This window comes from Streptomyces sp. NBC_00483, from assembly GCF_036013745.1.
In the GTDB taxonomy this organism is placed as follows: domain Bacteria; phylum Actinomycetota; class Actinomycetes; order Streptomycetales; family Streptomycetaceae; genus Streptomyces.
Genome location: NZ_CP107880.1, coordinates 6426078 through 6483748 on the forward strand (window position 1 = coordinate 6426078; position 57671 = coordinate 6483748).

The window sequence follows — 57671 nt, forward strand, 5'->3', positions numbered from 1 at the left end:
CGAGGCGCTGGAGAAGCACCGGGCGTGGATGGAGGAGCACGATGTGCTCTCCGAGCGGCGGGCGGCGCGGGCGGCCCGCGAGGTGGAAACGATCGCCGTGACGGCGCTGCGCGAACGCATCGGCGACCTCTCCGGAGACCGCCGCCTCGGCGCCCTGGCCGCCCGCATCGTCTCCGGCGACCTGGACCCGTACCGGGCGGCGGACGAGCTGGTGGCGGGCCTGACGGGTCGGTGAGCCGGGGGCCGGGGTCGGCGCCTGAGGTGAGTGCGGCCTACGCCGGGGCAGTCACCTGTACCGGGGCCGGCGCCTGAGTTTGGTGCGGCCTGCACGTGGTGCCATGGGCGGTACCGGGGCCGGCGCCCGTCGTTCGCGTTGCGCTGCACCGGGGCGCCGCCTTGCCCACCCTGCCGCCCAAGGCGGCAGATTGCCCAAGGCGGGTGCGGCCGACCGCAACGGGTGGGGAGCCGTGTCTGCGGCGGATTGCCCGAGGCGGTGGCGGTCGACCGCAGTGGGTGGGGAGCCGTGCTGGGCGGCGGATTGCCCAAGGCGTGGGGCGGCATCTCATGGCCTCGCGGCGGTGCGCAAAATCAGGCTTCAGCGGCGGGCGGGCAAAATTCAGCCTCAGCCGCAGGTGGGCAAAATTCGGCCTCAGTGGCGGGTGGGCAAATTTGAGCCCCTGCGGCGATTGAGCAGCGGGGTCCGGGGCGGAGCCCCGGGGGCGTAACGCCGGTTCCGGGCGGGGAGACGTGCGGTGCCCCGTCGGGCCGACGCCCCCGGGATGGGCGGGCCCAACGCGGACCGGGGCGGAGCCCTGTGGCTCCGCCCCGGTCCCGGGTGACCGTCCGGATGGACGTCAGTCGTCGTCGCCGTCGTCGTCCGACGAGTGGTCCACGGACACCGCACCCGACTGGAAGTCCACGTGCCAGTCGTGCTGCGTCCCGTTCGCCGACGTCGTCTCGACCTCCCAGACCTTGACCGAGCCGTCGTCGTCGGCGTCCACCGACGTGACCGTGCCCTTCGAGGCCGCGGCCTTGGCGGCGTCCTCGGCCGACGTGGACGCGCCCTTCAGGGTCGCCGCGACATGGGCCGCGCTGTCGTCACCGTCGTCGTCGCGCTCCGTGTGGGAGCCGAGCACCTTGCCCGTGCCCGGGTCGACCTCGACGTGCTGCCACTTGTTGCCGGAGCCGATCACGTCGACGTCCCAGACGAGCCGGCCGTCGTCGGAGTCGAGGTCGGCGCCGACGGCCGTGCCGGACGTGTGCTTCAGGGCGGCGGCGATGGCGTCCTCGGCCTTGACCTGGGCGCCCTTCGCCTCGTTGATCTCCTCCTGGTTGTCGCTCACGCCATCGTCGTCCTTGACCCGCACGGACGACTGGGCCGCGCTCGACGAGCCGCCGTCGTCGCCGGTGACCGCGACCGCGGTGGCCGTGCCTCCGCCGAGCAGGGCGATGGCGGCGACGGCGGAGATGACAGTGGTACGGCGCTTCATGAGCTTCTCCCGTGGTTGGTGGGCGGCTTCGGGCCGCCCTGTCCGTCCTTCGAGAAACACACTGCCCTGACGACCCTGAAGCCCCGCTGAAGGACCCTGAAGGGTTCTTCAGGTTCGACCTGCCACCCTTGCTCACATGCGCCCACCCGTCTCCCACCACCGCCCTATCGGAGGCGCTTCGCGCCGCCCCTTTCGATTCTTGATCGTCGAGGACGAAAAGCGGCTCGCCCTGTCGCTCGCCAAGGGGCTCACCGCCGAGGGCTACGCCGTGGACGTGGTCCACGACGGCCTGGAAGGCCTGCACCAGGCGAGCGAGGCGGCGTACGACCTGGTCGTGCTCGACATCATGCTGCCCGGCATGAACGGCTACCGGGTCTGCGCCGCCCTGCGCGCCGCCGGCAACGACGTGCCGATCCTGATGCTGACCGCGAAGGACGGCGAGTACGACGAGGCCGAGGGGCTCGACACCGGCGCGGACGACTACCTGACCAAGCCGTTCTCGTACGTGGTGCTGGTCGCGCGCGTGAAGGCGCTGCTGCGGCGCCGGGGCAGCGCCGGTGGCGCGAGCCCCGTGCACACCGTCGGGCCCTACGCCGTCGACACCGCCGCGCGCCGCGTCACCCACGCCGAGGACGGTGAAGTCGCGCTCACCACCAAGGAGTTCGCGGTCCTCGAGCAGCTCGTGACCCGCGCCGGTGAGGTCGTGTCCAAGAGCGAGATCCTCGACCACGTATGGGACTTCGCGTACGAGGGGGACCCGAACATCGTCGAGGTGTACGTGAGCGCTCTGCGGCGCAAGCTCGGCTCCTCCCTCATCCGCACGGTGCGCGGCGCCGGATACCGACTGGAGGTGCCCCGATGAGCAGGCTGAGGAGGCCCTTCAGCTCCGTACGGGCCCGCGCCGCCCTCGCCGCCACCCTCGTGGTCGCGGTGGCCCTGGTCGCGGCCTGCGCCACCGTGCTGCTCTCGCTGCGCGGCAACCTCACCGAGCAGGCGGGCCGCGACGCCGACTCCACGGCCCGCCGCGTCGCCACCTCCCTGGCCACCGGCACCGCGCCCGACGCGCTCGACCTGGACGACGAGGACCCGGTTCAGGTCGTCGACGGGGACGGCAGGCTGCTGGCCACGTCCGAGGACCTGGAGAAGATCTCCGGCACCGGCGTGAGCGACGTGAAGCCCGGCGCGGCGCGGCGCGATGACGACGGCGACGACGGGGGAGACGACAGCCAGCAGAACGGCAGCGTCTCCGACGACACCGACTACACCGACGGCAGCGCCACCATCGACGGCGACAGCGCCGACTACCGGTTCGCCGCGGTCGAGGTCGAGGACACCGCGTACGGGGACCTGACCGTGTACGCGGGCGCCTCCCTCGAAGCCGAACAGGGCGCGGTCAACACGGCGTTGACCTCCATGCTGATCGGCTTCCCCGTGCTGCTCGTCATCGTGGGCGGGGTGACGTACCTGGTGACCCGGCGCGCGCTGCGGCCCGTGGAGGGTATCCGCGCCGAGATGGCCGCGATCACGGCGTCGCAGGACCTGGGGAGGCGGGTGCCGGAACCGGACACCCACGACGAGGTGGCCCGGCTCGCCGGCACCACGAACGAGACGCTCGCCGCGCTGGAGGCCTCCGTGGAGCGCCAGCGCCGGTTCGTCGCCGACGCCTCGCACGAGCTGCGCAGCCCGATCGCCTCGCTGCGCACCCAGCTCGAAGTCGGCGCGGCCCACCCGGAGTTGCTCGATGTGGACGGTGCCGTCGAGGACACGGTGCGGTTGCAGGAACTGGCCGCCGATCTGCTTCTGCTGGCCCGGCTCGACGCGGGGGAGAAGCCCGGCGGCGCCGAGGTCGACCTGGGCGCCCTGGTGCGCGAGGAGCTGTCCCAGAGGGTCGGCGACCGGGTCCCCGTCGCCGTGGACGTGGCGGCGGTGCCTCAGGTCAGCGGCTCCCGCGGCCAGTTGGCGCGGGTGCTCGGCAACCTCGTGGACAACGCGCAGCGGCACGCCCGCGCCGGGGTCCGGGTGGCGGTGCGCGCGGAGGACGGCCGGGTGGTGCTGAGGGTCGCCGACGACGGGCAGGGCGTGCCGGAGGACGAGCGGGAGCGGATCTTCGAGCGGTTCGTACGGCTCGACGACGCGCGCACCCGGGACGGCGGCGGGGCCGGTCTCGGCCTCGCCATCGCCCGGGACGTGGCGGAGCGGCACGGTGGCTCGCTCACGGTGCGATCCGCGCCGGAGGGCGGGGCGCTCTTCGAGCTCGCGCTGCCCTCCGGCTGACGGGTTTACGGTTTGCCGCGTTGCGAACGCAGGTGTTCCGCGATGGGGGAGAGGGCTTGGCGCAGGCCGCCCAGCTCCTGCGGGGAGATGAGGTCCACGAAGTGCCTGCGGACGGACGCCACGTGGTGCGGGGCGACCTTCCGCATGGTCTCCATGCCGTAGTCGGTGAGCACGGTGTAGAGGCCCCGGCGGTCCGACTCGCAGTTCTCACGGCGGACCAGGCCCGCGTTCTCCATGCGGGTGATCTGATGCGAGAGCCGACTCTTGGACTGCAGGGTCGCGGCCGCGAGGTCGCTCATCCGCATCCGGAGATCCTCGGCCTCGGAGAGGTTCACCAGGATCTCGTAGTCGTTCATCGTCAGGCCAAAGGGCTGGAGATCCTTCTCCAGCTGGTAATTGAGCAGTCTGTTGACCTCCAGGTGGGTGCGCCAGGCGCACTGCTCCTCGTCGGTCAGCCACGGCGTGGCCGTCTCGGTCTCCATGGAATCGATTCTACCTAAGAAGTTGAAAGGCGAACGAATGTGGGGGGTGACACTGCGCACCCCGGGCACCCGAGGGGTGCGGACCAGAACGCAATGGGGTCACGCGTTCGACGTCACACTCTGCAGACTACCGCTCACAGCCCGAAGCGACGCTGGAGGTCGCCGAGCTGTCCGGGAAGACGCGGTGCCCCCGGTTGACCCGTCGACGCCCCTGGTCCACCGGGAACTCCTCCCTGGTGAGGTACGTCACCCACCGATTGTTCCGGCATCAACGACTCGCTGGATTGCAGCAGCACCGTCCCGGCGCCCACGAACTCGAACTGATGCTCCTCGCCCGAGACCCCGCCGGCGCCCGTCATCGCACGTAGACCGCCGATCACGCCCGTCAGGTATCCGTGGTCGTAGTGGTGGCAGGGCGAGGGGCAGTCGGCCCAGCCGACGAGCGCCTGCGGATCGACCCGGATCGGCGGCTCCATGAACACAACCGGACCGTTTGATGCCGCTACAAATTTGCCGGTGCCAATGAGTGTGAGGAAGCCGGGAACGATGGATTGCTTCAGCGCGAGAGTTGGCTGAAAAGCGAGCAGATTCCCCGCGCGGATCGTCAGGTTCCCGTTGTCGAGGTCGTACGAGTTCACATCGAAGGCCCGGTCCGCGAGCAGCATCTTGCCGCTGCCCTCCGCGACCACCCAGTCGCTCGCGTGCAGCGGCGAGTGGAACGAGGTGCGCACGAGCCGGTCGAGCCGGCCGTGCCCGATGCCGTTGAAGTCGATCCGCCCGTAGTGGGCGATCATCTTCCCCTTCTGCAGGAACCACTGGCTGCCCCGCAGTTCCACGCAGAAGGTGTACGCGTTGACGTTGTCGTCGACCGGCAGGGTCATCGGGTCGAAGATCGCCGGGCCCCCGGCCGGATGAGCGTTCACAGTTTGTCCTCCGACGCCTGTACGTACACCGCACCGCTCCCGCTCAACTCCAGCTGGAACGCCTCGCCGCTGCCGCGCCCCACCATGTCCCGCCAGCCGAGCGCCGTGGACAGCTTGTTGCGTACGTCGCCGTGGTGCGCCACGTACGCCTGCGGGTCGACGTGCACCGACCGGCCGGGGGTGATCGGGAGCTCGATGACCCCGCCGTGCGCCATCACCGCCACCGAGCCGTGGCCCTGCAGCGTCGTCGTGAACAGGCCCTGCCCGGACACCTGGCCGCGCACCATGCCCATCACGCCGCCTTGCGCGCCCATGAACATCGTCCCCTGGCGCAGCGCCCCGTCGAAGGCGAGCAGGCGGTCCGCCTCCACGTACAGGGTGTCGCCGGACAGCGTGATCACCTGTACGTGGTGGCCGCCGTGCCCGAACAGCACGGTGCCGCTGCCCTCGACGGTCATCAGCGGCGTCGACTCGTTCGCGACCCGCCGCCCGAGCATGGACATCACCCCGCCCTGCCCGCCCTGGACGTTGGGCGTGAAGGAGACGTCGCCCTGGTACGCGAGCATCGCGCCGCGCTGGCTGTAGAGCCGCTGCCCCGGCACGACGGTCGCCTCGACCATCTTCGAGTTGATCTCACGGAAGCCCGGTGCCGGCATCACACGTCCCCCGCGATCGTGTTGCGCTCACTGGGCTGTACGTAGACGAGCCCGTCGCCCTCGAAGAGGATCTGGAAGGCCTCGCCGCCGCCCTCCCCCAGGAACGTACGGAAGGTCACCCCCGACTGGAACGACTGCCGCAGGTTGCCCTGGTGGGCGATGTACGCGCCGGGGTCGACGGTCAGCGGGTAGTCGTGGCCGACGCGCAGGACGACGGCCGGGCCCTCGCTCATGATCGCCGCCTGCCCGTGGCCCTCGACGGTCGTCGTGAACAGGCCGTTGCCCTGGGAGGCGCCGCGGACGCCGGTGAAGGAGGTGCCGGTGTGCAGTCCTGCGTCCGTGCAGAGCAGGTTGCTCGACTCGACGTAGAGCTTCTCGCCCCGCAGCCCGACGAGGTTGATCTCGCTCGCCCGGTCCGCGAACCAGCAGGTGCCCTCCCCTTTGACCTCCATCACGGTCAGCTGCTCACCGGTGATGCGCCGGGTCACCATGCCCCGGATCCCCTCGCCACCCCCGCTCAGCTTCTTGAACGCCATCCGGCCGTCGTAGGCGACCATCGAGCCGTTCTTCGCCTTCACGCTGTCGCCTGTCATGTCGACGGCCAGCACCTTGCTGCCCTGCAGTCGGAACGTAGCCACAGGGTCGACGGTAGCCGCCGAGGAGAGCCCGCCGACAGGCCCCCATCGGCGCGATGCCACAATGGGAAAACGCTTGTGCGTACATTCACAAGATCAACGACCGTCCGCCCCGCTTAGCCGAAGGTGCACCGTGGACCTCAAGACCGCCTCCGCCCTCCGACGCCTCCGCCTGGTCTCCGCCCCGGAGGCCGTCTCCTTCCTGCTGCTGCTGATCTGCTCGGTCCTGAAGCGGACGACGGACTTCAACGGGGTGCCCGTGATGGGCATGGTCCACGGCGTCCTCTTCGTCCTGTACGTGATCTTCTGGCTCGACGCCTGGAACCGTACGAAGTGGAGCTTCGGCACCGCCGCGCTCTACTTCGTCCTCTCGGTCCTGCCCACCGGCGGCTTCTTCGCCGAGCGCAAGCTCAAGCGCGAGGGCGAGGCCGCGGTGATCGCGGGTCGCGCCCGCCAGGAAGGTGTCGTGAGCGCATGATCGTCGCCTTCTCCGTGACCCCGCTCGGGGTCGGCGAGGACGTGGGGGAGTACGTCGCCGAAGCGGTCCGCGTGGTCCGCGAATCCGGCCTCCCGAACCGCACCGACGCGATGTTCACTTCCGTGGAAGGTGAGTGGGACGAGGTGATGGCGGTGGTCAAGCGCGCCGTCGCGGTGGTCGAGGCCCGCGCGCCGCGCGTCTCGGTCGTCATGAAGGCGGACATCCGCCCGGGCGTGACCGACGGCCTGACTTCGAAGGTCGACACGGTCGAGCGGCACCTCTCCGAATAGCTGCGCACTGCGGTTCCGGCCCGGCCCCCCTGCGGGGTGCCGGGCCGGTTGCCTTTGTGGCCGGGGGTCCGGGGGTTGTCCCCGGGAGATGCAGCACGGACGGTCTGACCTCGAAGGTCGAAACCGTGGAGCGGCAACTCTCCGACGGCTGACTGGCGTAGCCCTCCTCATACCTCACTCGTACGCGCTCCTCTGGTCGACACGCCCGGGAAAGTCCCCTTTTGTTGGGGTACCGAGACGGTCGAACACCAGATCCTGGAGGGCGCTGTGCGGCCTGACGAGGGCTACGACTACGACACCTACAGCAAGCTCGCCGGGCCGCTCACCGAGCCGCCCGGCGACGGCGGCTACCGGGTGCAGTACACCTCGCTTCTGGCGAACGAGCCCCACCGAATACGAGCCGTCCTGCTGATGACGCTCGCGCCCCTGCTCACCGGGGCGCTCCTCGTGTACCTGGTGTGGCCCAACCACTGGGTGGAACGCGAGGGCGGCGAACGCTGGTTGGTCTCGCTCGACATCGTGATGCTCGTCGCGATCGGGCTCATCGAGCTGTTCATGGTCGTCAACGTCATCTCCATCGCTCACGCGACGATGGTCGCCAGGGACCCGATCCCGGTCCGCGCCGAGCCCGGCACCCGCGTCGCGTTCCTCACCACGTACGTCCCCGGCAAGGAGCCCCTCGCGATGGTGCGGGCCACCCTCGAGGGCGCCGTGCGCATCACGCACGAAGGGCCGCTGGACGTCTGGCTCCTGGACGAGGGCGACGACCCCGACGCCAGGGCGCTCTGCGACCGGCTCGGCGTCCACCACTTCACCCGCAAGGGCATCCCGGAGTGGAACCAGAAGAAGGGCCCCCACAAGGCCCGTACCAAGCACGGCAATTACAACGCCTGGCTCGCCGCGCACGGCTCGGACTACGACTTCTTCGCCTCCGTCGACACCGACCACGTGCCGCACCCCGAGTTCCTCGAGCGGATGCTCGGCTACTTCCGCGACCCCGATGTCGCGTTCGTCGTCGGCCCGCAGGTGTACGGCAATTACGACTCCCCGGTCACCAAGGCCGCCGAGTCCCAGCAGTTCCTCTTCCACGCGCTGATCCAGCGCGCGGGCAACCGCTACCGCGCCCCCATGTTCGTCGGCACCAACAACGTCGTCCGGATCACCGCCCTGAAGCAGATCGGCGGGCTCGTCGACTCGATCACCGAGGACATGGCGACCGGCTTCGAGATCCACCGCCACCGCAACCCGGACACCCACGAGCGCTGGCGCTCCGTCTACACGCCCGACGTGCTCGCGGTCGGCGAGGGCCCCGCGTCCTGGACGGACTTCTTCACCCAGCAGACCCGCTGGTCGCGCGGCACGTACGAGACGCTGTTCCGGCAGTACTGGAAGGCGCCGGCCTCGATGCCGCCCGGCCGCCTCTTCTCGTACACGATGATGCTCGTCTACTACCCGATGACGGCCGTCAACTGGCTGCTCGGCGTGCTGAGTTGCGTGCTGTTCCTGTGGACGGGCGCCTCCGGCACGCAGGTGTCCGCGTCCGTGTGGCTCATGCTCTACAGCGACGCGGCCGCCCTCCAGATCGGCCTCTACCTCTGGAACCGGCGGCACAACGTCTCGCCGCACGAACCCGAGGGCTCGGGCGGCCTCGCCGGCATGGGGATGTCGGCGATCTCCGCGCCCATTTACCTCAAGTCGCTCGGCGCGGCCCTCCTCGGCCGCCCCAGCCGCTTCGTCGTCACCCCCAAGGGCGGCGACGCCAGCGCCGACCAGCCGCTGACCTTCCGTATCCACCTGTGCTGGGCGGGCGTGCTCGCCACGTCGCTCGTGGCGTCCGTCGCCCTCGACCACACCCACGTGGCCATGCGCACCTGGGCGGTCCTCGCGCTGTGCATCGCGCTCGCGCCGCCCGTCGTGTGGTTCGCCTCGCAGCGCCGCGAGGCCGCGGCGGCCGCGACCGCCAAGAGGGTGGAGGCCGAACCGGTCCGGGCCGTGCAGCCGGCGACCCCCAGCACGTCGACCACCGGAGGGAACTGACCCATGGCCTACAGACCTTCACGCCGGATGCGGAAGACCGTCCTCGGCGCGGGCGGCGTCGCCCTCCTCGTCGGCCTGAACGCCCCGGCCGCCTGGACCTTCGCCACCGAGCGGTACGAGGACTGGAAGATCGCCCAGCCCGGCTACAAGGCCAAGTACGGCTCCTGGTCGCAGATCGACATCCCCGAGGAGTACCGCACCAACGCCATCCACGCCGCGCTCCTGCACACCGGCAAGGTCCTCATCGTCGCGGGCTCGGGCAACGAGCAGAAGAAGTTCGACGCGGGCACCTTCGACACCGTCCTGTGGGACCCGAAGGCGAACACCTTCAAGAAGATCCCCACCCCCGCCGACTTCTTCTGCGGCGGCCACGCCCAACTCCCCGGCGGGCGGCTCCTGGTGGCGGGCGGCACCGCCCGCTACGAGCGGCTCGACGGCGAGGTCGAGAAGGCCGGCGGCGGCATGCGCGTCAAGAACGAGAGCCCCGACAAGGCCGTTCACCTGAAGAAGGGGACCACGTTCCGTTCCCCCTCAGGCACCGAGTACGTCTCCAGGTTCGACGTCACCGTGCCCAAGGCGAAGCGCGCCTTCGACAAGAAGCGCAACGCCGCAGGCGTCATGCAGCCGTGGAAGACGAAGATCAAGGCGAGCGAGGCCCGCGTCTTCGTCGAGGCCGCCCAGAAGGGCGAGCAGCACGTCACCGACGACAACGCCCAGTACGAGATCGAGGGCCTGCGCGGCAAGGACGCCGACAACACGTACGGCCTCTCCGAGAAGATCACCATGGAGAAGCAGGACTTCCAGGGGATCAAGGAGGCCTACGAGTTCGACCCCGTCGCCGAGCGGTACGTGCCGGTCGACCCGATGGAGAAGGCCCGCTGGTACCCCACGCTCGTCGGCCTGGAGGACGGCAAGGTGCTCGCGGTCTCCGGGCTCGACGACGTCGGCATGATCGACCCCGGCGACAACGAGATCTACGACCCGAAGACCAAGAAGTGGTCGATGGGCCCCAAGCGCTACTTCCCGACCTACCCGGCGCTCTTCCTCACCAAGGGCGGCAAGCTCTTCTACCCGGCCTCGAACGCCGGTTACGGCCCCGCCACCAAGGGGCGCGTCCCCGGCCTGTGGGACCTGAAGACCAATAAGTTCGAGAAGGTCCCGGGCCTCACCGACACGGACCAGACGGAGACCTCGTCCTCGCTGCTGCTGCCGCCCGCGCAGGACCAGCGGTTCATGATCCTCGGCGGCGGCGGTGTCGGCGAGTCCAAGAAGGCGACGTCCCGCACGGCGGTCGTGGACCTGAAGAAGGAGAGCCCCTCCTTCCAGACCGGGCCCCAATTGCCGCAGGGCACCCGCTACTTGAACTCCGTCATCATGCCGGACGACTCCGTCTTCACGACGAACGGCTCCAAGGACTACCGGGGCCGCAGCGCCAGCAACATCCACAAGGCGCAGTTCTACGACCCCCAGCAGAACGCCTTCCAGGAGGCCGCCGCCCCCAAGGTCGGCCGCAACTACCACTCGGAGGCGCTGCTGCTGCCCGACGGCCGGGTCGTCAGCTTCGGCTCCGACCCGCTCTACGACAACCAGCAGAACACCAAGCTCGGCCACTTCGAGCAGCGCATGGAGATCTACACGCCGCCCGCCCTGCACCGCGGCGGCGACCAGCGGCCCGTCCTCGGCGCGGGCCCCGAGACGCTTCCGGCGAGCGGGCGGGCCACGTTCCGTACGAAGCAGGCCGACGGCATCGTCAAGGCCCGCCTCATGCGGCCGTCCGCCGTGACCCACACGACGGACGTGGAACAGCGCTCGATCGCCCTCGACGTCAAGAAGTCCAAGGGCTCGGTGACGTTGGCCGCCCCCAAGGACAAGACGCTGGTCCCTCCGGGGTGGTACATGGTGTTTGTGTCCGACGCGGACGGGGTCTCGTCCGAGGCGAAGTGGATCCAGGTGGAGTAGGCCGATCCAGCCCCGCCGGCGTTTGAGGCGCGGGGTCCGGGGCGGAGCCCCGCGGCCCCGGCCCCGGTGGGGCTCAACGCTTGGCGTTCCGGGCCAACCCCAACGCGTAATCCGCCCACCACGTACCCGCCTGCGGGCCGCCGCGGCAGGTGCCGTCCGATTCGCCGGGCCGCTTCACCCACAGGTTCGCGTCGTTCAGCGCGTCGCCCGTCCTCGTGGTCGGGGCGGAGCCGAGCGCGCGGCCCGGCGGGTTGCACCACGCGTCGCCCTGCCCGTCCCCGTAGGGCCCCGCACCGTTGCGGCTGGTGTCGACCACGAAGTGCGCACCGCCGAGCAGCCCGGACAGCCGGCGGCCGTACGCCGCGCTGGCCTTGTCCGTCTGGAAGTTGGACACGTTCAGGGAGAACCCGTCCGCCTTCCCGACCCCGGCCCGCCGCAACGGATCCACCAGCTTGCTCGCGTCGGGGATCCACGCCGGGTTCCCGGCATCGACGTACACCTTCGTGTTCGGCTGCCGCTTGAGGCGGTCGATCGCCGACGACATCAGCGCGTACCGCTCGTCCTCGTACTGCTTCGGACTGCAGCCGCTGACGATGTGCCCGATCGCGTCCGGTTCGAGGACGACGACGGCCTTCGCCCTCCCGATGCCGGAGGCGAACGCGTCGATCCACTGGTGGTAGAAGTCCGCGCTGTGCGCCCCGCCCGCCGAGTGCTGCCCGCAGTCGCGGTGCGGGATGTTGTACGCGACCAGCACCAGCGTCTTGCCCGCCTTCCTGGCCTGCGCGGCGGCCTCGGAGATCGGCGGGCGCGGATAGTCGCCCGGCGCCCACATCGCCTGCGGGTGCGCGGCGATCCGCTCGACCATGGCGGCGTCGGAGCCGCGCCCCTCCCGCTTCCACTTCGCGACTTGGTCGGATGCGTCGGAGTCCGGGTCGACCCAGAACGGCGAGGAGTCGGCGGGGGAGCCGGACGGGGCGGTCCGCTGCGCGGCCTCCGCGGCGGAGTCGCGGCCGCCGCCGCTGCTGCCCGCGCCGCCACCGCCGCCGCTGTCGGAGCAGCCGATGACGAAGGTGGCCAGCAGGATCGCGGCGCCGGTGAGCGCGAAGGTGCGGGTGGGGGTGCGGGCGGGCGTATGGGTGGGTGGGACGGGCATCCTGCCCCCTGGTTCGGAGCGCGTACAGGGCGTAAAAAGGCGTACGAAAGCGAAAATACCGGGCAATCGTTACACAGGGTTGTCTTTTCGCTGTGCATTAGGCGCCGCGCATGAGGAGCCGCGTCAGACGCCCTGATCGCCCGTCACGAGCGCGCTGCCCAGGGGCGTCTGCGCGTACAGCACCTGGTGCCCGTGGCGCCGCGACGAGAGCAGCCCCGCCGCGCGCAGCGCCGCCAGATGCGCCGACACGGACGACGGCGCGCGCCCGAGCCGGTGCGCGAGCGCGCTGGTCGAGGCGGGCTCGGCGAGCGCGCACAGCACGTCGGCGCGGCCCCGGCCGAGCAGATTCGCCAGCGCGTCGGGCGCCCTCGCGGCCGGCGCGGACCACAGCGCGCCGACGCCCCGCGCCGGGTACGCGACGGTGGGCTGCCACGGCGGTTCGAAGCCGCTGACCACGTCCGGCCAGCAGAAGACGCTGGGCAGCAGCACCAGGCCCCGGCCGTCCAGGTCCCGGCTGTGCTCGCTCGCGCGGGCGGTGAGGGTGAGGGTGCCGGGCTCCCAGCCGACCCGTGGATGCAGCTCCCGGAGCAGCCCTTCGAGGCCGACCTCGGCGAGGCGCCGCGAGTGGTGCGCCACATCCGCTTCGAGCAGCGCCCGCAACCGGGGCCACTCGGGCTCCACCAGGACGTGCCAGGCCTGCTCCACGAGGTCCGCCAACTCCCTTACCGCGCGCCCCGGTTCGGCGAGAAGCGAGCGGCCGAGCGGGGTGTCGGCCGCGCCCGGCGTGCACGCCAGCGACTGGGTGATGCCGCGCAGCGCCTCGTCGGGCCCGGTCGCCCGCAACGCGGCGATCTCCTCGTCGAAGGTGGCGGCGGGGCCGATCGGGGGCGGGCCGAGGAAGTCCGGGGTGTGCCCCCGCTGCGGCATCAGCAGCCAGACCGGCGCCAGGTCGAGCCCCCGCGCGGCGTCCCGGATCCGGCGCAGCCACGGCAGGTGATAGCCGTGCCGGTCCGGCCGCCTGAGCGTACGGATCGCCTCCTGCGTCTCCCAGAGCGGCGAGATCGCGAACCGGCACCGCAGCAGATCCTCCTGCCCGAACCGAAGATGCAACGGCATCCCGCCCCCCTCCCCACAACATTCGCCGCAGGCCGAAACAGTACGACCGGCGCGGAGCGGACGGCAGGCTGCGGCCCATGACCAGCGACACGACCAGTGCAAGGGCCGGCGACAAGGCCCGCGAACGCCCCGGCTACACAAGGCTGTTCCGTATCGCCGAGTTCCGCGCCGTGTTCCTCGCGCACGCCGCCTCCCTCTTCGGCGTCGTCGTCGCGGAGATCTCGCTCACCGTGCTCGTGTACGGGCTGACCGGGTCGCCGCTGCTCAGCGCGCTCACCTTCACGCTCGGCTTCCTGCCGTACCTCGTCGGCGGGACGCTGCTGTCCGGGATCGCCGACCGGTTCCCGGCGCGGCGGGTGCTCGTCGCCTGCGACCTCGTGTGCGCCGGGTGCGCGGCGCTGATGGCGCTGCCGGCCACCCCGGTCGGCGGGCTGCTCGCGCTGCGCTGCGTCATCGCGCTCGTGTCACCGGTGTTCAACGGCACCCGCATGGCCACGCTCACCGATGTGCTCGGCGACGGCGACCTGTTCGTGCTCGGCCGCTCGCTGCTGCGCATCGTCTCGCAGAGCGCGGTCCTCGTCGGCTTCGGCCTCGGCGGCGTACTCCTCACGGTCGTGTCCCCGCGCGGCGCGCTCACCGTCACCGTCGTCACCTTCCTCTGCTCGGCCACCCTGCTGCGCCTGTGCACGAAGGCCCGCCCCGCGCGGCAACGCGAAAAGGACAAGGAGGGTGCCCTGCTGCGGTACTCGCTGGCCGGCGCCCGCCAGGTCCTCGGCCACCGCCGCATCCGTGCCCTACTGCTCCTGCTCTGGGTGCCGCCCATGTTCGTGATCGCACCGGAGGCGCTCGCGGCGGCGTACGTGGACGAGATCGGGGCGGGCGCCGCGGCCGTCGGATTCCTGATGTGCTCGATGGCCGTCGGAACCGTCGCGAGCGAACTCGCCGCGGGCTCACTGCTCTCGCCGTCGGCCCGCTCCCGTATCGCGCTGCCGCTCGCGTCGGTGACCCTGCTCCCGCTCATCGGCTACGCGATCGTGCCCGGCCTCGCCTGGGCGGTGGCGATCCTGCTGCTCGCCGGGGCCGGATCCGCGTACACGCTCGGGCTCGACCGTTGGTTCGTGGACGCGGTGCCCGAGGAACTGCGCGGCCGGGCCATGACGCTGCACAACGCGGGCCTGATGACCATCCAGGGCGTGGGGACCGCGCTCGCCGGGGCGGCCGCCGAGGTCTTCGACGTGTCCACGGTGGTGGCGGGCGCGGGGCTTCTCGGCGGCCTGTGCTGCACGGCGCTCGCCTTGGAAGTACGGGCCTCCGGGCGTGCCGAGGGCCCAAAGACCGAGACGGGGCTGACCGCCATATGACCGCCCGGTAAGGTCGGGGACGTGCCGAAGCCCCTCTCTCTCGCCTTCGATCCGATCGCCCGCGCCGACGAACTCTGGAAGCAGCGGTGGGGGTCCGTGCCGTCCATGGGCGCGATCACCTCGATCATGCGCGCGCACCAGATCCTGCTCGCCGAGGTCGACGCGGTCGTCAAGCCGTACGGGCTCACCTTCGCGCGCTACGAGGCGCTGGTCCTGCTCACCTTCTCCAAGGCGGGCGAGCTGCCCATGTCGAAGATCGGCGAGCGGCTCATGGTGCACCCCACGTCCGTGACGAACACGGTCGACCGGCTCGTGAGGTCCGGCCTCGTCGACAAGCGCCCCAACCCCAACGACGGGCGCGGCACGCTCGCCACCATCACGGAGAAGGGCCGCGAGGCCGTCGACGCGGCCACCCGCGACCTCATGGCGATGGACTTCGGCCTCGGCGTCTACGACGCGGAGGAGTGCGGCGAGATCTTCGCGATGTTGCGCCCTCTGCGGGTGGCGGCGAAGGACTTCACGGACGAGTGAGATGCGTGCCACCCGGCCCGCCCGAAGATCGCGCAAAACGGGCGGTTACCCTCGACCCATGAAGAAGAGCGTGCTGACCCGCTACCGCACCATGGCCTACGTGACCGGTGTGCTCCTGGTCCTCCTGTGTCTCGGCATGATCGCCAAGTACGCGTTCGGCATGGACGGCGCCGCGGACTTCACGCGCGTCATCGCCATCGCGCACGGCTGGCTGTACGTCGTGTACCTGGTCGTCGCCTTCGACCTCGGCTCCAAGGCGAAGTGGCCGGTCGGCAAGCAGCTGTGGGTGCTGATCGCCGGCACGATCCCGACCGCCGCGTTTTTCGTGGAGCGCAAGATCTCCGCGGAGCTCGAGGGCAAGGTCGCCGGCGACGAGGCGAAGCTCGCCAAGGCGTAACCCCGGCCGGGCACCGGATTTCGCGCGCGTCCCTCTCTGGAGCGGCTGCGCGCGTTTTTTTGACCAGGAGTGTACGTTCGTACGCTCCTCGGTGTACGTTCGTCCGCATGCCCACGGACCACTTCGCCGACGACCCGCGCAGCAACCTGGAGCGGATGCTCGCCGGTGACCTCTACATCGCCGACGACCCGGAGATCGCCACCCGCCAGCAGCGCGCCATGCGGCTCGCCGCCCGGTACGAGGAGGCCTTCCTCGACGACCCGGGCAAGGCGGCCCCGGTGCTCGCGGAGCTGCTCGGCTCGGTCGGTGAGGGCGTCGAGCTGCGGCCGCCGCTGTACGTCGACTACGGCAGCAACATCTCCATCGGCGCCCGCACCTTCGTCAACTACCGCCTGACCGCCCTCGACGTCGCCCGCATCACCATCGGCGAGGACTGCCAGATCGGCCCCGGCGTCCAACTCCTCACGCCCACCCACCCGGTGGAGCCGGGCCCGCGGCGCGACAAGCTGGAGGCCGCACTGCCCATCACCATCGGGGACAACGTCTGGCTCGGCGGCGGCGTCATCGTCTGCCCGGGCGTGACCATCGGCGACAACAGCGTGATCGGCGCGGGCGCCGTGGTCGTGAAGGACGTGCCGGCGAATGTCGTCGCGGTGGGCAACCCCGCCCGCCCGGTCCGCGACATCTGAGGCGCGCGGCATGGCCACAGGACACGCGGACCCGAAGCGCCGCGAGCGGATTCTCGCCGCGACGCTCGACCACATCGCAGACGAGGGCGTCGCGGGGGTCTCGCACCGGAAGATCGCCGCGCGCGCCGGGGTGCCGCTCGGCTCGATGACGTACCACTTCGCCGGCATCGACGACCTGTTGCGCGAGGCGTTCACGGGGTTCGCCGACCACATCGTGGCCGTCTTCGAGCGCCACCTGGCGGGCGTGGACAGCCCGGACGAGGCGCGGGAGGCCGTCACGGAGCTGATCCACGCGCTCTCCGAAGGTCCCCGGCGCGACCTGGTCCTCACTCAGGAGCTGTACACCCTCGCCGCCCGCCGCCCGGAATACCGGGAGCTGACGCGGGCATGGATGGCGCGCAGCAGGCAGTTACTGGAGCGGCACTTCGCCCCGGCCACGACACGTCAGCTGGACGCCCTCATCGAGGGTCTCGCCCTGCACCGGGCCCTTGGCGAGGCCGAGCCGTACACCCGCGAACTGACCGGTGAGGCGGTGCGGCGCCTCACGGTCATGTAGACCGCCTGTGGGGGCACGGACCTGACACCGTGTCCCCACAGGCACGTACGGCCCCGAGGAGCACCCGCATGACCGCCACCGCAGCCCGCCTTGAGGACCACCCGCTGGTGGCCGCCGCCCGGCGGCTCGCCGACGAGGTCCTCGCGCCCGCCGCCGAGGCCCACGACCGCACCGGGGTCACGCCCGAGGCGATCGCCGCGGTCAAGGCCTCGGGAGCGCTCGGCGTCAACGCGCCTGTCGCGTACGGGGGTTCGGGGGCGCCGGCCGCCGTCGGGCGGGAGATCGCGGAGATCCTGGCGGGCGCGTGCTGCTCGACGTTCTTCGTGCAGGCGCAGCACCACTCGCCGGTACGCGACCTGATCGCGGGTGCCGAGGCGGTCCGCGAGCGGTGGCTGCGCCCGCTGGCCGAGGGCGCCGCGCTCGCGGGTATCGCCTTCTCGCACCTGCGGGCGTTCCCGAAGCTGCCGGTGCGGGCGACGCCGCTGGCGGGCGGCGGGGTGCGCTTCGACGGACGGGTGCCCTGGTACACGGGCTGGGGCCTCAACGACGTGTTCCTGCTCGGTGGCGCGACCGAGGAGGGTGAGGTCGTCTTCGCCGTCGCGGAGCCGCGTGAGCAGCCCGGCCTCACTCCCACCGAACCGCTCCAGCTCGCCGCGCTCACCGGCACCCGCACCGTCGGCCTGGTCCTCGACGGGCTCACGGTCGCCGAGGAGGACATCGTCGGGCGCCAGCCGTACGAGGAGTGGGCGCGCGCCGACCGGCCGAAGAACACCAACACCAACCCGGCCGTCTTCGGTGTCGCGCGCGCCGCCCTCGACCTGCTCGACGCGTCCGGTGACGCCGAGGCCAAGGAGACGGCGGGCGTGCTGCGCGAGGGCCTCGACGGCGCGCGCAGGGACGCGTACGCGCTGGTGGACGAGGTTCCGGCGGGGGAGCGGCTGGCGGACCGGCTCGCGGTGAAGACGCGGGCGTACGACCTGATGCGGGCGGCGACGACGGCGGCGATCGTGGCCGGGGGCGGGCGCGCGTTCGCCCTGTCCGCGCCGGCGCAGCGGCTCGCGCGGGAGGGGCTGTTCCTGGTGGTGCAGGGGCAGACGGCGGAGGTGAGGGCGGCGCATCTGGCGGCGCTGCGGGGCTGAACCTGCCCGGTTTCACGGCGATCGGACGCCGTGGGCCATCGACATTTAGTAGGACGTCCAAGTAAATTTGAAGCATGGACGCTGACGCGATCGAGGAAGGCCGCCGACGCTGGCAGGCCCGCTACGACAAGGCCCGCAAGCGTGACGCGGACTTCACCACGCTCTCCGGGGATCCGGTCGAGCCGGCCTACGGGCCGCGGCCCGGGGACACGTACGAGGGCTTCGAGCGGATCGGGTGGCCGGGCGAGTACCCGTTCACGCGCGGCCTGTACCCGACCGGGTACCGGGGGCGCACGTGGACGATCCGCCAGTTCGCGGGGTTCGGCAACGCCGAGCAGACCAACGAGCGCTACAAGATGATCCTCCGCAACGGCGGTGGCGGGCTCTCGGTCGCCTTCGACATGCCTACGTTGATGGGGCGGGACTCCGACGACCCGCGTGCGCTCGGCGAGGTCGGGCACTGTGGTGTCGCCATCGACTCGGCGGCCGACATGGAGGTCCTGTTCCAGGACATCCCGCTGGGCGACGTCACGACGTCGATGACGATCAGCGGCCCGGCCGTGCCGGTGTTCTGTATGTACCTGGTGGCGGCCGAGCGACAGGGTGTCGACCCGTCGGTCCTCAACGGCACGCTCCAGACCGACATCTTCAAGGAGTACATCGCGCAGAAGGAGTGGCTCTTCCAGCCCGAGCCGCATCTGCGCCTGATCGGCGACCTGATGGAGCACTGCGCCGCCGACATCCCCGCGTACAAGCCGCTCTCGGTCTCCGGGTACCACATCCGCGAGGCGGGCTCGACGGCCGCGCAGGAGCTGGCGTACACGCTGGCCGACGGATTCGGTTACGTGGAGCTGGGGTTGAGCCGCGGGCTTGACGTGGACGTCTTCGCCCCGGGCCTGAGTTTCTTCTTCGACGCGCACGTGGACTTTTTCGAGGAGATCGCCAAGTTCCGCGCGGCGCGGCGCATTTGGGCGCGTTGGATGCGGGACGTGTACGGGGCGCAGAGTGAGAAGGCGCAGTGGCTGCGCTTCCACACGCAGACGGCGGGTGTGTCGCTGACGGCCCAGCAGCCCTACAACAACGTCGTCCGTACGGCGGTCGAGGCGCTGGCGGCCGTGCTCGGCGGCACCAACTCCCTGCACACGAACGCGCTCGACGAGACGCTCGCGCTGCCGAGCGAGCAGGCGGCGGAGATTGCGCTGCGGACGCAGCAGGTGCTGATGGAGGAGACGGGTGTCGGCAACGTGGCCGACCCGCTGGGTGGTTCCTGGTACGTGGAGCAGCTCACGGACCGGATCGAGGCGGACGCCGAGAAGATCTTCGAGCAGATCAGGGAACGGGGCCTGCGGGCGCACCCGGACGGGCAGCACCCGATCGGGCCGGTGACCTCCGGCATTCTGCGCGGGATCGAGGACGGCTGGTTCACGGGCGAGATCGCGGAGTCGGCGTTCCGGTACCAGCAGTCCCTGGAGAAGGGCGACAAGAGGGTCGTCGGGGTGAACGTGGCGGAAGGGTCCGTCACGGGTGACCTGGAGATCCTGCGGGTCAGTCATGAGGTCGAGCGGGATCAGGTGCGGGCGCTCGGTGACCGGAAGGCGGGGCGGGACGACGGGGCGGTGCGGGAGGCGTTGGAGCGGATGCTGGCCTCGGCGCGGGACGGCTCCAACATGATCGGGCCGATGCTGGACGCGGCCCGGGCGGAGGCCACACTCGGCGAGATCTGCGGGGTGCTCCGCGACGAGTGGGGCGTGTATACGGAGCCGCCGGGGTTCTGAGGTCCGCCGGGGCGGGGCCCTGCGTGCTGTTGCGCGGCATCGGGGCTGCTTGCTCGGCCGGGGTCGGCGCCTCCGTGACGTGCGGCCTGCACCGGGGTGCCGCCTTGCCCACCCTGCCGCCCAAGGCGGCAGATTGCCCAAGGCGCGGGGCGGCATCTCATGTCCTCGCCCCGCGGCGGGTGCGCAAAATCAAGTCTCTGCGGCGGGTGCGCAAATTTAAGCCCCGCTCTGGGACGAGACTCGCGGGGTCCGGGGCGGAGCCCGTGGCGTAAGGGCGAGGGCGTCCACCGGGTCGGTGACAGGTGTCACCGCGTGATCTTGGGGTAGGCGCGGACACGCCAAGTGCCCCGCCAACCCCAGGAGCCCCCGTGCGCCTCGCGCTCAACCGCACCACAACCACCACCGTCGGCATCGCCACCGCCGCCCTCCTCGGCGGCATCGCCATCGGCGGCACCGGCGCGGTGAGCGCGAGCCCGCCCGCCGAGCCGAAGGTGCAGAACAGCTTCGACTCGCTCGGCGCCGACGTGCACGCGGCCGACCTGTCCTCCGGCCGCACCGCGCACTACACGGACTCCGGCCCGTCCGACGGCACCCCCGTGCTCTACATCGGCGGCACCGGCACCAGCGCCCGCGCCGTCCACATGACCGACTTCATGCGCACCACCAGAGAGAACCTGGACCTGCGCATGATCACGGTCGAGCGCAACGGCTTCGGCGACACCGACTACGACCCGAAGCTCGGCAAGGCCGACTACGCCAAGGACGCCCTCGAGGTCCTCGACAAGCTCGGCGTCAAGAAGTTCAAGGTGATCGCCATATCCGGCGGCGGCCCGTACGCCGCCGAGATCGCCGCCAAGGCCCCCGAGCGGATCAGCGCCCTGCACCTCGCCGCCGCCCTCCCGCCGTACGGCGAGAAGCCCGCCTCCTGCGACCTGACGGACGACCAGATGGCGGCCGCCGTCAAGGACGAGATCAAGGACCCGCGCAAGTGGTGGGCCTTCCCCGACGACAGCCCGGTCAAGTCGATCCCCGGCTTCGCCGACACCGCGTACGAGGAGGGCGCGCGGACCTACAACCAGCGCGGCCAGCAGGCCGATCCGGCGCCGCAGGTGCACGAGCAGCGGCTGTACTGCGACCGTCCGGGACCGGACCTGGCGAAGCTGAAGGCGCCGGTGTTCCTCTACCACGGCGACAAGGACACGACCGTGCCCGCGAGCACGCTCAAGGCCTGGCGCGACAACCTGCCCGACACGGCGCCCGTGAAGACCCGTACGTACGCGGACACCGGGCACGACGTCCAGTACCGCCACTGGGACCAGATCCTGGTCGACCTTGCGGGCCGCGCCGACCGCACGGTGGTCTGCCACGACAAGCGCACGCGCGCGCTGCCGGCGGGCGAGGCGGATGCCCTGGTCGCCAAGAAGCGGGCCACGCTGGGCAGCTGCGCCTGGAACAAGTAGGGCCCACCCATAGGCCCTAGTAGGAGCCACTAATCGGTCGCGGCGGCCGCGAGCCCTCCCAGCAGGAGGGCCGTGAACCGCCGCACCCATTCCGCGTCGGCCGGCTCCGCGCTCACCAGGGTGCGGTGCACGACCGCCCCCGCCGCCACGTCGTAGATGAGATCCGCCGTGGCCGCGGCGGCGGCCGGGTCGGGGGCCGGCGGGAGTTCGCCGCGGCGCTCGGCCCGCGCCCGCCCCTCCAGTACGAGCCGCTTCTGGCGGTCGACGATCGACGTACGGATCCGGTCCCGCAGCGGGGCGTCGCGGGTGGATTCGGCGACCACGGCCATCAGTGCCGTCTTCGTCTCGGGCCGGTCCAGGATCGCCGCGAACTGCCGCACCACGCCCTCCACATCGGCGGCGAGCGAGCCCCGGTCCGGCAGTTCGAGCTCGTCGAAGAGGACCGCGACCGCGTCCACGACGAGCTCGCTCTTGCCCGGCCAGCGGCGGTACAGCGTCGTCTTCGCGACCCCCGCGCGCGTGGCCACGTCCCCGAGCGTCAGCTTCGACCAGCCGAGCTCCACGAGCGCCGCCCGGGTCGCCTCGAGAATCGCCTCGTCCGCCGCGGCGGAACGCGGACGCCCCGTCCGGACGTTGGAGGGGGGAGAGGGGCGGGAAGAAGGGGACGAGGGAGACGGCGTGCGGCTCTGCATGGTCGTCGACCATACCGGCGGGTACGGAGGAAAGATCGCGTGAGGCAGATCACCGGTTGATCACCGGGGCCCTGTTCCCGCGTCCCGCCCATGGCAGTTACGCTACGAGTCGTAGCGAAAGCTGCGGAAGCTCGATCTCGTACGAGTGCCTCGGATCTGCACCCCGGGGCGGCCGGGACGAGCGGCAACCACAAGGCGCCGGGTGGGGACCCGGTGCCGAAAGCACACCAGGCCGAGTCCGCTCCGTGCCTCCAGATGCGTCTCGCATTCCGGCGGGAGGTGCACGGGGCAGGACCCGGCCCACAACTGTCCGCGGAAGGGGGAGACTGTACGCATGCAGCCACGGAACATGTCCATGAGCGGAGTCGTCGATCTCGCCGCGGTGAAGGCGGCCCAGGAGGCCAAGGCGAAGGCGGAGCAGGCCCGCGCCGAAGCGGCCAGGAACGGCGGGGGCGGGGCCGTGTCCCCGTCCAGTCTCGTCATCGACGTCAGTGAGGCGGACTTCGAGAGCGCCGTCCTGCAGCGCTCCGCCGAGGTGCCCGTCGTCATCGACTTCTGGGCCGAGTGGTGCGAGCCCTGCAAGCAGCTGAGCCCGCTGCTCGAGCGGCTCGCCGCCGAGTACAGCGGCCGCTTCGTGCTCGCCAAGATCGACGTAGACGCCAACCAGATGCTGATGCAGCAGTTCGGGGTCCAGGGGATCCCGGCTGTCTTCGCCGTCGTCGCCGGGCAGGCTCTGCCCCTCTTCCAGGGGGCCGCCCCCGAGGAGCAGATCCGCGGCACGCTCGACCAGTTGATCCAGGTCGCCGAGGAGCGCTTCGGGCTCACCGGCATCGCGGTCGACCCGGAAGCGGAGGGCGAGGCGCCGGTCGTGGAGGAGGCCCCGGCGGGCCCCTACGACGCTCTCCTCGAAGCGGCCGTGCAGGCCCTGGACGCCGGCGACCTCGACGGCGCCGTGCAGGCCTACAAGAACGTGCTGTCCGACGATCCGGGCAACACCGAGGCCAAGCTCGGCCTCGGTCAGGCGCAGCTCCTCCAGCGCGTGCAGGGGCTCGACCCGCAGCAGGTCCGCAGGGACGCCGCGGAGAAGCCCGCCGATGTGCAGGCGCAGATCGCGGCGGCCGACCTGGACCTGATCGGCGGTCATGTCGAGGACGCCTTCGGGCGGCTCGTCGAGACGGTGGGGCGCTCGGCCGGCGAGGACCGCGATGCGGCGCGTGTGCGACTGCTCGAACTGTTCGAGGTCGTGGGGGCCGACGATCCGCGCGTGACGACGGCGCGTACAGCTCTGGCCCGAGTTCTCTTCTGAGTCGTCAGTGACCAGTTGTTAAACGCTGCGGCTTGTGATGCCGGAGTGAAAGTTCTGTCGCCGGAGGCGCACAGCGGCCGCGTTTTGCCAAAACTTGGCAATCGCGGCCGCTGTTACTTGGAGTAAGTCGGACTCGATCTTCTGTCCGATTCCGTCCCGTATTCAACCTGTATAAAAACTCGGTTGACTGCACCCTCAGTTGTTGTTCGGACTCTCTCCGTCCGCGTTCGGTTATCCGTCCGTTACCCGCCAGTAACGAACCCCCTTGTGTCAGCGCCTCGAATGCACCACGATCGGGCACGCTCGGTCCTCTCCCCACCGTCCGACAGCCAATCGTGCGGCGGGGTTTTTGGGTCCCCACCGGGTGGTCGACGGCGAACCAAGGGGAGCGCCGGCGGTCCAAGGACAGGGGGGTCTCAGCCATCCGGCTGGGCCTGTCCAGCAGGTTGCGCGTGATGGCTCAGGTGCGACCAGTGGTTGTCGCTCGGGGGTGATCGCCGGTGATCAGGGTGCGGTACAGACCAAGCACTTCCGATGCGGGCGCTCTCCTTCCCGAGGACGTAGCACTTCTCCCATCCCTGCCCGGCTGAGCCGCCTCTAGGGGCAGTCAGGGCCGGAGATGTACGTCCGAGAAGGAGGAACAGTCATGAAGTCCGTGACTCGTGGCGGAACCAGATGGAAGCGGTTCGCCGTAGTCATGGTGCCGAGCGTCGCGGCGACTGCCGCGATAGGCGTGGCCCTGTCCCAGGGTGCGCTCGCGGCATCGTTCAGTGTGTCGGGTCAGTCGTTCAAGGTGACGGCGGACTCCCTCGACGGCCAGGGCTTTGTCCAGTACGGCGCCGTCGACTCCGGCAAGACGGGTAACCACCCGGTCGCCGTTGTCGGCATGAAGACCGCGACGATCAACAACCTCTGCCAGTCGGTGGTTGTCCCCGTCCCGGTCTTCGGCGATGTGTCGATGAAGCTGTCGGCCGGTGCGGACAAGAGCGCCCCGGTCGAGGCCAAGACCCTCTACATCGACGCCGATGACCTGAAGGCCGATGCGACCTTCAAGAACATCGACATCGGTGTGGCGGCGGGTGACGCCAAGAAGGGCCCCGGTATCCACCAGGGCGACAAGGCCGACCCCAACGCGTTCGCCCAGCAGGCCGACTCGGTGCACTTCGAGCACGTCCAGCAGCGTGCGTGGGCCACGACGGCCGGCACCTTCAAGCTCTCCGGCCTCAAGATGAAGGTCCAGAAGGGCAAGCACGAGTGCTACTAGGCCCACAGGGCCCGTAAGGGGCCGGGGTCTTGGCACTTGATGTGCTGAACGGCCGGGCGCGGGGGCACTCGCAGTCACGTGGGGTCGTCCCCGTGCCCGTTTCCGGACAGCCACCATCACCACAGATCAACGCCTTTCCCGAGGAGCTGTACGACATGAGCGCCGAAGCGCACGCAGGACTGGGCCCCAAGCTTGGTCAGATGCGCCAATCGTTCCGAGGGTGGCGCGGTCAGCGCCCGTTCTGGGGCGGTCTGCTGTCAATCCTCGGCGGCCTCCCGATCATGTACTTCCCGTACGCGAACCTCGCGATCGGCAATATGACGATCAAGATGGCGACCACGGCCGGTGCCGGTTCGCTCATCATCGGCGTCTTGCTGGTCGTGCTCGGCCTGACGATGTGGTTCCAGCCGCACTCCCGTGTGTTCGCGGGTGTCGCGGCGATTCTTCTCGCCCTGGTCTCCCTCGTGGTTTCGAACTTCGGCGGCTTCGTCATCGGTTTCCTGCTCGCCCTCGTCGGTGGCGGCCTCGGTATTTCCTGGGCGCCCGCGGAGCGGCAGGACGACTCGGCAGGGAAGGGCGGTGACCACGCCACGTCCTCCCAGGACGCGGCGCCGGTCGTGCCGCCGGTTGCGGGAGCCACCTATCAGGTCGCGGGCGTAAACGACGACGTGTCAGGGACGAGCCCGAACAACGGGACGAACGGGAGGCACCGTGCCGGCTGACGAGGTGCACCACGAGGGCTCCGCTGAGCCCCGTGCGAGAACCGGGCCGCGGCATGCGGCGCGGCGGCATGCGGCACCAAAGAAGCATCTCTTCACCAAGATTCACATGCCTGCGGGCAAGGCGGTGGCGATCGCGGCCATGCCCACGGCCGTGCTCATGGGACTTGGTCTGACGCCGACGCTCGCGTCGGCCAAGGACAACCCGACGAAGTTCTCCGTCGACGACTACAAGGCGTGCGCCGACGCCGTCGACGCGAACAAGGACGACGGGTCCGACGAGGCCAAGGACAAGGCCAAGGAGTCGGCGAAGCCGACCCCGACGCCGTCCGCCTCGGCCTCCAAGGACAGCTCCGCGGAGAAGAAGGAGAAGGCGACCCCGACTCCTTCGCCGTCCGCCTCCGAGTCCACGGACTCCGAAGACAAGGATGCGGCCACGCCGTCGCCCTCGGCTTCGGAGACCAAGAACCCCCTGGACCCGCTGGGCGTCGGCGACGCCCTGAAGAAGGCGTTCACGCCCGACGACAAGGAGTCGGAGAGCGCGACTCCTTCGCCGTCGGCGTCGGAATCCTCCGGCGGCCTGCTCGGTGGCACCACCGACAAGGTGGACGACACGGTCAAGGACACGACCGGGTCGGTCAAGGACACCACCGACAAGCTCGGCGACACGGTCAAGGACACCACCGACAAGGTCAAGGACACGACCGACAAGGTGGGGGACGCGGCCAAGGACGCGACCAAGAACGTGGGCAACCCGCAGGGCTCCGGCGATGTGCCGGAGAACTGTCCGGCGGCCACGGACGCGTCGGGCGCCGACGAGGACACCCCGGCCCAGCTCCCGGACAAGTCCTGGAAGCTGCAGGCCAGTTCGCTCCTGCTCAAGGGCGCGGACTACAAGGGCCTTGTGGATGTCCGGATGGCCGACGGGTCGACCAAGCGCGTCATGAAGTACGTCATCTCCAAGGGCACGGACATCGGTGATCTGCACCAGATCGCCCCGGGCCCGAACGGGAAGTTCTTCCACATCCGTTCGGACAAGGGCTCCACGTCCACCATCCGCGACGGGCAGACGACGATGTACACGGAGGAGATCTCGGGCAATCTGTTCGGGCTCGTTCCGCTGACGTTCAACGCCAAGAACCCGCCGCCGCTCAACCTGCCGACCCTGTTCTTCACGAACGTCAAGGTCACGCAGGCCTCGCAGTTCGGCGGGACCCTGCACGTGCCCGGTCTGCACACCACGGTCGAGGACAGCTGACCGTAGTCACAAGGCCCGTTCGGGAGCCGCACATGACAAAGGGCGCCCCCCTCAAGGGGGCGCCCTTTGTCATGCGCTCGGGCCGAAGGCCGAAGGCGGTGTGGCGGCGCGTCAGTCGCGCTCGCCGCCGCCCAGGTGGTGCACCCGGACCATGTTGGTGGTGCCGGGGACGCCGGGGGGCGAGCCGGCCGTCATGACCACGGTGTCGCCGTCGTTGAAGCGGTTGAGCTTCACCAGCTCGGCGTCGACGAGGTCGACCATCGCGTCCGTGGAGTCCACGTGCGGGACGACGTGCGCCTCGACGCCCCAGCTCAGCGAGAGCTGGTTGCGGGTCTCGTCGTCCGTGGTGAACGCCAGGATCGGCTGGGTCGCGCGGTAGCGGGAGAGCCGGCGGGCCGTGTCACCGGACTTGGTGAAGGCGACCAGCGCCTCGCCGCCCAGGAAGTCCGCGATCTCGCACGCGGCACGGGCCACCGAACCACCCTGCGTACGCGGCTTCTTGCCGGGCACGAGCGGCTGCAGGCCCTTGGAGAGCAGCTCCTCCTCGGCCGCCGTGACGATCTTCGACATCGTCTTGACGGTCTCGATCGGGTAGGCGCCGACCGAGGACTCGGCGGACAGCATGACCGCGTCGGCACCGTCGAGGATCGCGTTCGCGACGTCGGAGGCCTCGGCGCGCGTGGGGCGCGAGTTGGTGATCATCGACTCCATCATCTGGGTCGCGACGATCACCGGCTTGGCGTTGCGGCGGCACATCTCCACGAGGCGCTTCTGCACCATCGGGACCTTCTCGAGCGGGTACTCGACGGCGAGGTCGCCACGGGCCACCATGATCCAGTCGAACGCCGCGACGACGCCCTCCATGTTGGCGACGGCCTGCGGCTTCTCGACCTTGGCGCCGACGGGGACGCGACGCCCCTCCTCGTCCATGATCTTGTGGACGTCCTTGACGTCGTTGGCGTCGCGCACGAAGGACAGGGCGACCATGTCGCAGCCCATCTTCAGGGCGAAGCGCAGGTCCTCGATGTCCTTCTCGGAAAGGGCCGGGACGTTCACCGCCGCGCCGGGCAGGTTGATGCCCTTGTGGTCGGAGATGACACCGCCCTCGATGACGACCGTCTTCACGCGCGGGCCGTCGACCTCGACGACGCGCAGCTCGACGTTGCCGTCATTGATCAGGACCTGGTCGCCCTTGGAGACGTCGCCGGGCAGACCCTTGTAGGTCGTACCGCAGATCGACTTGTCACCGGGAACGTCCTCGGTGGTGATGGTGAACTCGTCACCGCGCACCAGCTCGACGGGGCCCTCGGCGAAGGTCTCCAGGCGGATCTTCGGGCCCTGGAGGTCGGCGAGCACACCCACGGCGCGGCCCGTCTTCTTGGCGGCGGCGCGAACACGGTCGTAGCGACCCTGGTGTTCGGCGTGGGTGCCGTGGCTGAAGTTGAATCGGGCCACATTCATGCCGGCCTCGATCAGCGAGACGAGCTGCTCTTCGGAGTCGACGGCGGGGCCCAGTGTGCAGACGATTTTGGAACGGCGCATGGGGGCGATCCTATCGGTTTGTTTCGCTACGGAATATTCCGTCTGGTGGAATCTACAAATGGGCGGGCGGGCGCTCAGTCGTTGCGGTTCTGGACCAGTGCGTAGGTCTGCTGCGCGATCTCCAGCTCCTCGTCGGTCGGCACCACTGCCACGGCCACACGGGCGTATTCGGGGGAGATGAGCCGCGGTTCGTCGGAACGTACGGAATTGAGCTCGCCGTCGACCGCGAGGCCCAGCTCCTCCAGGCCCGCGACCGCAGCCTCGCGCACCGGCGCCGCGTTCTCGCCGACCCCGGCCGTGAACGCGATCGCGTCCACCCGGCCGAGCACCGCGTAGTAGGAGCCGATGTACTTCTTCAGACGGTGCACGTAGATGTCGAAGGCGAGCTTCGCCTCCTCGTCGCCCTCGTCGATGCGGCGACGGATCTCCCGCATGTCGTTGTCCCCGCACAGCCCGATCAGGCCGGACTTCTTGTTGAGCAGATCGTCGATCTCGTCCGCCGACATCTTGCCCACCCGCATCAGATGGAAGATGACGGCCGGGTCGACATCTCCCGAACGCGTACCCATCACGAGCCCCTCAAGCGGGGTGAGACCCATCGACGTCTCGACGCACTGCCCGCCGCGGACCGCCGAGGCGGAGGCGCCGTTGCCCAGGTGCAGCACGATGACGTTGACGTCCTCCGGCCGCTTGCCGAGGAGCGCGGCCGTCTTGCGGGAGACGTACGCGTGCGAGGTGCCGTGGAAGCCGTAGCGCTGGACGCGGTGCTCGTCGGCGGTCTTCACGTCGATCGCGTAGCGCGAGGCCGACTCCGGCATCGTCGTGTGGAACGCCGTGTCGAAGACGGCGACCTGCGGGAGGTCCGGGCGCAGGGCCTGGGCGGTGCGGATGCCGGTCAGGTTCGCCGGGTTGTGCAGCGGCGCCACCGGGATGAGCCGCTCCACCTCCTTGAGCACCGCGTCGTCGATCACGGTCGGCTGCGTGAACAGCTTGCCGCCGTGCACCACGCGGTGGCCGATCGCGGCCAGCTCGGGGGAGTCCAGGCCGAGCCCGTCCTCGGTCAGTTCCGCGGCGACCGCCTTGAGCGCCTCTTCGTGGTCGGCGATCGGCCGGTTCTGCTCACGGCTCTCGCCGCCGCCGGTGAGCGGCGTGTGCTTGAGGCGGGAGGTCTCCTCGCCGATCCGCTCGACCAGGCCCACGGCGAGGCGGGAGTGATCCGCCATGTCGAGGAGCTGGTACTTCACCGACGAGGAGCCGGAGTTGAGGACGAGGATGCGGGTGGCACTCACGGATGCTGCTTTCGGTGGGGGTTCGTGGGGGAGCTCAGTTGGCGGGCGTCTGCGCCTGGATCGCCGTGATGACGACCGTGTTGACGATGTCCTGCACGAGCGCGCCGCGGGACAGGTCGTTGACCGGCTTGCGCAGGCCCTGAAGGACCGGGCCGACGGCGATCGCACCGGCCGAGCGCTGCACGGCCTTGTACGTGTTGTTGCCGGTGTTGAGGTCGGGGAAGATCAGCACGCTGGCCTGGCCCGCGACCTCGGAGTCGGGCAGCTTGGTGGCCGCGACGGTCGGCTCGACGGCGGCGTCGTACTGGATCGGCCCCTCGATCTTCAGGTCGGGGCGGGCCTCCTTGACGATCTCCGTGGCCTCGCGGACCTTGTCGACGTCGGCGCCGGAGCCCGAGGTGCCGGTGGAGTACGACAGCATCGCGATCCGCGGCTCGACGCCGAACCGGGCGGCGGTGCCGGCCGACTGCGTGGCGATGTCGGCGAGCTGCTGGGCGTTCGGGTCCGGGTTGACGGCGCAGTCGCCGTAGACGAGGACCTTGTCGGCCAGGCACATGAAGAAGACCGAGGAGACGATCGCGGCCTCCGGCTTGGTCTTGATGATCTCGAAGGCGGGCCGGATCGTGGCGGCCGTGGAGTGCACGGAGCCGGAGACCATGCCGTCGGCGAGGCCCTCCTGGACCATGAGCGTGCCGAAGTAGTTCACGTCGGCGACTACGTCGTGGGCCAGCTCCGGGGTTACGCCCTTGTGGGCGCGCAGCGCCGCGTAGGCGTCGGCGAAGCGTTCCCGCAGCGCCGAGGTCTGCGGGTCGATGATGTCGCTGTCGGCGAGGTCGACGCCGAGGTCGGCGGCCTTCTTGCGGATCTGCTCGACCGGGCCGAGCAGGGTGAGGTCGCAGACGCCGCGGCGCAGGAGCACGTCGGCGGCGCGCAGCACGCGCTCCTCGGTGCCCTCGGGCAGCACGACGCGGCGCTTGTCCGAGCGGGCCTGCTCCAGGAGCTTGTGCTCGAACATCATCGGCGTGAGGCGGTCGGAGGACGGCGCCTGGATGGTCTTCAGCAGGCCCGCCGTGTCGACGTACTTCTCGAAGACGCCGAGGGCGGTCTCCGCCTTGCGCGGCGTCGCCGCGTTCAACTTGCCTTCCATGGCGAAGAGTTCGGCTGCCGTGGGGAAGGAGCCGCCGGCCACCGCGATGACCGGGGTGCCGGGCGCGAGGCGCTCGGAGAGCTTGAGGATCGCCTCGCCGGGCCGCTCGTTCAGGGTCAGGATCACGCCCGCGATCGGCGGGGTCCCTGCACTGTGCGCGGCGAGCGCGCCGACGACCAGGTCCGCGCGGTCGCCGGGCGTGACGACCATGCAGCCGGGGGTCAGGGCGTTGAGGAAGTTCGGCAGCATGGCGCCGCCGAAGACGAAGTCGAGGGCGTCGCGGGCGAGGCCCGAGTCGTCGCCGAGCAGCACCTTGCCGCCCAGTGCGTGGGTGATCTGGGCGACGGTCGGCGCGGCGAGCGCCGGCTCGTCGGGCAGTACGTAGCAGGGGACCGGCAGCCGCCCCGCGAGCCGCTCGTTCACGTCGTCCCGGTCGGCCGGAGCCACGCGGTTGACGACCATCGCGAGGACGTCGCAGCCGAGGCCGTCGTAGGCGCGGTAGGCGTTGCGGGCCTCGGCGCGGACCGATTCCTCCGTCTGCTTCTTGCCGCCGACGACCGGGATCACGGAGGCGCCGAACTCGTTGGCGAGGCGGGCGTTGAGGGCCAGCTCGTCCGGGAGCTGGGTGTCGGCGAAGTCGGTGCCGAGCACGAGCACGACGTCGAAGTCGCGGGCCACCTGGTGGAAGCGGTCGACCAGGCGCGAGACCAGCTCGTCCGTACCCTGCTCGGCCTGGATCGCGGAGGCCTCGTGGTAGTCGAGGCCGTACACCGTCGCCGGGTCCTGCGACAGCCGATAACGGGATCGCAGCAGGTCGAAGAGCCGGTCGGGGCCGTCGTGGACGAGCGGACGGAATACCCCCACCCGGTCGACCTGGCGGGTCAGGAGCTCCATGACCCCCAGCTCCACGACCTGGCGGCCGTCGCCGCGATCGATCCCGGTCACGTACACGCTGCGCGTCACGCGTGCTCTCCGTTTCCCTCGTGGTTCTTCTCGGTGTGGTGCTTCTCGTCGAACCCGACTTTTACGGGTCGATTCGGTCTCTTTCGGTTCAAAAAAAGGCGCGCAATGGAAGCCGTGCCCCCTTGACAATACCTCTGGCGGTGGTTAAGTCGCCCGCCGGACAGAAGGCCTTTTCCCCTGGGTCCAAGTGCCCATGGAACCCCTGCCGAAGCTCCCTGCACAGTCGAGCGCGAGCGCGTCGCCCCCAAGAGCGTGGAACAATCGACATCGCTCACCGACGTACCAGTAGCGAGCAGGAGACACAGCACGATGCGTATCGGAGTTCTCACCGCAGGCGGCGACTGCCCTGGCCTGAACGCCGTGATCCGGTCGGTCGTGCACCGCGCCGTCACGCACTACGGCGACGAGGTGCTCGGTTTCGAGGACGGCTACGCGGGTCTGCTCGACGGGCGCTACCGCCCGCTCGATCTGAACGCGGTCAGCGGCATCCTCGCCCGTGGCGGCACCATTCTCGGCTCCTCCCGCCTGGAGCGCGACCGTTTCCGCGCGGCCTGCGAGAACGCCAAGCAGCTCGCCGAGGAGATCGGTTTCGACGCCCTCATCCCGATCGGCGGCGAGGGCACGCTGACGGCGGCCCGCATGCTGTCCGACGCGGGCCTGCCGGTCGTCGGCGTACCGAAGACGATCGACAACGACATCTCCTCCACCGACCGCACCTTCGGCTTCGACACCGCCGTCGGTGTCGCCACCGAGGCGATCGACCGGCTCAAGACGACCGCCGAGTCGCACCAGCGCGTCATGGTCGTCGAGGTCATGGGCCGGCACGCGGGCTGGATCGCCCTGGAGTCCGGCATGGCGGGCGGCGCCCACGGCATCTGCCTGCCCGAGCGGCCCTTCGACCCGGCCGACCTGGTCAAGATGGTCGAGCAGCGGTTCGCGAACGGCAAGAAGTTCGCCGTCATCTGTGTCGCCGAGGGCGCTCACCCCGCCGAGGGCACCATGGACTACGGCACGGGCGCGATCGACCAGTTCGGCCACGAGCGCTTCCAGGGCATCGGCACCGCGCTCTCCTACGAGCTGGAGAGCCGCCTCGGCAAGGAGGCCCGCCCGGTCATCCTCGGCCATGTGCAGCGCGGCGGCACCCCCACCGCGTACGACCGCGTGCTCGCCACCCGGTTCGGCTGGCACGCCATGGAGGCCGTGCACCGCGGCGAGTTCGGCAAGATGACGGCGCTGTACGGCACCGACATCGCGATGGTGCCGCTCGCGGAGGCGGTCACCGAGCTGAAGACGGTCCCGAAGGACCGGATGGACGAGGCGGAGTCGGTCTTCTAGGCCCGCGGTACAGCCCTTACGGATGACGGATCCTGGACCAGAACTCGTCCAGGATCCGCTCCAGGAACTGCCGCCCCGCGTCCCCCGACCCGGAGGACATGCCACCGCCCCAGCTCAGCGTGGCGGCCATCAGCGCCTGGTACTCCAGGTGCATCTCGTGCAGTACGTCCTCCAGCTCGCGGCGCTGCACCGGCACGAGCCGGGAGATCGGCCGCACCGAGCCCTGCCAGCGCGTCCGCGCCGCGTCCCGCAGCAGCTCCGCGAGGTGCGCGTCCCGCCCGGTCACGGTCGCGAGCGCGCGCGGGGTGAGCCGCAGCGTCTCGGCGAGCGCCGTCGACTGCCGGTCGTTGCCCTGCCAGTCGCCGGTCTCCTCCATCCGCAGATACGAGTGGATCTCCAGGCCCACGGAGCGGGCCACGTCCTCGGGGGCGAGCCCCAGCGCGAGCCGGTACTCGCGCAAGGTCCGCGGAACACCGATGAGTTCGCTCGGTGAGCACCACAACGCCCCGGCGAGCGCGGTGAGTTCACCGGACGTCGGGGCGCCTTCGCCGCGTTCCCAGGCGATGACGATCTCCGGCGTGATGTGGGCGATCCCGAACGAGGCGCGCATGCCGTACGCGACGTGCCCCGGCGCCATCCCGAGCGCTTCTCGCAGGCGCCGGGCGGCGGGGGCGTTGAACGGTGGTGTCGGCTGGTTGGGCGTGGCGTGGGGCTGCACGGCCACAAAGTAGGGGGTCACGGGGCGTTTGGCTACGGTCTGTGCGTCCTGCGTGACAACTTGGTACCTGTTGACGGAACTTGTGGCCCACCCGCCTCATGCACATGAACGAGACGGATCACCCCTTCACCGCGCCGCCCAGCGCGAAACCGCCGCCGAAGCGCCGCGACACCAGGACGTACAGCAGCACCACGGGCGTCGAGTAGATGATGGAGAACGCGGCGAGCTGCCCGTACACGACGGTGCCCCGGTTGCCGAAGAAGTCGTTGATGCTGACCGAGGCCGGCATCTGGTCGGGGGAGAGCAGCAGCATGAACGGGACGAAGAAGTTCCCCCACATCATCGCGAACGAGTAGACGGTGACGACGGCGACGCCGGGCCCCATCAGCGGCAGCACGATCCGCACAAGACCCTGGAAGGTGTTCGCGCCGTCCGTCCAGGCCGCCTCCTCCAGCTCCTTCGGTACGCCGTCCATGAAGTTCTTCATCAGCCATACGGCGAACGGGAGTTGGGACGCCGCGAAGAAGTAGATCGTGCCCGCCATGGTGTCGATCAGGTTCACCTGGACGAACAGCGCGTACACCGGGACCATGACCGCCGTGATCGGCAGACAGGTCGCGAACAGCGTCGTCGTGAGGAACGGGTTGTTCAGGCGCGAGCGGTAGCGGGAGAGCGGATACGCGGCGAGCGCGGCGCAGCCGACCGTGAGGGCCGTCGCGCAGCCGCACAGGATCAGCGAGTTGAGCAGCGGCGTGAAGGTGACGTCGGGCTTCAGGACGTCGTCGAAATTGCCGAACGTCAGCTGCGAGGGCCACTTCACCCGCAGATTCGCGTCCGCGTCGACCGACGACAGGACGACCCAGGCGAGCGGCAGCACGAAGGTGAGCGCGACGAGGAGCAGCGCCGCGTCCGCCGAAAGTCGTCTACGGATACGGGTCTTCACCCGTCTACGGATACGGGTCTTCACTCAGTCCTCCGTACGCAGCAGACGCATATAGACCAGCGAGAACAGGGAGCCGACCACGAGCAGCAGCAGCGCGACCGCGGTGCCGTAGCCGATCATGCTCTTCTGGAAGGCCTGCTCGTACATGAACAGGGGCAGGGTCTGGCTGTCGTTGCCGGGCCCGCCGCGGGTCATCACCCAGATCAGCCCGAAGACCGACAGGGTCTGCAGGGTGTTCAGCATCAGGTTCGTGCCGATGGAGCGGCGGATCATCGGCAGCGTGATGTGCCACAGCCGCTGCCAGGCGTTCGCGCCGTCCACCTGGGCGGACTCGGTGACCTCCGTGGGGATCTCGGCGAGCGCCGCCGAGTACACGAGCATCGAGAAGGCGGTGCCGCGCCACACGTTCGCGAACGACACGGCCAGGATGGGGAGCGTGAACAGCCAGTTCTGGTGCGGGAGTTGGAGCCAGTCGAGGATCGCGTTGAGGGTGCCCTCGCGGCGGAAGAAGGCGTACATCAGGAAGCCCGCGACGACCTCCGGCAGCACCCACGCCGTCACCACGACGGCCCCGGTGATGGTCCTGACCGGCTTCGACGCGCGCTGCATCAGTGCCGCGAGCGCGAGCCCCAGCGTGTTCTGGCCGACGATCGACGACAGGAACGTGAAGACGAGCGTCAGCCAGACGGCGTTCAGGAACGCGGGGTCCTTGAACGCCGCCGTGAAGTTGTCGAAGCCGACGAAGGACGACTCCGCCTGCCCGGTGAGCTGAAGATCGGTGAAGGCGATATAGGCGCAGTACGCGATCGGCCCCGCGAGGAAGAGGGCCATGAGGATGGTCGCGGGGGCGATCGGTACGAGCCGGAAGGCGGTTCTGCGACGGTTCACTGTGGCGGGACCCTCTCCCTGAACTCCCGTACGGCTAAGGCTTCTTGACAACCTTCCCGTCCGACGCCGTCTTCACCTGCTCGTCGTACGTCGATGCCGCCTTGTCGACCGAGGCGTCCCCGGTCGTCACCGACTCCATCGCCTCCTGGATCGCCGTGGAGACCTTCGGGTACGCGGGGTAGGCCGGGCGGTAGTGGGTGCTCGCCACCAGGTCGGTGAAGAACTTGATGCCGGGCTGCGCCTTCACGTACGCGGGGTCGGCGGCCACGTCCTTGCGGACCGCGATGCCGGAGTTGGCGATGTACCAGCGCTTCGCGTTCTCCTTGGTCTGCATCGTCTTGATGAAGTCGAAGGCGAGGTCGGGGTTGGCGGACTTGGCCGGGATCGCCCAGGTCCAGCCGCCGGACATGGAGACCTTGCCGGGCGCCTGGCCTTCTTGCGTCGGCATGTGGGCGAGGCCGAGCTTCTGCGACCACTCGGGCCACTCGTGCCCGCTGCCCTTGATCCAGTCCTGCGGCAGCCAGGAGCCGTCGAGGTTGATGCCGAGCTTGCCCTCGGGCAGCAGCTCACCGCGCACCTGCGTGGGGAAGTTCGGGTCGAGGGAGTCGGAGACCTCGGGGCCGAGCTTCTCCTTGGAGACCGTCTCCACGAATTTCAGGCTGTCCTTGAACGCCTTCGAGCCTGTGACCCACTTGCCCGTGGTCTTGTCGTAGAGCGGGTCCGCGGAGCCGGCCCCGGTCCCGTACAGGAGCATCTGGAAGCCCTGCATCGTCGAGGCCTCGCCGGCCGGCTTTCCGGTGTAGACGTTCAGCGGGGTGACGCCGGGGACCTTCTGCTTGATGGTGCGGGCGGCGTCCAGGACCTCGTCCCAGTTCTTCGGCTGCCAGGGCACCTTGATGCCGGCCTTCTTCAGGATCGCCTTGTCGTACCAGAGGCCGCGGGTGTCGGTGCCGTCCGGGACGCCGTACGTCTTCCCGTCCCGCGCCTTCGCCGCGGTCTTCGCCGTGCCGATGAACTGGCCCCAGTCCGACCACTTCCCCAGGTAGGGGTCGAGGGGCTTCAGATAGCCGCTGGCGATGTCGGAGTTGATGAGGAAGGTGTCCTCGTAGACGAGGTCGGGGGCCGTCCTGGGGGAGCGCAGCATCTGCTGGAGCTTGGTGTAGTACTCCGCGTCCGGCGCCTTGATCGGGACGAACTTCACCTTCTTGCCGGGATGCGCCTTCTCGAACTTCTTCTTCATCGCGGCCAGGTAGTCGTCCATGACCTTGACCTTGTTGTCCGTGGACTGCTTGAAGGACACCTTGATGGTGTCCGAGTCGCTTCCGGAGCCGCCGCCGCACGCGGTGAGCGTGGCGGCGGCCAGGAGGACGGTGGCGGTGAGGAGCGGGGCGGTGGGGCGCACGGGCACGACCTCCTACGGAGCATCGCGGGCTTCGTTGCCTCGCGGGGCTGCCCGTGAACGTAAGGGCGGTGCCGATCAGGGTCAATGGGTGTGCGACGGAGCGAGTTCCGGATTTCGCTACTTAGGTAAGGCTAAGCTAAGTTAATCTTCGGGTGGCGTCGCAACGCCCCCTTCCGCGAAGGAGATTGACGCAGCATGCCTCGAATCACGCCCAGGATCCGCCGTTCCGCGGCCGTCGCCGTGGCCCTCGTCGCGGGCGCCGCGACGGCCCCCGCCGCGCACGCCGACACCCACGCCGCCGAATCCACCTCCGCCCCCGCCCCCGTCACCAAAGGCCTCTACCAGTCGGCGTACTCGGAGCGGAATCACGCTCTGTGGACCACGTCCGCGGTGGGCCGTCCACCGGTGACCACCTCGGCGCTGACCAGGCTCGACCCGGTCACGCTCAAGGTCGAGGCGACGTACACGCCGCCGGTCACCGACGCCTCCACCGGCGCCGTCGAGGCGGTCTACGGCATCGCGGTCGACGACGAGCACAACACGGTGTGGGTCACCAACACCCGCAACAACTCGGTCGCCGTCTACAGCCAGCGCAACGGCGCCCACCTCGCCACGCTGCCGAACGTCGCCCACGCCCGCGAGGTCGTGGTGGACGAGAAGCGCGACACCGTGTGGGCGAGCGGCTTCGGCGACGGCAGCGTCGTGGGCTTCGACAGCCGCACGTTCAAGGAGAAGAAGCGCGTCACCGTCGAGGGCGCGGGCCCGACCGGCCTCACCGTCAACGAGCGCACCGGCACGGTCTACGCCGCCGACATGACCAACGACCAACTCATCGAGGTCACGCGGAAATCCACGAAGCCGCGGCTCGTCCCGGCCGGTGACGGTCCCCTCTCCGTGGCCCTCTCGAAGAACGGCCGCACCGCCTACACCGCCGACAACACCGCGGGCACCGTCTCCGTCGTCGACCTGGACAAGGGCCTGGTCACCAAGTCGGTGCCGACGGGCGCGGGCACGCTGTCCGTGGCCGCCGACGACCGCTCCGGCAAGGTCGTCGCCGTCAACCGCACCGACGCGACCGCCACCGTCGTCGACCCGCGGTCCGGGGCCGTCGTCAAGTCCGTGACCACGGGGGCCAACCCCAACCACGTCGAGATCGCGCGCGGCACGGCGTACGTGGTGGACAAGTCGGGCACGGGGCCGGCGGGCGAGGACGTGCTGACGCGCTTCCGCGTCCGCTAGTTCTCCTGGTTGCAGCTTTCCTGGTTGCCCGGCTCGGCTACTTCCAGGTGTAGACGAGCTCCGGGCGGCCCACCTGCCCGTACTGCGGGCTGCGCACGGCCCGCCCGGAGTCGACCAGGTGCTCCAGATACCGGCGGGCCGTGATCCGCGAGATGCCCACCGTCTCCGCGGCGGCCGCCGCCGTCAGGCCCTCGGGCGCTTCACGCAGTGTGTGCGTGACCCGCTCGAGGGTGGGCGCGCTCAGCCCCTTGGGCAGCGCGGCGGGCGCCGGCGAGCGGAGGGTCGCGATCGCCCGGTCGACCTCGTCCTGCCCGGACGCCTCGCCGGTCGTCGCGCGGTACTCGGCGTAGCGCACCAGGCGGTCCCGCAGCGTCGCGAACGTGAACGGCTTCAGCACGTACTGCACGACCCCGAGCGACACCCCCTCCCGGACCACCGCGAGATCGCGCGCGGACGTGACCGCGACGACGTCCGCCTGATGCCCGGCCGCGCGCAGCGAGCGGGCGAGCGAGAGCCCGTGGCCGTCCGGCAGGTGCAGGTCGAGCAGGAGCAGGTCCACGGGGTTGCGGTCCAGGAACCGCCTGGCCTGCGCCGCCGAGTGCACCTTGCCCACGGCCGTGAAGCCGGGGACCCGGCCGACGTACAGCGCGTGCGCGTCCGCAGCGACGGGGTCGTCTTCGACGACGAGGACCCGGATGCTGCGGTCGAGGTCACTCATGGGGTCCTCTTCCTACGGTTCCGACATTTCCGGCCTCGCCACTTCTGGCCCCGTCGGCGGCTCCGCCAATTTCAGCCCCGCCGGCGATTGAGGCGCGGGGTCCGGGGCAGAGCCCCGCGGCCGTAACCCCGTCCGGGGCTGGGGACTCGGGGCTCTGCCCCGGACCCCGCGCCTCAATCGCCGCAGGGGCTTGATTTGGCGGCACCGCAGCAATCGGAACCCGCACCGTGAACTCCGCCCCGCCGTCCGCCGACCGCCCAAGGTCCAACACCCCACCACACCGGGCAAGGGCCTGCCGCACAAGCGCCAGACCGAGCCCCCGCCCACCCGCCCCGGAGGGCTTCGGCTTCGTCGACCAGCCACGCTCAAAGACGGAGTCGACATGCGCCGGGTCGACCCCCGGCCCCGTGTCGGCCACCCGCAACAACAGGACGTCGTCCTCGGTCCGCGCCGTGACCGTGACCCGCGCGCCGGGCGCCCCCTGCGCCGCGTCCACCGCATTGTCGACGAGGTTGCCCAGCACGGTGACCAGATCACGCGCGGGCAGCACCTGCGGCAGCAGCCCGTCGTCGATCCGCGTATCGGCCGACACCACCAACTCCACACCGTGCTCATTGGCCTGCGCCGCCTTGCCGAGCAGCAGGGCGGCCAGCACCGGCTCGTGCACCGCGCCCACGACCTGATCGGTCAGCGCCTGCGCCAGCTCCAGCTCGGCGGTCGCGAAATCCACTGCCTCGTCCGCCCGCCCCAGCTCGATCAGCGAGACGACCGTGTGCAGCCGGTTCGCCGCCTCGTGCGCCTGCGACCTGAGCGCCCGCGTGAACCCCCGCTCGGAGTCCAACTCGCCCATCACGGCCTGCAGTTCGGTGTGGTCCCTGAGAGTCACGACCGTGCCGCGCCGATCCCCGCTCGCCACCGGCGACGTATTCACCACCACGACACGGTCGACCGTCAGATGCACCTCGTCGACCCGCGGCTCGGCGGCCAGCAGCGCACCGGTGAGCGGCGCGGGCAGCCCGAGCTCGGCGACGGACCGCCCGACGGCGTCATCCCCTTCCGCGACACCGAGCAGCACCCGCGCCCCGTCGTTCATGAGCGCGATCCGCCGCTGCCCGTCCAGCATCACGAGCCCCTCGCGCACGGCGTGCAGCGCGGCCTGGTGATAGGCGTGCATCCGGCTCAGCTCGGTCGCGTTCATCCCGTGGGTGTGCCGACGTAGACGAGCGTTTATGACGTACGTACCAATACCCCCGAGCACCAGCGCGGCGAGCGCGACCCCCGCCACGGCAAGGACCTGTCCCTGCGCCTGAGCGGTGATGACATCGATCGTGATGCCCGCGCTGACGAGCCCGACGACCCGGTGCCGCCCCTCGTCGTACACGGGCGTGACCACCCGCACCGAGGGCCCCAGCGTCCCCGTGTACGTCTCCGAGAACGTGTGCCCCTTCAAAGCCGGCCCGATGTGCCCGAGGTAGCGCTCCCCGATCTGCCGCTCGTCGGGATGCGTCCAGCGGATTCCGTCCGGATCCATGATCGTCACGAAGTCGACGCCGGTGTGCCGCTGCACCTCGCGCGCGTACGGCTGAAGGCGCACGGTCGGATCCTGCGCGCCGGAGGCCGCCTCACGCACGGACCGCGCGTCGGCGACGGCCCGCGCCGTGGCCGTGGCCTGGCGCCGCGCGCTGCTCTCCGCCTGCCCCCGGTCACTCACATACGTAAAGAGCGCACACCCCGCCACCACGACGGCCACCAGCACGACCTGCATCGCGAAGAGCTGGCCCGCCAGGCTGCGGGGACGGGGGAGACGCATGCGGAACAGTCTGCCTCTTCGTATAAGCACGAACTAAATGAACGGAAGGGTGACGGTCCTCACCGGGGGGAGAGATAGTCGCCAGGATTCGCAGGACGTGAGCCGCACGACCTGGTACGCCGACGTCGTCGTCAGGAGGAACCGTGGCCGATACAGAGACCGCGAAACCAGCCGCACCAGCGAAGCGGGACCGCACTCACTATCTCTACATCGCCGTGATCGTGGCCGTGCTGCTCGGTATCGCAGTCGGCTTCGCCGCGCCCGACTTCGCCAAGGAACTGAAGCCCATCGGTACGGGCTTCGTGAACCTGATCAAGATGATGATCTCGCCCATCATCTTCTGCACGATCGTCCTGGGCGTCGGCTCCGTACGGAAGGCCGCGAAGATCGGCAAGGTCGGCGGCCTCGCCCTCGGCTACTTCATCGTGATGTCGGTCGTGGCCCTCGCCATCGGCCTGCTCGTCGGCAACTTCCTGCACCCCGGCGACGGCATGCACCTCACCGAGGCCGTGAAGGGCGCGGGCCACACGGCGGCCGCAGAGGCCAACGAGGGCCCCGTCGACTTCATCCTCGGCATCATCCCGACGACGATGGTCTCCGCCTTCACCGGCGACTCGGTCCTCCAGACCCTGCTCGTCGCGCTGCTCGTCGGCTTCGCCCTCCAGGCCATGGGCCGCTCCGGCGAGCCGGTCCTGCGCGGCGTCGAGCACATCCAGAAGCTCGTCTTCCGCGTCCTCGGCATGATCATGTGGGCCGCCCCGGTCGGCGCCTTCGGCGCGATGGCCGCGGTCATCGGCGAAACGGGCGTCGACGCCCTCAAGGCCCTCGCCACGATCATGGTCGGCTTCTACGTCACCTGCGCCCTGTTCGTCGGCATCGTGCTGGCGGCGATCATGCGCCTGGCGACGGGCTTCAACATCTTCATGCTGCTGAAGTACCTGGGCCGGGAGTTCCTGCTCATCCTCTCGACCTCCTCCTCCGAGTCGGCGCTGCCGCGCCTGATCGCGAAGATGGAGCACCTGGGCGTGAGCCGCCCGGTCGTCGGCATCACCGTCCCGACCGGATACTCCTTCAACCTCGACGGCACCATGATCTACCTGACCATGGCGTCCCTCTTCATCTCCGACGCCATGGACCAGCCGATGTCCGTCGGCCAGCAGATCGGCCTGCTCCTCTTCATGATGATCGCGTCGAAGGGCGCGGCGGGCGTCTCCGGATCCGGCATCGCGGTCCTCGCCTCGGGCCTCCAGTCCCACAAGCCGGGCCTGGTCGACGGCGTCGGCCTGATCATCGGCATCGACCGCTTCATGAGCGAGGCCCGCGCCCTCACCAACTTCGCGGGCAACGCGGTGGCCACGCTGCTCATCGGCACGTGGACCGGAGAGGTCGACCGGGACCGCGTGAAGAAGGTCCTCGCCGGCGAGCTGCCCTTCGACGAGCGCACGCTGCTCGACTCCGGTGCCTCCTCGGACGCCTCCGACACCGACTCGGACGTTCCGACGCCGCGCGACGGCGGAGCGAAGGAGCCGGTCGGAGCCTGACCTCTCAGCGCCTCCGTAGGAGCGGGGCCCGGTGCGATGCGTCGCACCGGGCCCCGCTTTTGTGCCGCAGGGGCAGGTGGCGTAGAGTCCTTCGAGTTGCCCACAGGGCGGCACCTCCAACCACCTGCACGATCTCCCAACCGGGATTCTATTCGGCGTGCCCGAATTCAATTCCGAACCCCCGATTCGCTCGGGGGCCGGGAATCCGCTAAAGTCTCACTCGTCGGAACGGCCCAACAGCCGCGAAGACAAGCCCCGCTGACTGGGAATCAGGCCCGAAAGGATCTGATAGAGTCGGACTCGCCGGAAAGCCGAAAGGCCGGAAAGCGAAGAGCAAGACCAGCAAGACCCCGAGGAAATCGGCCGGTGAAACGGTCTGATAGAGTCGGAAACACGAAATACCGAAGGGAAGCGCCCGGAGGAAAGCCCGAGAGGGTGAGTACAAAGGAAGCGTCCGTTCCTTGAGAACTCAACAGCGTGCCAAAAATCAACGCCAGATATGTTGATACCCCGTCTCCAGCATCTGCTGGGGCGAGGTTCCTTTGAAAAGTCCTGCAGGCCTTCGGGTCGGCAGGCGCACAGCGAGGACGCTGTGAACGGTCGGATTATTCCTCCGACTGTTCCGCTCTCGTGGTGTCACCCCGATTACGGGGAAACATTCACGGAGAGTTTGATCCTGGCTCAGGACGAACGCTGGCGGCGTGCTTAACACATGCAAGTCGAACGATGAAGCCCTTCGGGGTGGATTAGTGGCGAACGGGTGAGTAACACGTGGGCAATCTGCCCTTCACTCTGGGACAAGCCTTGGAAACGAGGTCTAATACCGGATAACACTCCCATTCTCCTGGATGGGGGTTAAAAGCTCCGGCGGTGAAGGATGAGCCCGCGGCCTATCAGCTTGTTGGTGAGGTAATGGCTCACCAAGGCGACGACGGGTAGCCGGCCTGAGAGGGCGACCGGCCACACTGGGACTGAGACACGGCCCAGACTCCTACGGGAGGCAGCAGTGGGGAATATTGCACAATGGGCGAAAGCCTGATGCAGCGACGCCGCGTGAGGGATGACGGCCTTCGGGTTGTAAACCTCTTTCAGCAGGGAAGAAGCGAAAGTGACGGTACCTGCAGAAGAAGCGCCGGCTAACTACGTGCCAGCAGCCGCGGTAATACGTAGGGCGCAAGCGTTGTCCGGAATTATTGGGCGTAAAGAGCTCGTAGGCGGCTTGTCACGTCGATTGTGAAAGCTCGGGGCTTAACCCCGAGTCTGCAGTCGATACGGGCTAGCTAGAGTGTGGTAGGGGAGATCGGAATTCCTGGTGTAGCGGTGAAATGCGCAGATATCAGGAGGAACACCGGTGGCGAAGGCGGATCTCTGGGCCATTACTGACGCTGAGGAGCGAAAGCGTGGGGAGCGAACAGGATTAGATACCCTGGTAGTCCACGCCGTAAACGGTGGGCACTAGGTGTGGGCAACATTCCACGTTGTCCGCGCCGCAGCTAACGCATTAAGTGCCCCGCCTGGGGAGTACGGCCGCAAGGCTAAAACTCAAAGGAATTGACGGGGGCCCGCACAAGCAGCGGAGCATGTGGCTTAATTCGACGCAACGCGAAGAACCTTACCAAGGCTTGACATACACCGGAAACGTCTGGAGACAGGCGCCCCCTTGTGGTCGGTGTACAGGTGGTGCATGGCTGTCGTCAGCTCGTGTCGTGAGATGTTGGGTTAAGTCCCGCAACGAGCGCAACCCTTGTTCTGTGTTGCCAGCATGCCCTTCGGGGTGATGGGGACTCACAGGAGACCGCCGGGGTCAACTCGGAGGAAGGTGGGGACGACGTCAAGTCATCATGCCCCTTATGTCTTGGGCTGCACACGTGCTACAATGGCCGATACAATGAGCTGCGATACCGCAAGGTGGAGCGAATCTCAAAAAGTCGGTCTCAGTTCGGATTGGGGTCTGCAACTCGACCCCATGAAGTTGGAGTTGCTAGTAATCGCAGATCAGCATTGCTGCGGTGAATACGTTCCCGGGCCTTGTACACACCGCCCGTCACGTCACGAAAGTCGGTAACACCCGAAGCCGGTGGCCCAACCCCTTGTGGGAGGGAGCTGTCGAAGGTGGGACTGGCGATTGGGACGAAGTCGTAACAAGGTAGCCGTACCGGAAGGTGCGGCTGGATCACCTCCTTTCTAAGGAGCACTTCTTACCGAGTCCTTCGGGACGAGGTCAGAGGCCACTACGTCGGCAAACGTTCGACGGTGGTTGCTCATGGGTGGAACGTTGATTATTCGGCACCGTCAGTCATCTCGGGCTGCAAGTACTGCTCTTCGGAGCGTGGAAAGCTGATCACGAGTGGCGAGGGTGTCGGGCACGCTGTTGGGTATCTGAAGGTACGGCCGTAACGGTCGCCTTCAGTGCCGGCCCCGGTAAAAATCCGCTTCGGTGGGTTGTGACGGGTGGTTGGTCGTTGTTTGAGAACTGCACAGTGGACGCGAGCATCTGTGGCCAAGTTTTTAAGGGCGCACGGTGGATGCCTTGGCACCAGGAACCGATGAAGGACGTGGGAGGCCACGATAGTCCCCGGGGAGTCGTCAACCAGGCTTTGATCCGGGGGTTTCCGAATGGGGAAACCCGGCAGTCGTCATGGGCTGTCACCCGCTGCTGAATATATAGGCAGTGTGGAGGGAACGCGGGGAAGTGAAACATCTCAGTACCCGCAGGAAGAGAAAACAACCGTGATTCCGGGAGTAGTGGCGAGCGAAACTGGATGAGGCCAAACCGTATACGTGTGAGACCCGGCAGGGGTTGCGTGTGCGGGGTTGTGGGATCTCTCTTTACGGTCTGCCGGCCGTGAGACGAGTAAGAAACCGTTGATGTAGGCGAAGGACATGCGAAAGGTCCGGCGTAGAGGGTAAGACCCCCGTAGTCGAAACATTAACGGCTCGTTTGAGAGACACCCAAGTAGCACGGGGCCCGAGAAATCCTGTGTGAATCTGGCGGGACCACCCGTTAAGCCTAAATATTCCCTGGTGACCGATAGCGGATAGTACCGTGAGGGAATGGTGAAAAGTACCGCGGGAGCGGAGTGAAATAGTACCTGAAACCGTGTGCCTACAAGCCGTGGGAGCGTCGCGCATTGAGTTTACTCAATGCGTCGTGACTGCGTGCCTTTTGAAGAATGAGCCTGCGAGTTTGCGGTGTGTTGCGAGGTTAACCCGTGTGGGGAAGCCGTAGCGAAAGCGAGTCCGAATAGGGCGATTTAGTAGCGCGCTCAAGACCCGAAGCGGAGTGATCTAGCCATGGGCAGGTTGAAGCGGAGGTAAGACTTCGTGGAGGACCGAACCCACCAGGGTTGAAAACCTGGGGGATGACCTGTGGTTAGGGGTGAAAGGCCAATCAAACTCCGTGATAGCTGGTTCTCCCCGAAATGCATTTAGGTGCAGCGTCGTGTGTTTCTTGCCGGAGGTAGAGCACTGGATAGGCGATGGGCCCTACCGGGTTACTGACCTTAGCCAAACTCCGAATGCCGGTAAGTGAGAGCACGGCAGTGAGACTGTGGGGGATAAGCTCCATGGTCGAGAGGGAAACAGCCCAGAGCATCGACTAAGGCCCCTAAGCGTACGCTAAGTGGGAAAGGATGTGGAGTCGCAGAGACAACCAGGAGGTTGGCTTAGAAGCAGCCACCCTTGAAAGAGTGCGTAATAGCTCACTGGTCAAGTGATTCCGCGCCGACAATGTAGCGGGGCTCAAGCGTACCGCCGAAGTCGTGTCATTCATGCAACAGGGCCAACGCCTGTATGGATGGGTAGGGGAGCGTCGTGTGCCGGGTGAAGCAGCACCGGAAGGTAGTTGTGGACGGTTCACGAGTGAGAATGCAGGCATGAGTAGCGATACACACGTGAGAAACGTGTGCGCCGATTGACTAAGGGTTCCTGGGTCAAGCTGATCTGCCCAGGGTAAGTCGGGACCTAAGGCGAGGCCGACAGGCGTAGTCGATGGATAACCGGTTGATATTCCGGTACCCGCTGTGACGCGAAAGACATCGAATCCAGTGATGCTAAGGCCGTGAAGCCGTTCCGGACCCTTCGGGGAATGGAAAGTGGTGGAGCCGCCGGCCCAAGCTGGTAGTAGGTGAGCGATGGGGTGACGCAGGAAGGTAGTCCAGCCCGGGCGATGGTAGTCCCGGGGTAAGGGTGTAGGGCGCTGTCTAGGTAAATCCGGACAGCTTGTGCCTGAGACCTGATGCCGAGCCGATTGTGGTGAAGTGGATGATCCTATGCTGTCGAGAAAAGCCTCTAGCGAGTTTCATGGCGGCCCGTACCCTAAACCGACTCAGGTGGTCAGGTAGAGAATACCGAGGCGTTCGGGTGAACTATGGTTAAGGAACTCGGCAAAATGCCCCCGTAACTTCGGGAGAAGGGGGGCCATTCCTGGTGATTGGACTTGCTCCATGAGCTGGGGGTGGCCGCAGAGACCAGCGAGAAGCGACTGTTTACTAAAAACACAGGTCCGTGCGAAGCCGTAAGGCGATGTATACGGACTGACGCCTGCCCGGTGCTGGAACGTTAAGGGGACCGGTTAGTCACATTTCGGTGTGGCGAAGCTGAGAACTTAAGCGCCAGTAAACGGCGGTGGTAACTATAACCATCCTAAGGTAGCGAAATTCCTTGTCGGGTAAGTTCCGACCTGCACGAATGGCGTAACGACTTCTCGACTGTCTCAACCATAGGCCCGGTGAAATTGCACTACGAGTAAAGATGCTCGTTTCGCGCAGAAGGACGGAAAGACCCCGGGACCTTTACTATAGTTTGATATTGGTGTTCGGTTCGGCTTGTGTAGGATAGGTGGGAGACTTTGAAGCGGCCACGCCAGTGGTTGTGGAGTCGTCGTTGAAATACCACTCTGGTCGTGCTGGATGTCTAACCTGGGTCCGTGATCCGGATCAGGGACAGTGTCTGATGGGTAGTTTAACTGGGGCGGTTGCCTCCCAAAGAGTAACGGAGGCGCCCAAAGGTTCCCTCAGCCTGGTTGGTAATCAGGTGTTGAGTGTAAGTGCACAAGGGAGCTTGACTGTGAGACCGACGGGTCGAGCAGGGACGAAAGTCGGGACTAGTGATCCGGCGGTGGCTTGTGGAAGCGCCGTCGCTCAACGGATAAAAGGTACCCCGGGGATAACAGGCTGATCTTCCCCAAGAGTCCATATCGACGGGATGGTTTGGCACCTCGATGTCGGCTCGTCGCATCCTGGGGCTGGAGTCGGTCCCAAGGGTTGGGCTGTTCGCCCATTAAAGCGGTACGCGAGCTGGGTTTAGAACGTCGTGAGACAGTTCGGTCCCTATCCTCTGTGCGCGTAGGAATATTGAGAAGGGCTGTCCCTAGTACGAGAGGACCGGGACGGACGAACCTCTGGTGTGCCAGTTGTCCTGCCAAGGGCATGGCTGGTTGGCTACGTTCGGAAAGGATAACCGCTGAAAGCATCTAAGCGGGAAGCCTGCTTCGAGATGAGTATTCCCACCCCCTTTGAGGGGTTAAGGCTCCCAGTAGACGACTGGGTTGATAGGCCGGATCTGGAAGCACCGCAAGGTGTGGAGGTGACCGGTACTAATAGGCCGAGGGCTTGTCCTCAGTTGCTCGCGTCCACTGTGTTGGTTCTGAAACCACGAACAACCCCGTATGTCGGGCCACGACTACGGTGCGGTTGACAGTTTCATAGTGTTTCGGTGGTCATAGCGTGAGGGAAACGCCCGGTTACATTCCGAACCCGGAAGCTAAGCCTCACAGCGCCGATGGTACTGCAGGGGGGACCCTGTGGGAGAGTAGGACGCCGCCGAACTATTTTTATAGAAAAGCCCCGGACCGGGATACGGTCCGGGGCTTTTCTGCGTTTCAGGCTTTTTTCTACTGCGTGGAAATCCTGAGGCAGATCCGCAATTCCTCGACTGCCTCCGGAGCCCCGGTGACCCGCACCTGTGAGGTCTCGTCAGCGCCCGCGCGGTTCCACAGATCGCGGAGCAGTGCCTCAGGCGTGCCGCTCAGGATGGCGTCCGGGGAGCCTGTGGCTGTGCCGGCCTCGACCGTGAAGGCGGGATCGGGTCCCGTACGGATCCGCCACGTCGCGCCGTGCTCGGCCTCCGCGCGTACCTCGTACGTCCGGCCCGGGGACGCGGCCAGTGGCTCCCGGAAATAGTCGGACCACTCGGTGACCGCGTAGGCCGTGAACACCTTCAGGAGTTCGTCGATCCCGTCGACGGCGAGGTCGTCCGGGACGGGGGAGATCGGCCCGCCCGCCGCGAGTTCGGCGTCGATGCGATGGATGACCGTCTCCTGCGCCATGCGGCGGATCCAGAAGCCGACGGTCTGGTCCGGGGCGTACCACGTGCCCGACGGATCCTCCGGCGCGTGTGCTGCGAGGGCCGTCCGCAGTTCGGCGTAGGCGCGGTCCAGGAGGGCGAACGGTTCCTCGTCGGCAGTGCCTTTCGGCGGCCACTCCGGTTCGGTGCCCGGAGCGGCCGCCAGTACGGCCTGCGTCTTGTGTGCGTAGACCTGCCCGACGTGGTGCACCAGGTCGGTGACGGTCCAGTCGGGGCAGCTCGGCACCTGTGCCGTCGGGGCCGGCGTGGCGGCGCCCCTCAGCCGCTCGAAGTCGGCGGCCAGGCAGTCGAGATACCGGGCGACGGACAAGGGTGTGCCTGCATCGTGGCTCATGGACGCAACGTAGCGGCAGGCACTGACAATCGGCCGGGGATTTACGGGCCCGGACGGAAGGTCAGGAGGACTCGCGCTCCACCGGCAGCCACAGTTCCGCGTCCGCCGTCTTGCCGTCCGGGGACATGCGCGTACGCAGGATCTCCGGGCCGGGGCGGGTGCGGTACGGGTTGGCGGGGAACCACTCCGTGTACACCGTCGCCCAGAGTGCCTGGATGGCCTCCGGGGCCGGGCCAGAGGTGGTGAAGACCGCCCAGGTGCCGGCGGGGACGGGGAGCACGGTGGCGTCCTCGGGGGTCGGGGCGTCCGGGCCGGCCACGACCCCGTGGTAGTAGTCGAGTTCGCTGCCCTCGGCGCGGCCGGGGTCCAGGTCGTCGCAGACCGCGACGATGCCCTCGGGGGCCTCGCCGGAGCCCTTCGAGAGCTGTTCCAGGGCCGAGACGGTTTCGGGCGGGACGGACCGGACGAAGTCGATGATCGCCTGGTTCGGGCCCGAGTACACCAGGGGTACCCGGGCCTTCGGTCCGACGACGCTGAAGTCGGGGCGGTCCACTACGCGGTAGCGCATGCTGCTGTTCCCTTCGACGGTGAGCCGGAAGGAGAGGCGGGGCTGGGAGACCAGTGCCGGTTTTGTTCGGCGGGCCTCGCCGGGGCCGACACCGTGCAGGGCACGGAATGCCCGGGCGAACGCCTCGCCCGAGCCGTACCCGTAGCGCACGGCGATGGTCAGGAGCGACTCCTGGTCGGCGAGGACCTCGGCGCCCGCCACCGTGAGCCGGCGCCGCCGGACGTACTCCGACAGCGGCATGCCCGCGAGCGCCGAGAACATCCGGCGCAGGTGGTACTCGGACGTGGTGGCGATGCGCGCCAGTTCCGCGATGTCCAGGGGCTCGTCGAGGCGCTGCTCGATGTGGTCCATGACCTGGTTGAGCCGGTCCAGCAACCCGACCCCTCCTTCCGGTTCCTGCTGTTGACGTCTTGAACGCTAGGCGCGGCGCACATGGGCGGACCCGACATTCTGTGCCCGATCAAGTCGGCCGGGGCGACCGTGTGAGTCGAGCACACGAGCTGAGTATGTGAGCTGAGTACGCGCACTCAGGTAGGGGAACGGCTGTCCGACTTGGATGGGGACATGATCTCCGAACTCGTGGACGACTCCGTCGCAGCGGCCGCGCCGCGTCCCCGTACGTGGGTCGCGCCGCTGATGTCCAGCGTGGTCACGCTGCCCGTCGCGCTGCTCGCGTATGTGAGCGCGGCGGCCGTGCGCTTCGGGGCGGGTGCGGAGTGGGCGTTCACCGTGTTCGGGTGGGGGCTGACCGTCGCGCTGCTCACGCTCGCCACCGCTTGGCTGCTGCCGTGGGAGGAGCGGTTCATGGCCCGCAGGCGGGGGTTCTCGGTGGCGGCGCCGTTCGCCGTCGTGGCGACGTTCGTGCTGTACCTCGCACTCGTCGACTGGCCTTGACGTCAGCGGCAAGGTCTAACGTCTTCCACATGCGCATCGGAGAGCTCGCCGCCCGCGCCGGTACGACGACGCGGGCGCTCAGGTACTACGAGTCGCGCGGGCTGCTGCCCGCGCGGCGCGGCGGCAATGGCTACCGGACGTACGACGAGGACGACCTGCGGGCCCTGCGGCAGATCCGCACGTTGCAGGACTTCGGGTTCGAGCTCGAGGAGACCCGGCCGTTCGTGGAGTGTCTGCGGGCCGGTCATCCGGAGGGTGACTCGTGTCCTGCGTCGCTGGCCGTGTACCGGAGCAAGGTGGCCGAACTCGATGCGCTGATCGGTGAGTTGACCGCCGTACGGGAGAAGGTCGGCGGGCAGTTGGCGCGCGCCGAGCGGGCCATGGAGGCGCTGGCGACGGAGCAGGACTCCGCGCCGCGCTGTGAACTAGGGGAGTGATCACGATGGCGTTTCGGGACGTGACCGATGCGGACTTCGAGGAGCAGGTCGTCAAGGCCGACCGGCCGGTGCTCGTGGAGTTCACGGCCGAGTGGTGCGGGCCGTGCAAGCAGCTGGCGCCGGTGCTGAAGGCGGTGGCGGAGGAGGAGCGGGAGCGCCTTGACGTCGTGGCGATCGACGTCGACGTCAATCCGGACACGGCCGTGAAATACGGAGTGATGTCCATGCCGACACTGATGGTCTTCAAGGGCGGCGAGCCGGTGTGGTCGCGCGTCGGGGCCCGGTCGAAGCGGAAGCTGCTGGAGGAGCTGGAGACCGAGCTGGAGCCCGTGAGCCGATAGCACCGATCCCGCACCAGCCGGTCCCGATCCCGTAATTGGAATTCAGCCCCGCCCGGGGTATATTCGGTGTTTCTGTGTGCCCACAGAAAAGGCCCCACAGTGGGGGCCAACAAAAACCACGGTACCGGGCAGGGAGTTGTTTTGTCAAGCCGGGACAGCCTGGAATTGCAGAAAGAGCAGGAATACATCGACGCGCTCTACAGGCGCGTCGATGAGCTGCGTGGCGTCACCGCGGACTCCGTCCGGGATGCGATCACCCCGGTGGGGACCGGCCAGCAGGCCCTCCTCGAGCGGGATCTGTTGGTCGTCGAGCGTTCGGGGCTGCTCGCCGCGTTGAATGCGGTCGAGGGTTCGCTCTGCTTCGGTCGAATTGACCTCAAGGGCGACGATGATCAAGAACTCGGTGTGGCGCACCACATCGGCCGTATCGGAATTCGCGCCGACGACTCCGAGCGCACGCCGATGCTGATCGACTGGCGGGCCCCCGTCGCCCGGCCTTTCTATCTCGCCACCGGTCATACGCCGATGGGTCTTCGCCGGCGCCGCCATCTCACGTTCGACGGGCGCACGGTCACCGAGCTGCACGACGAGATCCTCGACCTCGACGACTCGGAGCGCACCGGCTACGAGGACCCGACCGGCGACGCCGTGCTGCTCGCCGCCCTGAACTCGGCGCGTACCGGCCGCATGGGCGACATCGTGCAGACGATCCAGGCCGAGCAGGACCGCATCATCCGCCACCCGCACCCGGGCGTGCTCGTCGTCGAGGGCGGGCCCGGCACCGGCAAGACGGCCGTGGCGCTGCACCGCGCCGCGTTCCTGCTGTACGAGCAGCGGGAGCTGCTCGCCAAGCGGGCCGTGCTGATCGTCGGCCCGAACCCGGCGTTCCTGAAGTACATCGGGGAGGTGCTGCCGGGCCTCGGCGAGACCGGGGTGCTGCTCTCCACGGTCGGCGAGCTGTTCCCCGGCGTGCGCGCCACGCTCAAGGACACGCCGCGCGCGGCCACCGTGAAGGGCTCGGCGGCGATGGCCGACAGCCTCGCGCTGGCCATCGAGGACCGGCAGCGGCTGCCCGAGCCCGGCGCCCCGCTGGTGATTCCGCACGACGACGGTGATCTCATTCTTGACTGGGAGATCGCCTACGAGGCGCGGCAGGCGGCCCGTGACACCAAGCTGCCGCACAACCTGGCCCGTCCGCACTTCGCCTTCCAGGTGATCGACGCGCTCACCGAGCAGCTCACCGAGCGGATCGGCGCGGACCCGTACGGCGGTCCGAACTTCCTCGGGCCCGACGACATCGCCCAGCTGGGCAAGGCCGTCGCGTCGAGTGCCGAAGTGCACGCGGCCATCGAGGAGTTGTGGCCCCAGCTGACCCCGCAGGACTTCCTCGCCGACTATCTGGCGGAGCCCACCCATGTGTCGGAGGAGGATGCGGACGCGATCCGCAGTGCCCGGCCGGGCGAAGGTGAGTGGACGGTCGGGGATGTGCCGCTGCTCGATGAGGCCGCCGAGCTGCTCGGGTACGACGACAGCGCCGAGCGGGCCGCCGCGGAGGCGGCGCAGCAGGAGCGGATCGCGTACGCGCAGGGCGTGCTCGACCTCTCCAAGGGCTCGGAGACGTACGAGTTCGAGGACGAGGACGAGTCGGAGGTGCTCGCCGCGCACGACATCGTGGACGCGGACCGGGTCGCCGGCTGGTACGAGGAGGACGACCACCGCAGCGCCGCGGAGCGGGCCGCCGCGGACCGGACCTGGGCGTTCGGGCACATCATTGTCGACGAGGCGCAGGAGCTGTCGCCGATGGCGTGGCGGCTGCTGATGCGGCGGTCGCCGACGCGGTCGATGACGCTCGTCGGGGATCCTGCGCAGACCTCGGAGGAGGGCAGCGTCGGCGCGTGGGCGGACATCCTTGAGCCGTATGTCGAGGACCGCTTCGAGCACACCCGGCTCGGCGTCAACTACCGCACGCCGTCGGAGATCATGGACGTTGCGGCGGCGGTGCTGCGGGGCGTGTATCCGGGGTACGAGCCGCCGTCGTCCGTGCGGTCGACCGGGGAGCGGCCGTGGGTGCTGCGGGCGGATGACGTGGTGGAGGCGGCGGCCAAGGCGGCGGTCGAGCGGGTTCCTGAGGAGGGGCGGCTTGCGGTGATCGCGCCGCGGCGGCTGTGTGAGGCGTTGGCTGCGCGGCTTCCCGGGGTGGAGGTTGGGGGTGAGCCCGATCTCACGCGGCATCTTGTGTTGCTTGATCCGCGGCAGGCCAAGGGGCTCGAGTTCGACCGGGTGATCGTGGTCGAGCCCGGGGAGTTCGGGGTGAGTGATTTGTATGTGGCGCTTACGCGGGCCACGCAGGATCTGGGGGTTGTGCATGGGGGTGCGCTGCCGGGGGCGTTGGGGGAGGCGTTGCGGTAGAGGGGTGCGGTGGGGTGGGGCGGGTTGAATTCCCCCACCCCGCCCCTTCCCGAAACCGGGGGCTGCGCCCCCGGACCCCCCTAAAAGATTGCGCAGTTCCCCGCGCCCCTGATCATCAGGGGCTGAGCCAGACTGTTGCCAAGGGGGGCAGTGTGAGGTGGATGGTTGGGCCCTGGTCGGCTTCCGGTTTGATCGGGTCGCGGTTTGTGATGTCGCCGCCGCCGTAGCGGGCGTTGTCCGTGTTGAGGATTTCGTGCCAGGCCGGTACGTCGTCGGGGACGGCGAGGCGGTAGTCGTGGCGGACCACCGGGGAGAAGTTCGAGACCGACAGGAGCGGGGTGCCGTCCGCTGCGTGGCGGAGGAACGCGAAGACGTTGTCCTCGGCCGCGTCGCCGGTGATCCAGGAGAAGCCGGCCGGGTCGGTGTCCCGTTCCCAGAGGGCCGGGGCCTCGCGGTAGATCTTGTTGAGGTCGCGGGTGAGGTCCCGTACGCCGCGGTGGTCGGGTTCGGCGCCGTACGCGGGGTCGAGCAGCCACCAGTCGGGGCCGTGTGCCTCCGACCATTCGGCGCCCTGCGCGAACTCCTGTCCCATGAAGAGGAGTTGCTTGCCCGGGTGGGCCCACATGAAGCCCATGTACGCGCGCTGGTTGGCGCGTTGCTGCCACCAGTCGCCGGGCATCTTGGAGACCAGGGACTTCTTGCCGTGCACGACCTCGTCGTGGGAGATGGGCAGCACGTAGTTCTCGCTGTACGCGTACACCATCGAGAACGTCATCTCGTTGTGGTGGAACTTGCGGTGCACCGGCTCGTGGCTCATGTAGTCGAGCGAGTCGTGCATCCAGCCCATGTTCCACTTCAGGCCGAAGCCGAGGCCGCCGAAGCCGCCAGGCCCGATGTGGTGGGTGGCGCGGGTGACGCCGTCCCAGGCCGTCGACTCCTCGGCGATCGTGACCACGCCCGGCACCTCCCGGTACAGGGTGGCGTTCATCTCCTGGAGGAAGGCGACGGCGTCGAGGTTCTCGCGGCCGCCGAACTGGTTCGGCGTCCACTGGCCCTCCTCGCGTGAGTAGTCGAGGTAGAGCATCGAGGCGACCGCGTCGACCCGCAGGCCGTCGATGTGGAACTCCTGGCACCAGTAAAGGGCGTTCGCCACAAGGAAGTTGCGGACCTCCTTGCGGCCGTAGTCGAATTCGAGGGTGCCCCAGTCGGGGTGGGCGGAGCGGAGTGGGTCCTCGTGTTCGTAGAGGGTGCGGCCGTCGAATTCCGCCAATGCCCAGTCGTCGCGTGGGAAGTGGGCGGGGACCCAGTCCATGAGGACGCCGATGCCTGCCTGGTGGAGCTTGTCGATCAGGTGCTTGAAGTCGTCGGGGCTGCCGAGGCGGGCCGTCGGCGCGTAGAAGCCGGTGACCTGGTAGCCCCAGGAGCCGCCGAAGGGGTGCTCGGCGACCGGGAGAAGCTCGACGTGCGTGAAGCCCAAGTCCATTACATAGGCCGGGAGTTGTTCGGCCAGTTGCCGGTAGGTGAGGCCGGGGCGCCAGGACGCGAGGTGCACCTCGTACACCGAGAACGGGGACTCGTGGGCGGGGTGCGCGGTGCGTCGCTCCAGCCAGGCGTCGTCGCCCCACGTGTGGTGGGAGGCGTGCACCATCGAGGAGTTGGCCGGGGGCACCTCGGTGCGGGTGGCCAGCGGGTCGGCGCGCATCGTTTTGCTGCCGTCGGGGCGGGTTATCTCGAATTTGTAGAGTTCGCCCTCGCCGATGTCGGGGACGAAGAGTTCCCAGATGCCCGATGAGCCGAGCGAGCGCATGCTGTGGGCCGCGCCGTCCCAGTAGTTGAAGGTGCCGACGACGCGGACGCCCCTGGCGTTGGGCGCCCACACCGTGAAGCGGGTCCCTCGGATGCCCTGGTGCTCCATGGGGTGGGCGCCGAGCGCCTTCCAGAGTTGCTCGTGGCGGCCCTCGTTGATCAGGTGCAGGTCGAGGTCGCCGAGGGAGGGGAGCAGGGCGTAGGAGTCCGCGATCCGCTGGGTGGTGTCGCCGTACGTGATCTCCAGCTCGTACGCGGGTGGGACCTCGCGGAGTTGGAGCAGGGCGGTGAAGAAGCCGTCGCCGTCGTCGTGGAGTTCGGCGTGCAGGCCCTCCGGGGTGGTGACGGTGACGTGTTGGGCGTAGGGGCGCCAGGTGCGGAAGGCGATGCCGGTGTGGGTGGGGTGTGCGCCGAGTACTCCGTGGGGGTTGTGGTGGGTTGCGGTCAGCAGCCGTGTGCGGTCGTCCGTGGGGACGGGGGACGGGGGTGTGGGCGGGGGCAGGGTTGGGCGGCGGGTCACGGTGGGGGCCTCCTTGGTGGCCATCTCGTGTGCCGGGTGGTGTGTGGCGGATCTCGTGTGGTGCTGTTCTTGGAAGGTCGCCCCCTCCTCCCCTTCCCGTCCCGAACCCTGGGGGCTGCGCCCCCTGGCCCCCCAAAACCTGGGGGCTGCGCCCCCTAGACCCCCAAAAGATTGCGCTCACGCGGCGGAGCCGCATATCGACACAGCCCCGCGCCCCTAGAAGCCGGCTAGGCGTTTTAGTGCGGTTAGTGGGACCTCCAGCCAGTCCGGCCTGTGGCGGGCCTCGTACAACGTCTCGTAGATGGCCTTGTCGGTTTCGTAGGCGCGGAGGAGGACCGGGGCCGTGCGGGGGTCGGTGCCTGCCACCTCCGCGTAGCCGGCGCAGTATGAGGCGCGGCAGGAGAGGGACCAATCGCCTTGAGGGGAGGCGTAGTCGAAGGAGCGGAGCATGCCGGCGATGTCGCGGTGGACGGGGTGCGGCAGGCGGCGTTCCGCGAGGGGGCGGGACGGTTCGCCCTCGAAGTCGATCAGCTTCCAGGTGCCGGACGGCTCGCGCAGGCACTGGCCCAGGTGCAGGTCGCCGTGGACCCGCTGGGCCTGCCAGGTGCGGCCCTCGGCGCCGAGCTGGGCGAGTGCTTCGAAGGCGGTGCGGAGGCTGTCCACGTAGGGGAGCAGGGCCGGGACCTGCTGGGCCGTCGCCTCCAGGCGGCGCGTCATCGACCCGGCGAGCTGGTCGATGTGGGCGCGCGTGTACGTGACCGTGGGCAGCGCGCGGGCCAGGGCGGTGTGCACCTCGGCGGTAGCGCGGCCGAGTTCGCGGGCCTGCGCCGTGAAGTCCTGCTGGTTGGTGACGTGCTTGAGGGCGAGGTCCCAGCCGTCGGCCGCGCCCTTGAGGAAGGGCTGGACGACGCCGAGGGTCGAGGGTTCCGTGTGCTGCGTTCCGGCCGTCTCGAACCAGGCGACGGGCGCGGGCACCCGGTCGCAGCCCTCGCGGGCCAGCGCCAGCGGCAGTTCGAGGTCGGGGTTGAGGCCGGGAACGACCCGGCGGAACAGCTTGGCTATGAGTGTGTCGCCGTACACGACCGAGGAGTTGGACTGCTCCGCGGTCAGCGGGCGGGGCGCGAGATCGCGCGGCACCTCGCCGTGCGGCCCGCGGTGGAAGCGGAGGGCGCCGAGCGCCCCGGGTATTCGGAGCCGCTCCAGGAGGACGGCGCTGTGGCGTGGGTCCAGGAGCGCCTCGTACGCGGTGCGGCCCGCCAGCGGTCCGTGCGTGATGTGACCGATCACCGCGGGCGCGAGGTGCGGGGCGGCGGCCTCGGCGGTGCCGATGAGCAGCTGGTAGCGGTCGCCGGGCCCCTCCTCGTCGGCCGGTGGCTGGTGGGCGCGGACGAGGAGGTGCAACAGCGCGGCGTCCGGCAGCAGTTCGGTGACGGAGTCCAGGGTGAAGCCGGTGACCGGACGGCCCTTGCCGGCGAACCAGCGCTGGCGCGGCAGCCATTCGCGCAGCAACGGATCGAGCGACATGAGCAGTTCGGATTCTCCGGCCGTCGGGGCGGCGGGCCGGGTTGCGGCTTCCGACATGGCGTCGTGTCCTTTCCCGGATGTATTTGTGGAGTGCCCAGGTGTGTCGTCGTCAGTCCTTGCGGAGGCGGAACCAGTAGAACCCGTGTCCCGCCAGCGTCAGCAAGTACGGCAGTTCGCCGATGGCCGGGAACCGCACCCCGCCGATCAGCTCCACCGGATGCCGCCCGTTGAACGACTGCAGGTCCAGTTCGGTGGGCTGCGCGAAGCGGGAGAAGTTGTGCACGCACAGGACCAGGT

48 protein-coding genes and 3 rRNA genes (2 of these 51 cut by a window edge) are annotated in these 57671 nt (G+C 68.8%); 29 read left to right on the forward strand and 22 right to left on the reverse strand.

Features of this window, described 5'->3' with window-relative positions:
• A protein-coding gene (meaB, locus tag OHA73_RS28965; RefSeq protein ID WP_266714177.1) for a methylmalonyl Co-A mutase-associated GTPase MeaB crosses the window boundary here: on the forward strand, positions 1 to 235 show its end. The gene continues 722 nt to the left of window position 1, outside the view; 235 of the gene's 957 nt are visible here — the last part of the coding sequence; its start codon lies beyond the left edge, outside the window; its stop codon occupies positions 233 to 235.
• Between the two features lie 619 nt (positions 236 to 854).
• On the opposite strand, the gene OHA73_RS28970 is transcribed toward meaB, so the two are convergent.
• Positions 855 to 1490, reverse strand: a complete 636-nt coding sequence (locus tag OHA73_RS28970) for a PepSY domain-containing protein (RefSeq protein WP_327656491.1) — start codon at positions 1488 to 1490, stop codon at positions 855 to 857.
• A 136-nt stretch (positions 1491 to 1626) separates the two neighbouring features.
• On the opposite strand from OHA73_RS28970, the gene OHA73_RS28975 reads away from it, so the two are divergent.
• Positions 1627 to 2352, forward strand: coding sequence for a response regulator transcription factor (locus OHA73_RS28975; protein WP_443063139.1), 726 nt, complete (start codon positions 1627 to 1629; stop codon positions 2350 to 2352).
• A 5-nt stretch (positions 2353 to 2357) separates the two neighbouring features.
• A complete protein-coding gene (locus OHA73_RS28980; RefSeq protein ID WP_327658542.1) occupies positions 2358 to 3764 on the forward strand; it encodes a sensor histidine kinase in 1407 nt (468 codons plus the stop codon).
• 5 nt (positions 3765 to 3769) lie between these two features.
• Here the strand turns inward: OHA73_RS28980 and OHA73_RS28985 are convergent, their stop codons facing one another.
• The 4 genes from OHA73_RS28985 to OHA73_RS29000 form a co-directional block, all read right to left on the reverse strand.
• Positions 3770 to 4246, reverse strand: a complete 477-nt coding sequence (locus OHA73_RS28985; RefSeq protein WP_266714183.1) for a MarR family winged helix-turn-helix transcriptional regulator — start codon at positions 4244 to 4246, stop codon at positions 3770 to 3772.
• A 134-nt stretch (positions 4247 to 4380) separates the two neighbouring features.
• Positions 4381 to 5127, reverse strand: a complete 747-nt coding sequence (locus OHA73_RS28990; RefSeq protein WP_327656493.1) for an AIM24 family protein — start codon at positions 5125 to 5127, stop codon at positions 4381 to 4383.
• 38 nt (positions 5128 to 5165) lie between these two features.
• Entirely contained in the window at positions 5166 to 5825 is a 660-nt protein-coding gene (locus tag OHA73_RS28995; protein WP_266714187.1) for an AIM24 family protein, read from the reverse strand.
• Positions 5825 to 6463, reverse strand: a complete 639-nt coding sequence (locus OHA73_RS29000) for an AIM24 family protein (protein WP_327656494.1) — start codon at positions 6461 to 6463, stop codon at positions 5825 to 5827. The genes OHA73_RS28995 and OHA73_RS29000 overlap by 1 nt, the downstream gene beginning before the upstream one ends.
• 130 nt (positions 6464 to 6593) lie before the next feature.
• Between OHA73_RS29000 and OHA73_RS29005 the strand changes: the two genes are divergently transcribed.
• The 4 genes from OHA73_RS29005 to OHA73_RS29020 all read left to right on the forward strand — a co-directional run bounded on the left by OHA73_RS29005 (position 6594) and on the right by OHA73_RS29020 (position 11224).
• A complete protein-coding gene (locus OHA73_RS29005; RefSeq protein WP_266714191.1) occupies positions 6594 to 6938 on the forward strand; it encodes a DUF3817 domain-containing protein in 345 nt (114 codons plus the stop codon).
• Positions 6935 to 7228, forward strand: a complete 294-nt coding sequence (locus OHA73_RS29010) for an MTH1187 family thiamine-binding protein (protein WP_266714193.1) — start codon at positions 6935 to 6937, stop codon at positions 7226 to 7228. Before OHA73_RS29005 ends, OHA73_RS29010 begins: the two co-directional genes overlap by 4 nt.
• Positions 7229 to 7495: 267 nt before the next feature.
• The gene (locus OHA73_RS29015; protein ID WP_327656495.1) at positions 7496 to 9265 is read left to right on the forward strand and encodes a glycosyltransferase family 2 protein; all 1770 of its coding nucleotides are present in this window, start codon (positions 7496 to 7498) and stop codon (positions 9263 to 9265) included.
• A gap of 3 nt (positions 9266 to 9268) precedes the next feature.
• Positions 9269 to 11224, forward strand: coding sequence for a kelch motif-containing protein (locus tag OHA73_RS29020; RefSeq protein WP_327656496.1), 1956 nt, complete (start codon positions 9269 to 9271; stop codon positions 11222 to 11224).
• Positions 11225 to 11297: 73 nt separating this feature from the next.
• Here the strand turns inward: OHA73_RS29020 and OHA73_RS29025 are convergent, their stop codons facing one another.
• Together OHA73_RS29025 and OHA73_RS29030 are read right to left on the reverse strand one after the other, a co-directional pair.
• Positions 11298 to 12377, reverse strand: a complete 1080-nt coding sequence (locus OHA73_RS29025) for a glycoside hydrolase family 6 protein (RefSeq protein ID WP_327656497.1) — start codon at positions 12375 to 12377, stop codon at positions 11298 to 11300.
• Positions 12378 to 12500: 123 nt separating this feature from the next.
• Positions 12501 to 13493 (reverse strand): DUF5937 family protein, encoded by a 993-nt coding sequence (locus OHA73_RS29030; protein ID WP_266714201.1) that lies wholly within the window; start codon positions 13491 to 13493, stop codon positions 12501 to 12503.
• A 77-nt stretch (positions 13494 to 13570) separates the two neighbouring features.
• Between OHA73_RS29030 and OHA73_RS29035 the strand changes: the two genes are divergently transcribed.
• The 8 genes from OHA73_RS29035 (at position 13571) to OHA73_RS29070 (ending at position 21401) form a co-directional block, all read left to right on the forward strand.
• The gene (locus OHA73_RS29035) at positions 13571 to 14854 is read left to right on the forward strand and encodes an MFS transporter (RefSeq protein WP_327656498.1); all 1284 of its coding nucleotides are present in this window, start codon (positions 13571 to 13573) and stop codon (positions 14852 to 14854) included.
• A 21-nt stretch (positions 14855 to 14875) separates the two neighbouring features.
• The gene (locus OHA73_RS29040; RefSeq protein WP_327656499.1) at positions 14876 to 15385 is read left to right on the forward strand and encodes a MarR family winged helix-turn-helix transcriptional regulator; all 510 of its coding nucleotides are present in this window, start codon (positions 14876 to 14878) and stop codon (positions 15383 to 15385) included.
• Positions 15386 to 15443: 58 nt separating this feature from the next.
• A complete protein-coding gene (locus OHA73_RS29045) occupies positions 15444 to 15782 on the forward strand; it encodes a DUF3817 domain-containing protein (RefSeq protein ID WP_327656500.1) in 339 nt (112 codons plus the stop codon).
• Positions 15783 to 15889: 107 nt separating this feature from the next.
• Positions 15890 to 16471 carry a sugar O-acetyltransferase gene (locus OHA73_RS29050; RefSeq protein ID WP_267069205.1) on the forward strand — a complete coding sequence of 194 codons (582 nt, stop codon included), beginning with the start codon at positions 15890 to 15892 and terminating at the stop codon, positions 16469 to 16471.
• A 10-nt stretch (positions 16472 to 16481) separates the two neighbouring features.
• The gene (locus OHA73_RS29055) at positions 16482 to 17027 is read left to right on the forward strand and encodes a TetR/AcrR family transcriptional regulator (RefSeq protein ID WP_267069204.1); all 546 of its coding nucleotides are present in this window, start codon (positions 16482 to 16484) and stop codon (positions 17025 to 17027) included.
• Between the two features lie 68 nt (positions 17028 to 17095).
• Positions 17096 to 18166: an acyl-CoA dehydrogenase family protein gene (locus OHA73_RS29060; RefSeq protein ID WP_327656501.1), complete on the forward strand. Its 1071-nt coding sequence runs from the start codon at positions 17096 to 17098 to the stop codon at positions 18164 to 18166.
• 74 nt (positions 18167 to 18240) lie between these two features.
• The gene (locus OHA73_RS29065) at positions 18241 to 19941 is read left to right on the forward strand and encodes an acyl-CoA mutase large subunit family protein (RefSeq protein WP_327656502.1); all 1701 of its coding nucleotides are present in this window, start codon (positions 18241 to 18243) and stop codon (positions 19939 to 19941) included.
• 368 nt (positions 19942 to 20309) lie between these two features.
• The gene (locus tag OHA73_RS29070; protein WP_327656503.1) at positions 20310 to 21401 is read left to right on the forward strand and encodes an alpha/beta fold hydrolase; all 1092 of its coding nucleotides are present in this window, start codon (positions 20310 to 20312) and stop codon (positions 21399 to 21401) included.
• Between the two features lie 29 nt (positions 21402 to 21430).
• On the opposite strand, the gene OHA73_RS29075 is transcribed toward OHA73_RS29070, so the two are convergent.
• Positions 21431 to 22093 carry a TetR/AcrR family transcriptional regulator gene (locus OHA73_RS29075; RefSeq protein WP_266714219.1) on the reverse strand — a complete coding sequence of 221 codons (663 nt, stop codon included), beginning with the start codon at positions 22091 to 22093 and terminating at the stop codon, positions 21431 to 21433.
• 334 nt (positions 22094 to 22427) lie between these two features.
• Here OHA73_RS29075 and OHA73_RS29080 point away from each other — a divergent pair, with 334 nt between their 5' ends.
• From OHA73_RS29080 to OHA73_RS29095, 4 genes are all read left to right on the forward strand, one after another.
• Positions 22428 to 23399 carry a tetratricopeptide repeat protein gene (locus OHA73_RS29080; RefSeq protein ID WP_266714221.1) on the forward strand — a complete coding sequence of 324 codons (972 nt, stop codon included), beginning with the start codon at positions 22428 to 22430 and terminating at the stop codon, positions 23397 to 23399.
• Between the two features lie 646 nt (positions 23400 to 24045).
• On the forward strand, positions 24046 to 24663 hold the full coding sequence (locus tag OHA73_RS29085) for a DUF6230 family protein (protein WP_266714223.1): 618 nt from the start codon (positions 24046 to 24048) through the stop codon (positions 24661 to 24663).
• 155 nt (positions 24664 to 24818) lie between these two features.
• Complete coding sequence (locus OHA73_RS29090; protein WP_266714225.1) at positions 24819 to 25385, forward strand: DUF6114 domain-containing protein; 567 nt, start codon at positions 24819 to 24821, stop codon at positions 25383 to 25385.
• Between the two features lie 106 nt (positions 25386 to 25491).
• Positions 25492 to 26640, forward strand: coding sequence for a hypothetical protein (locus OHA73_RS29095; RefSeq protein ID WP_323179582.1), 1149 nt, complete (start codon positions 25492 to 25494; stop codon positions 26638 to 26640).
• A gap of 111 nt (positions 26641 to 26751) precedes the next feature.
• Here OHA73_RS29095 and pyk read toward each other — a convergent pair whose 3' ends face one another.
• The 3 genes from pyk to pta all read right to left on the reverse strand — a co-directional run bounded on the left by pyk (position 26752) and on the right by pta (position 31581).
• Positions 26752 to 28182, reverse strand: coding sequence for a pyruvate kinase (pyk, locus tag OHA73_RS29100; protein ID WP_267069199.1), 1431 nt, complete (start codon positions 28180 to 28182; stop codon positions 26752 to 26754).
• 74 nt (positions 28183 to 28256) lie between these two features.
• Positions 28257 to 29471, reverse strand: a complete 1215-nt coding sequence (locus tag OHA73_RS29105; protein WP_266714231.1) for an acetate kinase — start codon at positions 29469 to 29471, stop codon at positions 28257 to 28259.
• Positions 29472 to 29505: 34 nt separating this feature from the next.
• Positions 29506 to 31581, reverse strand: a complete 2076-nt coding sequence (gene pta / locus OHA73_RS29110) for a phosphate acetyltransferase (protein WP_327656504.1) — start codon at positions 31579 to 31581, stop codon at positions 29506 to 29508.
• A 309-nt stretch (positions 31582 to 31890) separates the two neighbouring features.
• Between pta and OHA73_RS29115 the strand changes: the two genes are divergently transcribed.
• Positions 31891 to 32916, forward strand: a complete 1026-nt coding sequence (locus tag OHA73_RS29115; RefSeq protein ID WP_266714235.1) for an ATP-dependent 6-phosphofructokinase — start codon at positions 31891 to 31893, stop codon at positions 32914 to 32916.
• Positions 32917 to 32932: 16 nt separating this feature from the next.
• Here the strand turns inward: OHA73_RS29115 and OHA73_RS29120 are convergent, their stop codons facing one another.
• From OHA73_RS29120 to OHA73_RS29135, 4 genes are all read right to left on the reverse strand, one after another.
• Entirely contained in the window at positions 32933 to 33655 is a 723-nt protein-coding gene (locus tag OHA73_RS29120; RefSeq protein ID WP_266714237.1) for a helix-turn-helix domain-containing protein, read from the reverse strand.
• A gap of 97 nt (positions 33656 to 33752) precedes the next feature.
• The gene (locus tag OHA73_RS29125; RefSeq protein WP_267069197.1) at positions 33753 to 34601 is read right to left on the reverse strand and encodes a carbohydrate ABC transporter permease; all 849 of its coding nucleotides are present in this window, start codon (positions 34599 to 34601) and stop codon (positions 33753 to 33755) included.
• Entirely contained in the window at positions 34602 to 35408 is an 807-nt protein-coding gene (locus OHA73_RS29130; protein ID WP_266718881.1) for a carbohydrate ABC transporter permease, read from the reverse strand.
• Positions 35409 to 35499: 91 nt separating this feature from the next.
• A complete protein-coding gene (locus tag OHA73_RS29135) occupies positions 35500 to 36867 on the reverse strand; it encodes an ABC transporter substrate-binding protein (protein ID WP_327656505.1) in 1368 nt (455 codons plus the stop codon).
• A 195-nt stretch (positions 36868 to 37062) separates the two neighbouring features.
• On the opposite strand from OHA73_RS29135, the gene OHA73_RS29140 reads away from it, so the two are divergent.
• Positions 37063 to 38106 carry a YncE family protein gene (locus OHA73_RS29140; protein WP_327656506.1) on the forward strand — a complete coding sequence of 348 codons (1044 nt, stop codon included), beginning with the start codon at positions 37063 to 37065 and terminating at the stop codon, positions 38104 to 38106.
• A gap of 37 nt (positions 38107 to 38143) precedes the next feature.
• Here OHA73_RS29140 and OHA73_RS29145 read toward each other — a convergent pair whose 3' ends face one another.
• Entirely contained in the window at positions 38144 to 38824 is a 681-nt protein-coding gene (locus OHA73_RS29145; protein ID WP_266714245.1) for a response regulator, read from the reverse strand.
• Complete coding sequence (locus OHA73_RS29150) at positions 38817 to 40634, reverse strand: sensor histidine kinase (protein WP_327656507.1); 1818 nt, start codon at positions 40632 to 40634, stop codon at positions 38817 to 38819. The genes OHA73_RS29145 and OHA73_RS29150 overlap by 8 nt, the downstream gene beginning before the upstream one ends.
• 143 nt (positions 40635 to 40777) lie before the next feature.
• On the opposite strand from OHA73_RS29150, the gene OHA73_RS29155 reads away from it, so the two are divergent.
• The 4 genes from OHA73_RS29155 to rrf all read left to right on the forward strand — a co-directional run bounded on the left by OHA73_RS29155 (position 40778) and on the right by rrf (position 48003).
• Positions 40778 to 42175 carry a cation:dicarboxylate symporter family transporter gene (locus OHA73_RS29155; protein ID WP_443063140.1) on the forward strand — a complete coding sequence of 466 codons (1398 nt, stop codon included), beginning with the start codon at positions 40778 to 40780 and terminating at the stop codon, positions 42173 to 42175.
• 658 nt (positions 42176 to 42833) lie between these two features.
• Positions 42834 to 44359 (forward strand): 16S ribosomal RNA (locus tag OHA73_RS29160).
• 314 nt (positions 44360 to 44673) lie between these two features.
• Positions 44674 to 47795: ribosomal RNA gene (locus OHA73_RS29165) — 23S ribosomal RNA — on the forward strand.
• Between the two features lie 91 nt (positions 47796 to 47886).
• Positions 47887 to 48003, forward strand: a 5S ribosomal RNA gene (gene rrf / locus OHA73_RS29170).
• Together the 16S, 23S and 5S rRNA genes form the textbook arrangement of a ribosomal RNA operon.
• Positions 48004 to 48068: 65 nt before the next feature.
• Here the strand turns inward: rrf and OHA73_RS29175 are convergent.
• Positions 48069 to 48875 carry a maleylpyruvate isomerase family mycothiol-dependent enzyme gene (locus tag OHA73_RS29175; protein ID WP_327656508.1) on the reverse strand — a complete coding sequence of 269 codons (807 nt, stop codon included), beginning with the start codon at positions 48873 to 48875 and terminating at the stop codon, positions 48069 to 48071.
• A gap of 61 nt (positions 48876 to 48936) precedes the next feature.
• Complete coding sequence (locus OHA73_RS29180) at positions 48937 to 49818, reverse strand: AraC family transcriptional regulator (RefSeq protein ID WP_327656509.1); 882 nt, start codon at positions 49816 to 49818, stop codon at positions 48937 to 48939.
• Between the two features lie 189 nt (positions 49819 to 50007).
• Here OHA73_RS29180 and OHA73_RS29185 point away from each other — a divergent pair, with 189 nt between their 5' ends.
• From OHA73_RS29185 to OHA73_RS29200, 4 genes are all read left to right on the forward strand, one after another.
• On the forward strand, positions 50008 to 50337 hold the full coding sequence (locus tag OHA73_RS29185) for a hypothetical protein (protein WP_327656510.1): 330 nt from the start codon (positions 50008 to 50010) through the stop codon (positions 50335 to 50337).
• Positions 50338 to 50366: 29 nt separating this feature from the next.
• Positions 50367 to 50774 (forward strand): MerR family transcriptional regulator, encoded by a 408-nt coding sequence (locus tag OHA73_RS29190; protein ID WP_266714257.1) that lies wholly within the window; start codon positions 50367 to 50369, stop codon positions 50772 to 50774.
• A gap of 5 nt (positions 50775 to 50779) precedes the next feature.
• A complete protein-coding gene (trxA, locus tag OHA73_RS29195) occupies positions 50780 to 51115 on the forward strand; it encodes a thioredoxin (protein WP_266714259.1) in 336 nt (111 codons plus the stop codon).
• Between the two features lie 165 nt (positions 51116 to 51280).
• Positions 51281 to 53524 carry a HelD family protein gene (locus OHA73_RS29200; protein ID WP_327658544.1) on the forward strand — a complete coding sequence of 748 codons (2244 nt, stop codon included), beginning with the start codon at positions 51281 to 51283 and terminating at the stop codon, positions 53522 to 53524.
• Between the two features lie 115 nt (positions 53525 to 53639).
• Here OHA73_RS29200 and glgB read toward each other — a convergent pair whose 3' ends face one another.
• From glgB to treS, 3 genes are all read right to left on the reverse strand, one after another.
• On the reverse strand, positions 53640 to 55874 hold the full coding sequence (glgB, locus tag OHA73_RS29205) for a 1,4-alpha-glucan branching enzyme (RefSeq protein ID WP_443063141.1): 2235 nt from the start codon (positions 55872 to 55874) through the stop codon (positions 53640 to 53642).
• Positions 55875 to 56066: 192 nt separating this feature from the next.
• Entirely contained in the window at positions 56067 to 57431 is a 1365-nt protein-coding gene (locus tag OHA73_RS29210; protein ID WP_327656512.1) for a maltokinase N-terminal cap-like domain-containing protein, read from the reverse strand.
• A 52-nt stretch (positions 57432 to 57483) separates the two neighbouring features.
• Positions 57484 to 57671, reverse strand: partial view of a maltose alpha-D-glucosyltransferase gene (gene treS, locus OHA73_RS29215; protein ID WP_266714265.1) — the final stretch only. It continues 1525 nt past the right edge of the window; only the last 188 of its 1713 coding nucleotides appear in the window; its start codon lies beyond the right edge, outside the window — the gene reads right to left on this strand; its stop codon occupies positions 57484 to 57486.

Excerpts from the sequence above, each read along its gene's own strand:
- OHA73_RS28970 (WP_327656491.1), bottom strand. The coding sequence starts at position 1,490 with ATGAAGCGCCGTACCACTGTCATCTCCGCCGTCGCCGCCATCGCCCTG.
- OHA73_RS28975 (WP_443063139.1), top strand. The coding sequence starts at position 1,627 with ATGCGCCCACCCGTCTCCCACCACCGCCCTATCGGAGGCGCTTCGCGC.
- OHA73_RS28985 (WP_266714183.1), bottom strand. The coding sequence starts at position 4,246 with ATGGAGACCGAGACGGCCACGCCGTGGCTGACCGACGAGGAGCAGTGC.
- OHA73_RS28990 (WP_327656493.1), bottom strand. The coding sequence starts at position 5,127 with ATGACCCTGCCGGTCGACGACAACGTCAACGCGTACACCTTCTGCGTG.
- OHA73_RS28995 (WP_266714187.1), bottom strand. The coding sequence starts at position 5,825 with ATGCCGGCACCGGGCTTCCGTGAGATCAACTCGAAGATGGTCGAGGCG.
- OHA73_RS29010 (WP_266714193.1), top strand. The coding sequence starts at position 6,935 with ATGATCGTCGCCTTCTCCGTGACCCCGCTCGGGGTCGGCGAGGACGTG.
- OHA73_RS29020 (WP_327656496.1), top strand. The coding sequence starts at position 9,269 with ATGGCCTACAGACCTTCACGCCGGATGCGGAAGACCGTCCTCGGCGCG.
- OHA73_RS29025 (WP_327656497.1), bottom strand. The coding sequence starts at position 12,377 with ATGCCCGTCCCACCCACCCATACGCCCGCCCGCACCCCCACCCGCACC.
- OHA73_RS29030 (WP_266714201.1), bottom strand. The coding sequence starts at position 13,493 with ATGCCGTTGCATCTTCGGTTCGGGCAGGAGGATCTGCTGCGGTGCCGG.
- OHA73_RS29035 (WP_327656498.1), top strand. The coding sequence starts at position 13,571 with ATGACCAGCGACACGACCAGTGCAAGGGCCGGCGACAAGGCCCGCGAA.
- OHA73_RS29045 (WP_327656500.1), top strand. The coding sequence starts at position 15,444 with ATGAAGAAGAGCGTGCTGACCCGCTACCGCACCATGGCCTACGTGACC.
- OHA73_RS29050 (WP_267069205.1), top strand. The coding sequence starts at position 15,890 with ATGCCCACGGACCACTTCGCCGACGACCCGCGCAGCAACCTGGAGCGG.
- OHA73_RS29055 (WP_267069204.1), top strand. The coding sequence starts at position 16,482 with ATGGCCACAGGACACGCGGACCCGAAGCGCCGCGAGCGGATTCTCGCC.
- OHA73_RS29060 (WP_327656501.1), top strand. The coding sequence starts at position 17,096 with ATGACCGCCACCGCAGCCCGCCTTGAGGACCACCCGCTGGTGGCCGCC.
- OHA73_RS29065 (WP_327656502.1), top strand. The coding sequence starts at position 18,241 with ATGGACGCTGACGCGATCGAGGAAGGCCGCCGACGCTGGCAGGCCCGC.
- OHA73_RS29075 (WP_266714219.1), bottom strand. The coding sequence starts at position 22,093 with ATGCAGAGCCGCACGCCGTCTCCCTCGTCCCCTTCTTCCCGCCCCTCT.
- OHA73_RS29080 (WP_266714221.1), top strand. The coding sequence starts at position 22,428 with ATGCAGCCACGGAACATGTCCATGAGCGGAGTCGTCGATCTCGCCGCG.
- OHA73_RS29085 (WP_266714223.1), top strand. The coding sequence starts at position 24,046 with ATGAAGTCCGTGACTCGTGGCGGAACCAGATGGAAGCGGTTCGCCGTA.
- OHA73_RS29090 (WP_266714225.1), top strand. The coding sequence starts at position 24,819 with ATGAGCGCCGAAGCGCACGCAGGACTGGGCCCCAAGCTTGGTCAGATG.
- OHA73_RS29095 (WP_323179582.1), top strand. The coding sequence starts at position 25,492 with ATGCCTGCGGGCAAGGCGGTGGCGATCGCGGCCATGCCCACGGCCGTG.
- pyk (WP_267069199.1), bottom strand. The coding sequence starts at position 28,182 with ATGCGCCGTTCCAAAATCGTCTGCACACTGGGCCCCGCCGTCGACTCC.
- OHA73_RS29115 (WP_266714235.1), top strand. The coding sequence starts at position 31,891 with ATGCGTATCGGAGTTCTCACCGCAGGCGGCGACTGCCCTGGCCTGAAC.
- OHA73_RS29130 (WP_266718881.1), bottom strand. The coding sequence starts at position 35,408 with ATGGCCCTCTTCCTCGCGGGGCCGATCGCGTACTGCGCCTATATCGCC.
- OHA73_RS29140 (WP_327656506.1), top strand. The coding sequence starts at position 37,063 with ATGCCTCGAATCACGCCCAGGATCCGCCGTTCCGCGGCCGTCGCCGTG.
- OHA73_RS29145 (WP_266714245.1), bottom strand. The coding sequence starts at position 38,824 with ATGAGTGACCTCGACCGCAGCATCCGGGTCCTCGTCGTCGAAGACGAC.
- OHA73_RS29150 (WP_327656507.1), bottom strand. The coding sequence starts at position 40,634 with ATGCGTCTCCCCCGTCCCCGCAGCCTGGCGGGCCAGCTCTTCGCGATG.
- OHA73_RS29175 (WP_327656508.1), bottom strand. The coding sequence starts at position 48,875 with ATGAGCCACGATGCAGGCACACCCTTGTCCGTCGCCCGGTATCTCGAC.
- OHA73_RS29185 (WP_327656510.1), top strand. The coding sequence starts at position 50,008 with ATGATCTCCGAACTCGTGGACGACTCCGTCGCAGCGGCCGCGCCGCGT.
- OHA73_RS29190 (WP_266714257.1), top strand. The coding sequence starts at position 50,367 with ATGCGCATCGGAGAGCTCGCCGCCCGCGCCGGTACGACGACGCGGGCG.
- trxA (WP_266714259.1), top strand. The coding sequence starts at position 50,780 with ATGGCGTTTCGGGACGTGACCGATGCGGACTTCGAGGAGCAGGTCGTC.
- glgB (WP_443063141.1), bottom strand. The coding sequence starts at position 55,874 with ATGGCCACCAAGGAGGCCCCCACCGTGACCCGCCGCCCAACCCTGCCC.
- OHA73_RS29210 (WP_327656512.1), bottom strand. The coding sequence starts at position 57,431 with ATGTCGGAAGCCGCAACCCGGCCCGCCGCCCCGACGGCCGGAGAATCC.